Source organism: Thiocapsa marina 5811, from assembly GCF_000223985.1.
Lineage (GTDB): Bacteria > Pseudomonadota > Gammaproteobacteria > Chromatiales > Chromatiaceae > Thiocapsa > Thiocapsa marina.
In genome coordinates this window covers 56468-112381 of the sequence record NZ_AFWV01000015.1, presented here as the reverse complement: position 1 = coordinate 112381, position 55914 = coordinate 56468, and the positions used below count along the sequence as shown (strand labels likewise).

General features: G+C 64.4%; 52 protein-coding genes and 1 pseudogene (2 of these 53 only partly in view). 22 read left to right on the top strand and 31 right to left on the bottom strand.

All coding sequences use genetic code 11. From position 1 onward, the window contains the following. Both THIMADRAFT_RS20205 and THIMADRAFT_RS20200 read right to left on the bottom strand, forming a co-directional pair. Positions 1 to 196, bottom strand: partial view of a metallophosphoesterase family protein gene (locus THIMADRAFT_RS20205; RefSeq protein ID WP_007194961.1) — the beginning only. The gene continues 428 nt to the left of window position 1, outside the view; 196 of the gene's 624 nt are visible here — the first part of the coding sequence; it begins with the start codon at positions 194 to 196; its stop codon lies beyond the left edge, outside the window. Between the two features lie 4 nt (positions 197 to 200). Next, entirely contained in the window at positions 201 to 1199 is a 999-nt protein-coding gene (locus THIMADRAFT_RS20200) for a zinc-dependent alcohol dehydrogenase family protein (RefSeq protein WP_007194960.1), read from the bottom strand. 365 nt (positions 1200 to 1564) lie between these two features. Here THIMADRAFT_RS20200 and THIMADRAFT_RS20195 point away from each other — a divergent pair, with 365 nt between their 5' ends. From THIMADRAFT_RS20195 to THIMADRAFT_RS20185, 3 genes are all read left to right on the top strand, one after another. Then, the gene (locus tag THIMADRAFT_RS20195) at positions 1565 to 3139 is read left to right on the top strand and encodes a bifunctional GNAT family N-acetyltransferase/carbon-nitrogen hydrolase family protein (protein WP_007194959.1); all 1575 of its coding nucleotides are present in this window, start codon (positions 1565 to 1567) and stop codon (positions 3137 to 3139) included. A gap of 1109 nt (positions 3140 to 4248) precedes the next feature. After that, on the top strand, positions 4249 to 4842 hold the full coding sequence (locus THIMADRAFT_RS20190) for a hypothetical protein (protein ID WP_139052923.1): 594 nt from the start codon (positions 4249 to 4251) through the stop codon (positions 4840 to 4842). A gap of 67 nt (positions 4843 to 4909) precedes the next feature. Next, entirely contained in the window at positions 4910 to 5353 is a 444-nt protein-coding gene (locus tag THIMADRAFT_RS20185) for a hypothetical protein (protein WP_139052922.1), read from the top strand. A 109-nt stretch (positions 5354 to 5462) separates the two neighbouring features. On the opposite strand, the gene pabB is transcribed toward THIMADRAFT_RS20185, so the two are convergent. Continuing rightward, entirely contained in the window at positions 5463 to 6842 is a 1380-nt protein-coding gene (gene pabB / locus THIMADRAFT_RS20180) for an aminodeoxychorismate synthase component I (protein ID WP_007194956.1), read from the bottom strand. Between the two features lie 299 nt (positions 6843 to 7141). Between pabB and THIMADRAFT_RS20175 the strand changes: the two genes are divergently transcribed. After that, positions 7142 to 8425 carry a DNA cytosine methyltransferase gene (locus tag THIMADRAFT_RS20175; protein ID WP_007194955.1) on the top strand — a complete coding sequence of 428 codons (1284 nt, stop codon included), beginning with the start codon at positions 7142 to 7144 and terminating at the stop codon, positions 8423 to 8425. 44 nt (positions 8426 to 8469) lie between these two features. On the opposite strand, the gene folK is transcribed toward THIMADRAFT_RS20175, so the two are convergent. The 6 genes from folK to THIMADRAFT_RS20145 form a co-directional block, all read right to left on the bottom strand. After that, positions 8470 to 9087, bottom strand: coding sequence for a 2-amino-4-hydroxy-6-hydroxymethyldihydropteridine diphosphokinase (gene folK, locus THIMADRAFT_RS20170; RefSeq protein WP_007194954.1), 618 nt, complete (start codon positions 9085 to 9087; stop codon positions 8470 to 8472). A 122-nt stretch (positions 9088 to 9209) separates the two neighbouring features. After that, positions 9210 to 9716 carry an Hsp20/alpha crystallin family protein gene (locus THIMADRAFT_RS20165; RefSeq protein ID WP_007194953.1) on the bottom strand — a complete coding sequence of 169 codons (507 nt, stop codon included), beginning with the start codon at positions 9714 to 9716 and terminating at the stop codon, positions 9210 to 9212. A gap of 181 nt (positions 9717 to 9897) precedes the next feature. Beyond that, complete coding sequence (locus THIMADRAFT_RS20160) at positions 9898 to 13344, bottom strand: acyl-[ACP]--phospholipid O-acyltransferase (protein ID WP_007194952.1); 3447 nt, start codon at positions 13342 to 13344, stop codon at positions 9898 to 9900. Between the two features lie 295 nt (positions 13345 to 13639). Then, positions 13640 to 14356, bottom strand: a complete 717-nt coding sequence (locus THIMADRAFT_RS20155) for a c-type cytochrome (RefSeq protein WP_199484273.1) — start codon at positions 14354 to 14356, stop codon at positions 13640 to 13642. Beyond that, positions 14353 to 14997 carry a c-type cytochrome gene (locus tag THIMADRAFT_RS20150; RefSeq protein ID WP_007194950.1) on the bottom strand — a complete coding sequence of 215 codons (645 nt, stop codon included), beginning with the start codon at positions 14995 to 14997 and terminating at the stop codon, positions 14353 to 14355. Before THIMADRAFT_RS20150 ends, THIMADRAFT_RS20155 begins: the two co-directional genes overlap by 4 nt. Positions 14998 to 15228: 231 nt before the next feature. After that, positions 15229 to 16830 carry a serine hydrolase gene (locus THIMADRAFT_RS20145; RefSeq protein ID WP_007194949.1) on the bottom strand — a complete coding sequence of 534 codons (1602 nt, stop codon included), beginning with the start codon at positions 16828 to 16830 and terminating at the stop codon, positions 15229 to 15231. A 24-nt stretch (positions 16831 to 16854) separates the two neighbouring features. Here THIMADRAFT_RS20145 and THIMADRAFT_RS20140 point away from each other — a divergent pair, with 24 nt between their 5' ends. Next, entirely contained in the window at positions 16855 to 17286 is a 432-nt protein-coding gene (locus THIMADRAFT_RS20140) for an acyl-CoA thioesterase (RefSeq protein WP_007194948.1), read from the top strand. A 24-nt stretch (positions 17287 to 17310) separates the two neighbouring features. On the opposite strand, the gene THIMADRAFT_RS20135 is transcribed toward THIMADRAFT_RS20140, so the two are convergent. Beyond that, complete coding sequence (locus tag THIMADRAFT_RS20135) at positions 17311 to 17676, bottom strand: acyl-CoA thioesterase (RefSeq protein WP_007194947.1); 366 nt, start codon at positions 17674 to 17676, stop codon at positions 17311 to 17313. 168 nt (positions 17677 to 17844) lie between these two features. On the opposite strand from THIMADRAFT_RS20135, the gene THIMADRAFT_RS20130 reads away from it, so the two are divergent. The 3 genes from THIMADRAFT_RS20130 to THIMADRAFT_RS20125 all read left to right on the top strand — a co-directional run bounded on the left by THIMADRAFT_RS20130 (position 17845) and on the right by THIMADRAFT_RS20125 (position 21445). Next, on the top strand, positions 17845 to 19674 hold the full coding sequence (locus tag THIMADRAFT_RS20130; RefSeq protein ID WP_007194946.1) for a sodium:solute symporter family protein: 1830 nt from the start codon (positions 17845 to 17847) through the stop codon (positions 19672 to 19674). Between the two features lie 219 nt (positions 19675 to 19893). After that, positions 19894 to 20064 (top strand): symporter small accessory protein, encoded by a 171-nt coding sequence (locus THIMADRAFT_RS27540; protein WP_007194945.1) that lies wholly within the window; start codon positions 19894 to 19896, stop codon positions 20062 to 20064. Next, positions 20054 to 21445 carry an alginate export family protein gene (locus THIMADRAFT_RS20125; RefSeq protein WP_007194944.1) on the top strand — a complete coding sequence of 464 codons (1392 nt, stop codon included), beginning with the start codon at positions 20054 to 20056 and terminating at the stop codon, positions 21443 to 21445. The genes THIMADRAFT_RS27540 and THIMADRAFT_RS20125 overlap by 11 nt, the downstream gene beginning before the upstream one ends. A gap of 506 nt (positions 21446 to 21951) precedes the next feature. Here THIMADRAFT_RS20125 and THIMADRAFT_RS20120 read toward each other — a convergent pair. From THIMADRAFT_RS20120 to ppsR, 4 genes are all read right to left on the bottom strand, one after another. Continuing rightward, positions 21952 to 23352: an NAD(P)(+) transhydrogenase (Re/Si-specific) subunit beta gene (locus THIMADRAFT_RS20120; protein WP_007194943.1), complete on the bottom strand. Its 1401-nt coding sequence runs from the start codon at positions 23350 to 23352 to the stop codon at positions 21952 to 21954. Positions 23353 to 23364: 12 nt separating this feature from the next. Then, on the bottom strand, positions 23365 to 23661 hold the full coding sequence (locus THIMADRAFT_RS20115; RefSeq protein WP_007194942.1) for a proton-translocating transhydrogenase family protein: 297 nt from the start codon (positions 23659 to 23661) through the stop codon (positions 23365 to 23367). A gap of 120 nt (positions 23662 to 23781) precedes the next feature. Further along, on the bottom strand, positions 23782 to 24879 hold the full coding sequence (locus THIMADRAFT_RS20110) for a Re/Si-specific NAD(P)(+) transhydrogenase subunit alpha (protein ID WP_007194941.1): 1098 nt from the start codon (positions 24877 to 24879) through the stop codon (positions 23782 to 23784). Positions 24880 to 25017: 138 nt separating this feature from the next. Next, complete coding sequence (gene ppsR / locus THIMADRAFT_RS20105) at positions 25018 to 25833, bottom strand: posphoenolpyruvate synthetase regulatory kinase/phosphorylase PpsR (protein WP_007194940.1); 816 nt, start codon at positions 25831 to 25833, stop codon at positions 25018 to 25020. A gap of 204 nt (positions 25834 to 26037) precedes the next feature. On the opposite strand from ppsR, the gene THIMADRAFT_RS20100 reads away from it, so the two are divergent. Next, the gene (locus THIMADRAFT_RS20100; protein ID WP_007194939.1) at positions 26038 to 26493 is read left to right on the top strand and encodes a hypothetical protein; all 456 of its coding nucleotides are present in this window, start codon (positions 26038 to 26040) and stop codon (positions 26491 to 26493) included. Between the two features lie 49 nt (positions 26494 to 26542). On the opposite strand, the gene THIMADRAFT_RS20095 is transcribed toward THIMADRAFT_RS20100, so the two are convergent. Continuing rightward, entirely contained in the window at positions 26543 to 26788 is a 246-nt protein-coding gene (locus tag THIMADRAFT_RS20095) for a HypC/HybG/HupF family hydrogenase formation chaperone (protein WP_007194938.1), read from the bottom strand. Between the two features lie 120 nt (positions 26789 to 26908). On the opposite strand from THIMADRAFT_RS20095, the gene THIMADRAFT_RS20090 reads away from it, so the two are divergent. Then, a complete protein-coding gene (locus THIMADRAFT_RS20090) occupies positions 26909 to 27379 on the top strand; it encodes a HyaD/HybD family hydrogenase maturation endopeptidase (RefSeq protein WP_007194937.1) in 471 nt (156 codons plus the stop codon). 823 nt (positions 27380 to 28202) lie between these two features. On the opposite strand, the gene THIMADRAFT_RS24985 is transcribed toward THIMADRAFT_RS20090, so the two are convergent. The 5 genes from THIMADRAFT_RS24985 to THIMADRAFT_RS20060 form a co-directional block, all read right to left on the bottom strand. Next, positions 28203 to 28658 (bottom strand): bacteriohemerythrin, encoded by a 456-nt coding sequence (locus tag THIMADRAFT_RS24985; RefSeq protein WP_007194935.1) that lies wholly within the window; start codon positions 28656 to 28658, stop codon positions 28203 to 28205. Positions 28659 to 28937: 279 nt separating this feature from the next. Beyond that, the gene (locus tag THIMADRAFT_RS20075; protein WP_007194934.1) at positions 28938 to 29621 is read right to left on the bottom strand and encodes a TIGR04211 family SH3 domain-containing protein; all 684 of its coding nucleotides are present in this window, start codon (positions 29619 to 29621) and stop codon (positions 28938 to 28940) included. A 107-nt stretch (positions 29622 to 29728) separates the two neighbouring features. Then, complete coding sequence (gene argF, locus THIMADRAFT_RS20070) at positions 29729 to 30655, bottom strand: ornithine carbamoyltransferase (protein ID WP_007194933.1); 927 nt, start codon at positions 30653 to 30655, stop codon at positions 29729 to 29731. A 28-nt stretch (positions 30656 to 30683) separates the two neighbouring features. Continuing rightward, positions 30684 to 31862 carry an aspartate aminotransferase family protein gene (locus THIMADRAFT_RS20065; protein ID WP_007194932.1) on the bottom strand — a complete coding sequence of 393 codons (1179 nt, stop codon included), beginning with the start codon at positions 31860 to 31862 and terminating at the stop codon, positions 30684 to 30686. Between the two features lie 239 nt (positions 31863 to 32101). Further along, positions 32102 to 32653: a cytochrome b gene (locus THIMADRAFT_RS20060; protein ID WP_007194931.1), complete on the bottom strand. Its 552-nt coding sequence runs from the start codon at positions 32651 to 32653 to the stop codon at positions 32102 to 32104. A 1478-nt stretch (positions 32654 to 34131) separates the two neighbouring features. Between THIMADRAFT_RS20060 and THIMADRAFT_RS27180 the strand changes: the two genes are divergently transcribed. The 4 genes from THIMADRAFT_RS27180 to THIMADRAFT_RS27530 are packed head-to-tail and all read left to right on the top strand — an operon-like array spanning position 34132 to position 36238. Then, positions 34132 to 34362, top strand: a complete 231-nt coding sequence (locus tag THIMADRAFT_RS27180) for a hypothetical protein (RefSeq protein ID WP_007194929.1) — start codon at positions 34132 to 34134, stop codon at positions 34360 to 34362. After that, complete coding sequence (locus THIMADRAFT_RS20050; RefSeq protein WP_083829338.1) at positions 34254 to 34856, top strand: type II toxin-antitoxin system VapC family toxin; 603 nt, start codon at positions 34254 to 34256, stop codon at positions 34854 to 34856. Before THIMADRAFT_RS27180 ends, THIMADRAFT_RS20050 begins: the two co-directional genes overlap by 109 nt. Before the next feature lie 33 nt (positions 34857 to 34889). Next, entirely contained in the window at positions 34890 to 35321 is a 432-nt protein-coding gene (locus tag THIMADRAFT_RS27535; RefSeq protein ID WP_007194927.1) for a phospholipase D-like domain-containing protein, read from the top strand. Beyond that, complete coding sequence (locus tag THIMADRAFT_RS27530; RefSeq protein ID WP_007194926.1) at positions 35318 to 36238, top strand: helicase-related protein; 921 nt, start codon at positions 35318 to 35320, stop codon at positions 36236 to 36238. Before THIMADRAFT_RS27535 ends, THIMADRAFT_RS27530 begins: the two co-directional genes overlap by 4 nt. Before the next feature lie 323 nt (positions 36239 to 36561). On the opposite strand, the gene THIMADRAFT_RS20035 is transcribed toward THIMADRAFT_RS27530, so the two are convergent. Then, the gene (locus tag THIMADRAFT_RS20035; RefSeq protein ID WP_007194925.1) at positions 36562 to 37143 is read right to left on the bottom strand and encodes a superoxide dismutase; all 582 of its coding nucleotides are present in this window, start codon (positions 37141 to 37143) and stop codon (positions 36562 to 36564) included. A 177-nt stretch (positions 37144 to 37320) separates the two neighbouring features. Here THIMADRAFT_RS20035 and THIMADRAFT_RS20030 point away from each other — a divergent pair, with 177 nt between their 5' ends. From THIMADRAFT_RS20030 to grxD, 3 genes are all read left to right on the top strand, one after another. Further along, positions 37321 to 38871, top strand: a complete 1551-nt coding sequence (locus THIMADRAFT_RS20030) for a hydantoinase B/oxoprolinase family protein (protein ID WP_007194924.1) — start codon at positions 37321 to 37323, stop codon at positions 38869 to 38871. 97 nt (positions 38872 to 38968) lie between these two features. After that, complete coding sequence (locus tag THIMADRAFT_RS20025) at positions 38969 to 40753, top strand: N-acetylglutaminylglutamine amidotransferase (RefSeq protein ID WP_007194923.1); 1785 nt, start codon at positions 38969 to 38971, stop codon at positions 40751 to 40753. Between the two features lie 327 nt (positions 40754 to 41080). After that, complete coding sequence (gene grxD / locus THIMADRAFT_RS20020; protein WP_007194922.1) at positions 41081 to 41404, top strand: Grx4 family monothiol glutaredoxin; 324 nt, start codon at positions 41081 to 41083, stop codon at positions 41402 to 41404. A gap of 55 nt (positions 41405 to 41459) precedes the next feature. Here grxD and rnt read toward each other — a convergent pair whose 3' ends face one another. Continuing rightward, positions 41460 to 42095, bottom strand: coding sequence for a ribonuclease T (gene rnt / locus THIMADRAFT_RS20015; protein WP_233490306.1), 636 nt, complete (start codon positions 42093 to 42095; stop codon positions 41460 to 41462). Positions 42096 to 42268: 173 nt separating this feature from the next. Here rnt and THIMADRAFT_RS20010 point away from each other — a divergent pair, with 173 nt between their 5' ends. Together THIMADRAFT_RS20010 and THIMADRAFT_RS20005 are read left to right on the top strand one after the other, a co-directional pair. Next, positions 42269 to 43174 (top strand): TraB/GumN family protein, encoded by a 906-nt coding sequence (locus THIMADRAFT_RS20010; RefSeq protein ID WP_007194920.1) that lies wholly within the window; start codon positions 42269 to 42271, stop codon positions 43172 to 43174. A gap of 149 nt (positions 43175 to 43323) precedes the next feature. After that, entirely contained in the window at positions 43324 to 44103 is a 780-nt protein-coding gene (locus THIMADRAFT_RS20005) for an MlaA family lipoprotein (protein ID WP_007194919.1), read from the top strand. A gap of 207 nt (positions 44104 to 44310) precedes the next feature. Here the strand turns inward: THIMADRAFT_RS20005 and pyrC are convergent, their stop codons facing one another. From pyrC to THIMADRAFT_RS19980, 5 genes are all read right to left on the bottom strand, one after another. Continuing rightward, complete coding sequence (gene pyrC, locus THIMADRAFT_RS20000) at positions 44311 to 45342, bottom strand: dihydroorotase (RefSeq protein ID WP_040733022.1); 1032 nt, start codon at positions 45340 to 45342, stop codon at positions 44311 to 44313. Between the two features lie 13 nt (positions 45343 to 45355). Next, a complete protein-coding gene (locus tag THIMADRAFT_RS19995; protein WP_007194917.1) occupies positions 45356 to 45550 on the bottom strand; it encodes a zinc-finger domain-containing protein in 195 nt (64 codons plus the stop codon). Positions 45551 to 45833: 283 nt separating this feature from the next. After that, complete coding sequence (locus tag THIMADRAFT_RS19990) at positions 45834 to 46757, bottom strand: branched-chain amino acid transaminase (RefSeq protein WP_007194916.1); 924 nt, start codon at positions 46755 to 46757, stop codon at positions 45834 to 45836. Positions 46758 to 46816: 59 nt separating this feature from the next. Further along, complete coding sequence (gene glnE / locus THIMADRAFT_RS19985; protein WP_007194915.1) at positions 46817 to 49681, bottom strand: bifunctional [glutamate--ammonia ligase]-adenylyl-L-tyrosine phosphorylase/[glutamate--ammonia-ligase] adenylyltransferase; 2865 nt, start codon at positions 49679 to 49681, stop codon at positions 46817 to 46819. 10 nt (positions 49682 to 49691) lie between these two features. Next, a complete protein-coding gene (locus tag THIMADRAFT_RS19980) occupies positions 49692 to 50603 on the bottom strand; it encodes a D-hexose-6-phosphate mutarotase (RefSeq protein WP_007194914.1) in 912 nt (303 codons plus the stop codon). Positions 50604 to 50859: 256 nt separating this feature from the next. On the opposite strand from THIMADRAFT_RS19980, the gene THIMADRAFT_RS19975 reads away from it, so the two are divergent. Continuing rightward, on the top strand, positions 50860 to 52236 hold the full coding sequence (locus THIMADRAFT_RS19975; protein ID WP_007194913.1) for an MFS transporter: 1377 nt from the start codon (positions 50860 to 50862) through the stop codon (positions 52234 to 52236). Beyond that, positions 52236 to 52889, top strand: a complete 654-nt coding sequence (locus tag THIMADRAFT_RS28640) for an HMA2 domain-containing protein (protein WP_407635156.1) — start codon at positions 52236 to 52238, stop codon at positions 52887 to 52889. Before THIMADRAFT_RS19975 ends, THIMADRAFT_RS28640 begins: the two co-directional genes overlap by 1 nt. Before the next feature lie 145 nt (positions 52890 to 53034). On the opposite strand, the pseudogene THIMADRAFT_RS28635 reads toward THIMADRAFT_RS28640, so the two are convergent. The 4 genes and pseudogenes from THIMADRAFT_RS28635 to THIMADRAFT_RS28630 form a co-directional block, all read right to left on the bottom strand. Continuing rightward, positions 53035 to 53958, bottom strand: a pseudogene (locus tag THIMADRAFT_RS28635) (FAD-dependent oxidoreductase); the annotation flags it as partial. Positions 53959 to 54251: 293 nt separating this feature from the next. Then, positions 54252 to 55292 (bottom strand): peptidylprolyl isomerase, encoded by a 1041-nt coding sequence (locus THIMADRAFT_RS19955; RefSeq protein ID WP_007194911.1) that lies wholly within the window; start codon positions 55290 to 55292, stop codon positions 54252 to 54254. 152 nt (positions 55293 to 55444) lie between these two features. Next, the gene (locus tag THIMADRAFT_RS19950; protein WP_007194910.1) at positions 55445 to 55651 is read right to left on the bottom strand and encodes a DUF2256 domain-containing protein; all 207 of its coding nucleotides are present in this window, start codon (positions 55649 to 55651) and stop codon (positions 55445 to 55447) included. Between the two features lie 33 nt (positions 55652 to 55684). Further along, positions 55685 to 55855 (bottom strand): FAD-binding domain-containing protein, encoded by a 171-nt coding sequence (locus THIMADRAFT_RS28630; RefSeq protein WP_199484271.1) that lies wholly within the window; start codon positions 55853 to 55855, stop codon positions 55685 to 55687. On the opposite strand from THIMADRAFT_RS28630, the gene THIMADRAFT_RS24980 reads away from it, so the two are divergent. Next, positions 55839 to 55914, top strand: the start of a protein-coding gene (locus tag THIMADRAFT_RS24980) for a transposase (protein ID WP_007194909.1). 1403 nt of this gene lie beyond the right edge of the window; 76 of the gene's 1479 nt are visible here — the first part of the coding sequence; its start codon is at positions 55839 to 55841; its stop codon lies beyond the right edge, outside the window. The genes THIMADRAFT_RS28630 and THIMADRAFT_RS24980 overlap by 17 nt on opposite strands.

Here is a 55914-nt window from a genome sequence, read left to right as displayed (position 1 = left end):
AGACGCGTCCGAGGCCGGGCTGCATCCGGGCGAGGATATCGGCATTGCCGATGTCCCCGCCGTGGATCGCCAGATCGCAGGTCGTGACCAGGTGCTCGATGCGCGCATCGAGATCGCCGTGCGTGTCGGAGAGGATCGCAAGTCTCAGGCTGCGGCCGGGAACCCGAGCAACTAACCCCGCAGCACCGGAACCCATCGCCCTAATCCATCGTCAGCGCAAGCTTGCCGGTCACATGCCCTGTCTCGAGACGCTTGTGCGCCTCCTGAACCTGCGCGAGCGGGAAGGTTTCGGAAACATGGATGCGCAGGTCACCTCGGTCGATCAGCTTGGCGCAGCGACGCAGGATCTCGCCCTGATGGGTGCGTGCCCGCGGCAGATCCCGAAGCATCGGGGTCAGCATCAGCTCGAGGCTGATCCGCAAATTGCGTACCCGTGCTTCCTTCAGATCCAGATCCGGCCCCGGATCCAGGATGGTCACCAGGTCACCGTAGTGGGCCATCGCCGGGACGGTCTTGCGGAAGACCTCGGGGCCGACGGTATCCAGCGCGATATCCACGCCCTGCCCTTCGCTCCACGCCATCACGGATTCGACAAGGTCCTCTTCCTTGTAGTTGATGCAGTACTCGGCGCCGAGGGCATGGGCGAAGTCGGCCTTCTCCGGGCTGCTCACGGTCGTGCAGACACGCGCGCCCGCGGCCTTTGCGAGCTGAATGGCGACATGCCCGACCCCGCCTGCACCGGCGTGGATCAAAACGCGCTGTCCCTCGACGAGACGCGCCCGATCGTGCAGTGCCTCCCAGGCGGTCAGCAGCACCAAGGGCGCCGCGGCGGCCTCGACGAAGCCGATCTCGCGCGGCTTGGCCTGCGCCAGATGATTGTCGAGCAGGATATACTCGGCATAGTTCCCGACCGGACCGCCGATCCCGCCCCAGCAGAACCAGACCTCGTCGCCCGGCTTGAAGCGCGTGACCGCTTCGCCCGCGGCCTCGACCACGCCGGCCCCGTCGCAGCCCAAGACCGCCGGCAACCCGTTCGGCACCAACGTGCCGTTGCTGCGGATCTTGGTATCCACCGGATTCACACCGGCGGCCTTGAGCCTGACCAGGATGTCGTCCGGCCCGCCGATCTCGGGACGAGGCCGATCGACCAGTTGCAGGACGGCGGGCCCGCCGGTCTCGCGCATCTCGATTGCCTTCATGGACGTTTCACCTCGTGTCTTAAACCGCGCCCAGCGCGGTATGCGATGTTTTTGGATGGGATCGGCTCCGCCAGACTTGACGACCGTTAGACCCGGCGCGGTTTAAGATTTTAAAAAATATAGACTTTTAAACCGCATCCTCCGCCAAGGGCCGTGGATGCACCAAACGACGCGCTCACTCGGAAGTCAGCATCGCGCTCCGGACGCGGCTTAAGTCTTCCGAATCCACTACCGACGGGAACGCTCGGGGGGCATGCTAGCCCCATCGACTGGTTCGACACAATCCGAGAACCCTGCCGAGAACCCGACCCGGAGCCGAGCAGAACCCTGCCTCGATCCCCAGCAACCACATCGGAGTATCCCGCATGTCCAGCACGGCCAAGACCAAGCACCCGAAACCGCCTTTGATCGTGCGCAACGCCCGCGTCAAAGACATCCCGCACATCCGCAGCCTGGTATCGCGTGTCTATCGGGCCAGCGGAATGGGGACCTATTCGCGAGCCATGCTTCTGGGTCAGATCCACAACTTCCCCGAGGGACAGTTCGTCGCCGAATACGAACGCACCATCGTCGGCTACTGCGCCACCTTCCTCATCAACGGCGATGTCGCGCTCAAGCCGCACACCTGGAACGAGATCACCGGGGGCGGATACGCCTCGCGTCACGATCCGAACGGGGACTATCTCTACGGTATGGAGGTCTGCGTGGACCCGGACTATCGCGGTTTGCGGCTTGGCCAGCGCCTCTACGACGAGCGCAAGAAGCTGGCTCGCTCATGGGACGTCAAGGGCATCGTGTTCGGCGGTCGCATCCCCTCGCTCGCCAAGCGCCTGCGTCGATACGGGACTCCCGATGCCTATCTCGAAGAGGTCAAAGCGAACCGACTGCGCGACCCGGTCTTGACCTTCCAGATGCGCAACGGCTTCGAGGTCTTGGGACTGCTGCCGCGCTACCTGCCGGAGGATAAAGAGTCAGAGGGATACGCGGTTCATCTGGTCTGGCGCAATCCCAACGCACCGGACGAGAAGGAAGAGCAGCGCGCCAAGAGCTACGGCGGCCGGTTGCCCGACACCGTGCGGGTCGCGACCGTGCAATATATGCAGCGACGGGTCGGCTCGTTCGAGGAGTTCACCGATCTGGTGCGCTACTTCGTCGACGTCACCGCCGACTATCGGGCGGACTTCGTCGTCTTCCCCGAGCTCTTTACCCTGCAGCTGCTCTCGATGGAGGATCAGGAACTCTCGCCCGCCGAGTCGATCGAGGCCCTGACCAAGTACACCGACCCGCTCAAAGAGGCGTTGCGCGACATGGCGGTGCGCTACAACATCAACATCATCGGCGGCTCGCACCCCACGCGGATGCCCAACGGTCGGGTCGAGAACGTCTGCTACGTCTGTCTGCGCAGCGGCGAGGTGCACGAGCAGCCCAAGGTCCACCCGACCCCGAACGAGGTCTATTGGTGGAACATCGAGGGTGGCCACTCCCTGAACGCGATCGACACCGACTGCGGCCCCATCGGTGTCCTGATCTGCTACGACGCCGAGTTCCCGGAGCTCGGCCGTCATCTGGTGGATCAGGGCGCCAACATCGTCTTTGTACCCTTCTGCACCGACGAGCGTCAGTCGTATCTGCGGGTGCGCTACTGCGCCCAGGCCCGCGCGATCGAGAACCAGTGCTATGTCGTCATGTCCGGCAACGTCGGCAACCTGCCGAAGGTCCACAACATGGACATCCAGTATGCCCAAAGCTGCATCCTCACTCCCTGTGACTTCCCCTTCGCACGCGACGGTGTCGCAGCCGATACCACGCCGAACGTCGAGACCGTCGCCTTCGCGGATCTGCGTCTCGAGGCACTGCGGGCCGCGCGCAACTCGGGGACGGTCCAGAACCTGAAGGACCGCCGGCACGATCTCTATACGACCGTTTGGCGGGAGCGTTGAGAGGCCGATGGCATGCATGGTGACCGGCACTCGATAGGGACCGCTCGATTGGTCTGTCCCTGCGCGCGCCGGGGCTCACAATAGATACGGACATTATCCTGGCAGGCGACGCGTATCTCGCCATCGCCACCGAGGCGATCGCGGTGCGGGTTGCTCGCGCCGAAAGGGCGTGCCTGTCCGGCGGCTGGACGACGTTCCTATCGCGCGGGCGGGCGCCGACTCAGCTCGATAGCGGCATCCTGGCCGTGCCGCAACAGCAGCGAGGGAATCGCCGCCTGTCGGTTACACAGCCGATCCGATGGATCCCACAGCGCCAGAGACTTGAAATGCTGGCCCGACTGCTGCACATTTCACAGCTGTAAGGGTCAGGCACCGAAATGTGCTCGCGTGCCTAATCGGCCTCTTTTAACGCTGCAAGACCCTAAAAACCTTCCGTCTTCAAGAAGACGACGACACAACCGGTCAGTTTTGCAGCCGAGTCATCCATCGCGCAGCCGACCGGAATCGAGACAATGCTCGAGCGTGCCACAACCCCGGAACCGCGATTGATCACGCCAGCCTTTGGACCCCGCCTCGAGTCTCCGTGCGCGGATCGAGAAAATACCGATTTATTCGGTGGAGAGCGCTGCTTCACATCGCGGAAGCTCGGGTGGTTTGCAACGGCGGTTTTTGGCTTTGCGTTTGCCGGAGACTGCTCCAGCGCGGATGTGCGAATCACATGGAACCCCGTAGAGGACCCTAGAGCGTCGAGATACCAGGTCCATTTCGGGCAAACGAGCCGGGTATACGTAGGCTCGGTGGATACAATCCATACGACCGCCGTCATCAGTGGACTCACACCCGGACAGCTGCACTATCTCGCTGTTCGCGCATGCACGCGAGACGGCCTTGTATGCAGTGAATTCTCGAATGAAGTGATTGCCGCCATCGGGCTAGACGGGGAGGTGACGCCGGTAGAGCCCTGTTGGGCGTGCTTGCCGAGCCACGGGGGCTGGCGTGCGATTTTGAAATGAGAGCGGTGTGCGTCGGCACTGTTTTGCTTCCCGCTCATCGAACCACACTCACGAACGCGAACAGCATTCACCGGATACCACCTCGATACCCGAAACGTGACTCGACGAAATCTTGCCCTCTTTCTTGTTGCCGCAGCGACTGCTGTTCTCGTAATGACGCCGGACGAGCAGGTGCGACCGACCTCGCCGGGGATCGACCGTCAGCCGATGGCGTCGGCTGGCGACGCCGCTGCGCACGCCGAGGCGACGACGCCGGATCGCGCTGCCGCGGTCATACCCGCCCCACTGGCGGCAGAAGCGGCATTCCGCGCGGGTGCACAGGGCGTAGAGACTTTTCGAATCGAAGTGCTAGCACAACCGCAGCGCAGTCACGACATCAGTGATCCGATCCCGGCCGAAGAGACAGGCCGAGCCACCGGGCCCGACGTTGTGCAGATCGGGGATCCCCTCGACGCCGATGCGCCCGTCGCCGAGTATTACTATGCTTCGGAACCAGTGCCGATCCAGATCGGCTGGACCCTAGACGCGAACGAAACGGATGTTTGGTATCTTCCCCGGACATCCGCCGAGGTCATCGAGATCGGCGCCCAGCTCGACGCCGATTCTCCATGTCCGAACCGAAACCAGGAACGGGAGCCCGTGGACGTCGGGCCACAAATCGAGACCGAAGGACTCGGAACCTTGCATTGAGGAGTTGGACATGCGGGTTTCAGCGCGAACCCCGATTGCTATCGTCACCCTATAGTTTTATCTGGGTATGCGGCCAGACGCTCAGCATCATCAGCTCTTCAATGACGTAAAACGCGGAAAAATGCCGGGGGCACCGATGAATTTTGTTTCGATCACCAAGAAAGCGGTCGTCGCTGCGTTCCTGCTTTCCATTTTAACCACCAATGTGGTTATCGCGGCGGAGGCCATGATTTCGGCCCAGGTCAATCGGGTTTTGACCACGGCCGACAACACTTACGGCGGCTGCATGGCCGCCCTCAGTGCCGATCCCCAGGACGTCTTGCCGGCATGCCTCGCCGACTGGGTGAGCTTCAGCTGCAGCGGTCACTTCACGGATGCGGTCAGAGGGTTTCGGATGTTGGACCAGGCACAGCTCGCCCTCGCCACGAACAAGAGCGTCTTGGTCATCATTGACGACAGTCGCCGCCACAATGGCTATTGCTTCGCCTCCCGTATCGATGTCGTCCGATGAAATGTGTCGGATGGGTTTCGACTTCGTCGAATGCCCCGGCGCCGTAGTTGGAGACTGACCGCGTTCGACAACCCTCGCGTGGATTCATCGAGATGCCTCGTCCCGGCACTCAAACCTCTATCTCCCGGCGACGTAGCCTTTCCAGAAGTTCAAGCAAAGGGGCCGCCTTGTCGTAGGTTTCGCGATACTCGGCCTCGGGGTCCGAGTCGGCTACGATGCCACCGCCGGCCCAGAGTCGGATGACACCGGCCGAATGGACCAGGGTGCGGATGGCGATGTTGGTGTCCATCGCACCGTCGTAGCCGAGATAGCCGATGGCGCCGCAATAAACCCCGCGACGGTGCGGCTCCAACTCCTCGATGATCTCCATGGCGCGGAGCTTGGGGGCACCGGTGACGGATCCGCCCGGAAAACAGGCACGCAGAAGATCCACGGCGTTTCGCCCCTCGGCGAGACGCCCGCGGACCGTGCTGACCAGATGATGAACCCGCGTATAGCTCTCCACCTCGAAGAGCGCCGGGACATGCACGCTGCCGATGGCGCAGACCTTGCCGAGATCGTTGCGCAGCAGGTCGACGATCATGAGGTTCTCGGCTCGATCCTTGGGGCTTCGGTGCAGTGACTCCGCGAGCCCTCGGTCCTCGGCGGGGTGGACCCCGCGCGGCCGTGTCCCTTTGATCGGCTTGGTCTCGACCCGGTCGCCGCGTACCCGCAGGAAACGCTCGGGCGAGGAGCAGAGGATTCGGCAGTCGGGTGTCGCAAGATAGGCCCCGAACGGCGCGGGATTCAGCCGCCGAAGACCCTTGTATGCCTGCCAGGCGTCGCCTTGCGCAGGGGCAGCGAAGCGTTGGGCGAAATTGACCTGGTAGCAGTCACCCTCGTACAAATAGCTCCGGATGCGGTCGAATGCGCTCAGATAAGCCCCGCGGCTGAGGTTGGACCGAACGGGCGCCAAGACACGGAAAACACCGGCAGCCGGGGCCGGGGCAGACAGGCCGCGGATCAGCCGCTCGAAGAGCTCGTCGAGGCAAGCCGGATCCTGCGCGACGAGCCGTGAACGGCAGCGCGCGTGATCCACCACAAGCGCCCAGTCATAGATCCCGACTGCCATGTCCGGGATGCCCTCCGCGTCTTCGGCCAAGCTCGGGAGGCGCTCCAGTCGCCGGGCGAGATCATAGGCGAAGTAGCCGATCGCGCCCCCCCGGAAGGGCAGACCCGGAACGCGGGGCCGCTGCGGTCCAAGCGCCGCATCCAGCAACGCGAAGGGATCCGCGGAGGAGGTGCGCACGCCGTGCGCGTCTCGAATCTCGGTCCAATGCCCGCGCGTGACCAAGGTGACGCGTGGGTCCGCGCACAGGATATCGTGACGCCCCAGCATGCTCGCGGGCCGGCCACTATCGAGAAAGACGGGCCAAGCGCGGCCGAGCAGGGTTTCGAAGAATGGACTGCTGTCGGGCCGATAGGGAAACTCGCGTATGCTGGGGGGCATCGATCGGAATCCGGCGATTGGAGATTTTTAGGACAACTTCCGGGAACCAAGACACCCGGCCGTGCATGGTTGTAAGCCGTGTCGGGACGCACTAAGGGATGCCCGGGAAAGCGGGCATCTCGCTCTGGACGCGGTTGAGTGGCACCTACATCCCCTGCAGATCGTCCGGGCACGCGTGGTCGGGAGGCTTGCAACAGCGATCGTCGGTGACATCCTGATCGCTCGTCTCATCCGCCGCCACCCCAAGGCCCTGCGGCCCTGACTCGGGCTCTTTCGTTCGCCACCAGGAAGTCTTGTCGATGCCCCTTCTCCGCCCGAGCAAAAATCGCCGCCGCACATTGATCGATCTCTTCTCGGGCGCAGGCGGCATGAGCTACGGCTTCCACGCGCACCCGTCGTTTCGGGTCGTCGCCGCATTCGACGGCGAACGAGGCAAGCCAAGCAGCGGGAATGGTCGCTCGGGCTGCAACGAGACGTTTCGGCTCAATCTCGATCTTGCGCCGGTCTCGATCGATCTCGGCCGGGTCGACGATACCCTGATCGAGGCGGCGAGGCGCGACTTCATCGGCGGGCAGGATCTGGACGTCTTGTCTGCGTGCCCACCCTGCACCGGATTCTCTCGGGCAAATCCAAACAATCACCTGGATGACGACGACCGCAACAGCTTGGTGCTGCGCACGGCGCACTGGGTGCGCACACTCAGGCCGCGAGTTCTCGTCATGGAGAACGCCCGAGAGATCCTGAAGGGCAACTTCGCGCATCACTTCCGCGAGCTTCGTCGCCAGCTCGAGCGGATGGGCTACGATGTGCGCGCGACGATCCATATGCTGGACAGATTCGGCCTCCCCCAGCGACGGGAGCGCGCCTTGGTGATCGCAACACGCCTCCCGATCGGCGCGAAGGGCCTCGAAGACCTCTGGCACGGCTACGAGGTCGAGCGCACGGCCACCCACGTGCGCCGAGGCATCGGTCACCTGCCGCCGGTGACCGCGGGAGCGCGCCACCCGGAGGATCCCTTCCACGTCTCGCCCGGGATGAACGACGCAACGCTCGCTCGCCTGCATGCGATCCCTGTCGACGGAGGCTCGTGGATCGATCTTCGGGACCATCGAGACGCTGACCGCCTCATGACGCCCGCGATGAAACGCTGCGTCGCAGCCCGAGACTTCGGATCCCACCCGGATGTCTACGGACGCATGGCATGGAACCGACCGGCGGTCACGATCAAGCGCGAATGCGCACACGTCGGCAACGGACGCTACAGCCATCCGGAGCAGCATCGACTCTGCACCCTCCGGGAGCTCGCACTCCTTCAAGGGTTTCCTGAGCAATTCCGGTTCGGCGGCGTGTCGTTGTCCAATCAGTACCGCCACATCGGGGATGCGGTCCCGCCGCTGATCTCTTACCAGCTCGCTCATGTCGTCGAGTGGATGTTCACGGGCGAGAAGCCCGAGGTCGCGGACTGCGTGCTGCCCGGCACAAGCCTCCGGGCCGAGGACATCAAACCGGTGCCGAGCCTCCCCCGGCCCGACCGCCGAGAAACCGAATGCGCAGCAGAGGGCCCGTTCGTCGCGCAAGGGTAGCGCAGACCGGACAAGACCAGTGCGGTGAGCGTGAGAGCCCCGCCCTACTTGCCCCAGTTGGTCTTACTGCGTTCCTCGAGGCGCCCGGTGGCGCCCGACCCGATCGGGGACAGGTCCACGCTTGCCGCCTGGTCAACCAAAGGCTCCACCCCGTCGCGCCCGCAGCGCCCGAGCAGCTCGGCCAAGATCCCGACACCCGGAATCGCAAGATCGGGCGACGCCACATCGGCCAGCGGGACGAGCACGAAGGCGCGTCGGGCAATCTCCGGATGCGGGATCGTCAGGCCGGGGACGTCGAGGCGTGCGTCGCCGTAGACGAGGATGTCGAGATCCAGGATACGCGGCCCCCAGCGGGTGCCGTCGCGCAGACGGCCGTGAGCCAGCTCGATCCGATGGAGCTCCGCCAGGAGTGCCTGCGGTGCCAGCCGGGTCTTGAGACGGGCCGCCGCGTTGATGTAGTCGGGTTGTCCGGGCGGGCCGACGGGCGCGGTTCGATACAGGCGCGAGGCGGCTCGCAGACAAGTTTCGGGCAGCGCGGCCAGCTCGCCGAGGGCCGCCCTCACCTGTCGCTCCGGCTCCTGAAGATTGCTTCCGAGGCCGATCCAGACGGTCGCCGGTACACCGAGTGTCAACCGGCCGGAGGAGAGGTCAGTGGGGATCATGAAGGGCGCCTCGAACGCATCCGCAAAAAGACCGCCCCCGACATCCGTTCTCGCGGATGACCGGGGGCGGTCGGCGCACACGCGATGGTGTGCGATGGGCGCTCCAGGCGCCTTGTCTATGACTACGCAACCTCGATCCGCCGACGCTCCGTCTTTTCGGTCTTCGGCAGATGGACCTCGAGCACGCCGTCCTTGAACTCGGCCTTGGCGTTCTCCAGGTCCACGTTCTCCGGCAGTCGCAGCGACCGCACGAAACTGCCGCGCGCGATCTCGGACCGGTAGTAGGTGCCCTTCTCTTCGGTCTCCTCATGCTTGCGCTCGCCTTTGAGCGTCAACACCTGGCCGACCAGCTCGATTTCGAGGTCCTTTTTCTCGACGCCAGGCACCTCGGCGCGCACCAAGACCTCATCTTCGCGATCGATCAAGTCGACCCGCGGGGTCATCTCCACCGTCTGCTCGAGGCGCGCCCACTCCGGCCACATCTCCCGGAACGGGTGCATCCACCCATGGCGCCAGCCGCGCGGCGTGCCGCCCAACATCAGATCATCGAAGGCGCGATCCATCTCGTCGAAGAGTGTCGTCTCCCGACGCGGGACCGCTTCGCCAATCGCTTTGCTCTTGGTTTTCATGGCAGTCCTCCTGTCCTCTATTCCCACTTAAAGTATAGCTCAGAGGCCCGAACCTGCTCATCGGACCGGCCCCTGGACAATCGCAGCGCAGTCGACCAGTGCCGGCGTCGGGCTTGGGCCGCTGGCCTTCAAATCGGCGGAAGAGGTCGACTGCAAGTCGACGATCCCGGGGGCTGCCGCCTCAAGCGGCCAGCGCCAGCCGCTTGGCCGCGCCGAAGTCGGTCTTTCCGCTGCCGAGCTTGGGGATCCCCTCGACCTGCAGCACCTCGGCGGGGATGCTCAGCGGATTCATCCCGGCCTCGAGCAGCTGCTTGCGCAGGCCATCGGCATCGATCTCGCCGGCCACCAAAAGCAGAATGCGCTCGCCCTTGCGCTCGTCGGGGAGGTTGACGGCGGCCAGCTCCAGCTCGGGTTGGGCGAGGATGCGGCGGATCTGATCCTCGACCGCGCCCAGGCTGATCATCTCCCCGCCCAGCTTGGCGAAGCGCGAATAGCGATCGACGATGGTGAGGAAGCCGTCCGGGTCCAGATGGCCCTTGTCTCCGGTCTTGTACCAGCGCTGGCCGTCCAGCTCGACCACCGCGTCCGCGGTCCTCTCCGGGTCGTTGAGATAGCCCTTCATCACCTGAACACCGCCGATGAGGATCAGCCCATCCTCGCCGGGCGGCAGGGTCGCCAGGGTCTCGGGGTCGACGATGCGGAAGCTGGTGCCGGGCAGCGGCAGACCCACGGTGCCGGGACGCGAGCCGGATTGGATCTTCCAGGTCTCGGTCTCGAGTGCGTCCGGGACGTTGACGCTGGCGACCGGCGTGGTCTCGGTCGCACCATAGCCCTCGTAGATCGGCTTGTTGAACTTGAGCGCGAAGGCGTCGCGCACCTCCGGGGCGAGCCGTTCCGCGCCGGCGACCACGACACGCACGGACTGGAGCATCAGGGGATGAACACGCTGATTGCGGATATAGAGTCGCAGGAAGGTCGAGGTGCTGCACAACACGGTCGCGCGATAACGGGCAATCGCCTTGGCGGTGCCGACCGCGTCCGTGGGATCGGGATGGCAGACCATCGGGATACCTTCGAGCAGCGGCAAGAAGGTGGTGACCGTCAGCCCGAACGCATGGAAGGGCGGCAGGTTGGCGAGGATGAGATCGCCCGGCTCGGTGTTGAGCACATCCGCGATCTGGCGCACGTTGGCCATGATGTTGCGATGGCTGAGCTCGATCCCCTTGGGCGTGCCCTCGCTGCCGCTGGAGAAGAGGATGGCCGCGGTGTCGTCTGGGCGACCGGGCCGTCCGAAGAGCCGGAGCAAGAGCCCTGCGGGCAGTAGGATGCCTATACCCAGGAAGGCCAGCGCCTCCGCCTTGCCGATCTCGGCGCGCAGCCCTTCCATCGGATGCAGCGTCGCCTCCGCGAAAACCGTGTCCAGGTCGATCCCGCGCTGTTGCAGCTTGGCCAGGAAGCGATCCGAGGTGATCACATGGCGCACGCCGGCGTTGCGCATCCCGGCCAGGAGCGCCTCGCTGCTCGCGGTGTAGTTCAGATTGACTACCTGCTTGCCGACGAGCAGTGCGGCCAGATTGGCGATGGCCGCGGCACTGCTCGCGGGCAACAGGATGCCGACGGCCGGCTCCGGGGCGAGACGCTTGATCCGGCGTGCGAACAAGAGGACCGCCGCGATCAGGCGCCGATTGGTCAGGCGCGTCCCGATCGAGTCGATCACGGCCACTTCTCCGAGACGCCGTTTCGCGGCCGCGAGCCAGGCCGCGGGGAGCGTCGGCAGGGTCGCGATATGGGTTTGCCAGGAGGTCACCGAGAGCTCGAAGACCGCCTGCTTGACCTGCTCCGCGCTCGCCTCGCGTGACAGCGGCCGGCCGAAGGCGACCAGCACGTCGCGGGTTCGGCCCTCGCTGCGACTGGCCTTGAGCTTCTCCTTGGCATAGGAGAAGCGGCTCCCCCACAGACCACGCAGGTAGAAGGGCAGGATGATGCCGGACGTGGCCGCGCGGGCGGATTTCTCGAAGCCACGCTTGAACTCGGAGAGCTGCCCGTTCTTGCTGATCGTGCCTTCCGGGAAGATGCAGACCACCTCGCCGGCGTCGAGCAACCGAGAGACGGTCTCGATCGCCTCGCGGCTGCGCCCGCCCGAGATCGGCACCACACCGAAGAAATCCAGAAACCAGCGCAGATACCAGCGCTCGTAGATCACCCGCTCCATCACGAAGCGCACCGGCCGCGGGCTGGCCATCTGCACCATCGCCCAGTCGACCCAACTGATGTGGTTGCCGAGCATCAAGACGCCGCCCTGGGCGGGCATGTTCTTCAAGCCGATCACGTCGAGGCGATAATGGGTCGACATGGCGCGCATCATCAGGAAGCGCACCATCGACTGCGGCAGCTGATAGAGGGTGTAGATGGCCCCGCAGAGCGCGACGACGGCGAGCGCGAGCATCACCGTCAAACCGCCGATCTGCAGATAGGCCGCCAGTACCGTGAGTCCGAGGAAGCTCAGCATCACGATGTTCTGGATGAAGTTGTTGGCCGCGAGCACGCGCCCGAGCCCTGTCTCGCCGGCATTGAACTGGATCAGGGCGTTGAGCGGCACCAGAAAGACACCGCCGAGGAAACCGAGCAGCAGAAAGTTCAGCCCGTGCGCCCAAGCCGATCCCAGTCCCGGCAGGACAAAGAGCGCCGCCGCCACGCCGAGCGCACCGACCGGGATCAGACCGGTCTCGATGTGATTGCGCGAGACCCGCCCGGCGACGACCGAGCCCAGGATGATGCCGATCCCTGAGCAGGCGAGAACGCCTTGAATCACTACTGTGTTGGTCTCGCCGAGCGTTTCCTTTGCGAACGCCGGGAAGGCGGCGAGGATCACCTGCGCAATCGACCAGAAGACCGCCAGCCCCACGATGGAGAGCCAGATCACCTGGTTGTCCCAAGCGGCGTGCAGATTGTTTCGCAGATAACGACCGGTGGCGTAATCCGGCCAGACGAATCGCATCTCGCTGCCGGGCGCGCGCACGGGCAGACGGTAGGCCAACACGACCTCGATCAAGGCGCCGGCAACCAGTGCCCAGCCGATCGGCGCCATCATCCCCATCACCTCGTCCGGCGTGGTGTAGCTCGTGCCGGCCAGACGTCCCTCGAAGAGGATCGAGAAGAAGAAGATCCCCGCCAGGATCGCCGTGGTGGTCGTCGCCTGGACCCAGCCGTTGGCCGAGGCGAGCGCCTCCTTGCCGACCAGCTCCTTGATATAGCCGTACTTGGCCGGGGAATAGAAGGCGCTCTGCACCGCCAACAGGAACGTCATGGCGAAGGCCGCCCAGAACCAGCCCAGATAATAGAAGAGCGTAATGGCGAGCGTGACGGCGACCGCCACCCAAGCGCTCGCGCGCATCACCAGATGCTTGGGGAAACGGTCCGCGAGGTAGCCGGACGGCGTGAACAGCAGGACGAAGGGCAGCAGGATCAGGGCATTGACGATCGCCGTCAGCAGGATCTGGGCATCGCCGTCATAGGTCTTGAAGAGCGTATTCTGGATGATGATCTTGTGACCCAAGTCCACGAAGGCATTGAGAAAGATCATGCCGATATAGGCGACGAAACCGGTGATGCGGAAGAGCTGACCCATGCGAATGCGCCCCCTGGCGTCGACCGAGATTGTTGTCGTTCTGACCTGTGGACCGCGTGATTGCCGCGGACGGGCCTCGTGCATCACTCCGGCCGAAGCGGCACCCGGCGCGGAGCGCCAAGAGAGGCGTGACACCGCGTGAGCGGTGTCATGAGCAATCCCGGCGAGCGAGCAATATCACCGGAGAAACGCGCGGCGCGACAGAAAAAAGCAAAGCGGGTTCATTTTCTGAATCGCGTCCAGCGCCGAGCTCTTGGGGTTCAACAATCGACGCTTACCCGCTGTACACAAGCCGTCACTCCGGACGGGATTCAACCGGTAAGCGGGACATATAGTCGCTCACCGCCGCGATATCGGCGTCGCTGTACCCCTTGATCGCCTTCACCATCTCGGGATTCGCATTGCGCCGCCCGCCGTCGCGAATGAGCTTGGACTCACGGTCGAGATAGCTGACGTGCTGATGCGCGACGCGGGGGTAGAACTCCGCGCCATCGCCCTCGCCCTGCGCGCCGTGACAGGCCGCACAATCCTTCTCGTAGAGGGCCTGACCGCGCGCGAGGGCCGTGCCGTCGCCTTTTAGATTGGTCGGCGGGATCGGGAGCTGCGACAGATAGGCGGCGATATCGGCGACCTCCTCGGACGACACGACCCACTCGGCCACAAAGGGGTGCATCTTGGGGTTGTCGCGCCGCCCCGCGCGCACGTCGACCATCTGCTTGATCAAGACACTCGCGTGTTGGCCGGCCAGCTGCGGATAGATGGCGTCGCCGCGACCCGAGCCATCCGCCTGATGGCAACCGCGACAGACGGCATAGGCCTCCTCGCCGTTCGCGGGGTCGGCGCGATGGGCCAGCGCGATCATCTGCTCCTCGTTGGGCGCGTTCCAGACATAGCCGGGCGATTCGATGCCGGGCGCATAGGGTTGCGCGGGCGGAGACGCGGAGGCGATGTCGGCCACGAGCACGAGGGCAAGCGATCCGAGACAGGCGAGACGGGTCATCATGGCGTTCATTCCTCCTCCGCGTCGAGGACCATCAGGCTGGCGATGTATTGGGCCACGGCCAGGGTCTCGGCCTCGCTCATGCGATCGGCCACCGTCTGCATGAGACCTCGATCGTTGGTCCGCTCCCCGGCGGCATAAAGGCGCATCTGCTCGAGTGTGTAGCCGACGTCCTGACCGGCGAGCCGCGGAAACCGACGCGTGCCTTCGCCCTCGTCGCCGTGGCACCCGGAGCAGGCCGGGATGCCGCTGCCGGGATTGCCGTCGACGTAGACCCGTCGGCCGAGCTTGAGCACCGAAGGATCCGTGACCACCCCCGGGATCGCCTCCTGCGCGGCATAGTATGCAGCCACGTGCGGGATCTCCTCCTCGCTCAGTCCGCCGATGTAGTTGCCCATCACCTCGCTGGTACGCCGACCGGCGCGGTAATCCTTCATCTGCTTGACGAGATAGGTCGCGTGTTGGCTGGCCAGCCGAGGCGTGTTGGGCATCGGGCTGGTCCCGTCCTCGGCATGACAGGCCACACAGACCCGCGCGGCGATCCCCGCACCGATCTCCGGATCGCCCTTGGTTTGAGCCCACAGGGCCGGTGCCGAAAGTACCCCGACACAGCCGGCCACCCCGACGAGCGATTGAATTGCGAGCAATCTCACTGCGGTTCCTCGAATTTGATCGTTCCCCAATCATGTCGCAGGCCATTGGCTCCGGGCAAGTCGACCGTCTTGCGCCCGCGCTGAAGTCGCCATCGCTCGAAACCGCTCGTGCTTATGCCGAACCCGCAAGACGACTCTTCACCTAAACCGCGTCTCACAAGGTTCCCGGGTCGAGCCAACACCGAGCCGACACCAAGACATGGCAAATCACTCGGGACGCGGTTTAGCGGTTTAGCGCCTGAACGTCCCGAGCCCCTCCTCGTCCAGATACTCAATTTGCAGGGACGCGGCGCGCTCGTCATCGAACCCAAAGACCGCACCGCTGACCCCGAGCGCGTCCTCGCCGATGGGTCGGAAGGTGAAGGCATCGCCGTCGAAATGACTCATCGGAAGCGCAATCGGACTCGGGCCGAGCCTCAGGACCAATCCGGCATCGGTCGCTTCCACGACAGCCGGTCCATAGAGGTCGTTGGCATATCGACCGACATAGACATCCAACGGCCGTGCCGGGGCGGGTGCGCTCGGGGTCTCTGCGAACGCGGTGGTCTCCGCGTAGAGTCTCGCGATCGCGCCGCCGAAGAGGGCCGGCCAGTCGTGCCGGATCTCGCCGGTCTCCACCAGCTCGAGGAAGCCGGCGGCGACGCCCTCGGGCGCACCGACAGGTTGTCCGTTGGTCAGGATGACGATCCCCAAGGACTCCGAGGGCAGCATGGCAAGCGTCGTCGACGCGCCCAAGAGAAAGGCGCCCGAATGCGACCAGCGGACGCGCCCGGCGCTATCCACACTCACTCCGAGACCCAGCCCGTAGAAGCTCGGACGGCTGCTCGGCCCGTGCAAGGGGGAGCTCATCAGATTCGGCGCGTGGATCCGTGCCAATGCCTGCGCTCCGATGACCGGCTTGCCCTCCAGCATCCCCTCGCCCAGAACCAGCCGTAGCCACTGCGCCATATCGGACGCCGAGCTGCTCACGCCGCCCGCGGGCGACTGTGCATCGGGTTCGCGAACCTCGGGCGTCACCACCCAGACACCGTCTCGGCGGACGTGTCCGATCGCATGATTAGGGGCCGAGATGAAGTCCGCGAAACGCGAGCTGGTGGAGGTCATGCCGAGCGGGCTGTAGAGGAGCTCTTGGCTCAAGCGCTCCCACGAGGTGCCCTCCGCGCGCGCGACAGCCTCCGCCGCGGCGGTCAGGCCGAAGTTGGTGTAGGCGTAGCTGGCCCGGAAGGGTGCCAGGGGGTAAAAGCGCAGGCGCGAGAGGATCTCCGCGCGCCCGTAGCCGATGCTCTCCAAGAGGTCGCCGGCATGGTCGGGCAGTCCGCTGCGATGAGCGAAGAGATCCGCGATCGTGACCCGCGACGTGATCGCCGGATCGTTCAAGGCGAAATCCGGCAGATGGCGAACGATCGGGTCATCCCAGGCGAGACCTGCTCGCTCGCCGTGGGTGCGATCGATCGCGGCCGCGACCACCGTCGCCGCAACCGGCTTCGACAAGGAGGCCAGCTGAAAGACCGTCTCGTCATCGACGCGCGCCTCGCCGTCGAGGCTACGCAGACCAAAGCCCTTCAGATAGACGACGCGATCACGGTGCACGACCGCGATCGCCATGCCCGGGACCCCGGTCGTCTCGAGCGCCGCCTCGGCCATGGCGTCGAGCTGCCCCACGGCGGCCTCGACGCGCCCCTCGGGGATCATGACGTCCGAGAATGCGGAGGGGTCGAGAGGGGCCGACTCCCCCGGGGTCTCGCTCGCCGGCACGCCGAGCGGCACGAGGAGCATCAGCGCCAAAATCACGAACGGACGAGCCTTCACCGGCTTCACGTTAAGATCGATCATCGCCACAAGCCTCCGGAGTCAGACATGGATCCAAACCGTTTCGCCTATGCCTTCAGCGTCCGCCTTCACGACACGGACGCGGCCGGACGGCTGTTTTTCGGCCACCTCTTCCGTCATGCGCACGATGCCTACGAGACCTTCATGACGCAGGTCGGCCTCCCGCTCGAGCGCCTCATCCGCGAGGGCGAGATCCTGCTGCCGCTCGTGCACGCCGAGGCAGACTATCACCGACCGCTCCGCCAGGGTGATCGGGTTGAGGTCGTGCTGGCGATCGAAGAGGTCCGCACCCGCTCCTTCGCCGTCGGCTATCGTTTCGAGACGCAGGACGGGACGCTCGCCGCAACGGCCAAAACCGTCCACCTCCAGATCAATCGAGACGGCTCACCCGCTGCGGGTCTGGACGATGCGATTCGCGGCGCCATCCTGCCGTACCTCCACGAGGACCGCCCGCGGTGACGAAACGACCGCCCGTGCAGACTCTCAGCTGCCGGGCGGCGACAAGGGGATCTTCCGCCCCTCCTCGTCGACCCGCACGAAGGTGATGCAGGTGGTGAAGATCGGCTCCTCGTCCCCGGTCTGCAGATCGTCGGCGAAGACGTGCACCGAGTAGCTGAGCGAGGTGTTGCCGCGGCAGCTCTCGATCGCGTCGAAGCGCAGCACCGCGCCCTGACGCACGCTGCGGTGAAACTCCACGCGATCCATCGCGATGGTGACGAAGCGGCACCCCGGATGGTCGCGACTGGCCGCGATCCAGGCGATCTCGTCGACCCACTTCAACAAAAATCCCCCGAACAGGTAACCGTAGTGGTTCAGGAATTCAGGGCGAACGACTTTGAAACTCTCCACGAACGGGCTCTCCTGGTCATCGAAAGGTCAACAATTGGTCGTTGAGGGGCCAAAACCGTCGTTTAACTGCGCTGGATCTATATAACGACACGAACGTCCAGGTTATTTTTCGCCCCCGCGCGTCCTGACAAGACAACAACGACTATTTCGGGATCCCGAGGGGGACTCATGACGGGACAATCTTCCGTAGGCTGGGTCGACATCGTCGTCATTCTGGCCTACCTCTTCGCCACCGGCTATCTCGGCTGGCTCGGCTATCGCGGCACCCGCTCGGCAGCGGACTTCCTGGTCGGCGGGCGTTCGGCCCATCCGATCATCATGGCGGTCTCCTACGGGGCCACCTTCATCTCGACCGCGGCCATTGTCGGCTTCGGCGGGGTCGCCGGGCTCTTCGGCATGAGTCTGCTGTGGCTCACCGTGCTCAACATCGGGGTCGGGATCCTGATCGCCTTCATCTTCCTGGGCGAGCCCACACGGCGACTCGGTCATCATCTCGGGGCCCACACCTTTCCCGAGCTGCTGGGTCAACGCTACCAGAGTCGCGGCATCCAGATCTTCGCCGGCGCGCTGATCTTTCTCTTCATGCCGCTCTACTCGGCCGCTGTCATGACCGGGGGCAGTATCTTCGCGGCCACCCAGTTCGGGATCGATTTCGAGGTCGCGCTGCTGATCTTCGCGCTCATCACCGCAGCCTATGTCATCCCCGGCGGCATCAAGGCGGTGATGTATACCGATACACTCCAGGGCTTCGTCATGGTCTTCGCCATGATCTTTCTGCTGATCTTTACCTACATGAGCCTCGGCGGCGTCACCGAGGCCCACCGCACCCTGACCGACATGGCGGATATGGTCCCCGCACCGCTCGCGCAGATGGGCCATCAAGGTTGGACCGCAATGCCTGCCTTCGGCTGGGGCGCGACCACCTACGATCTGTGGTGGACCGTGATCACCGCGCTGGTGCTCGGCGTGGGGATCGGCGTGCTCGCCCAACCCCAACTGGTGGTGCGCTTCATGACGGTGCGCAGCCGTCGCGAGCTCGACCGGGCCGTGCCGATCGGCGCCGTCTTCATCCTGCTCATGGTCGGGACGCCCTTCGTGGTGGGCAGCCTCTCGAACGCCTGGTTCGCGCAGAACGGACCGCTCCTGCAAGGCAAGGTCGTCGAGGTCATCGATGCCGAGAAGGATCGCGCCTTGGTCGAGCTGATGCAGAAGGGCGAATCGGGGACCTGGACCCCGATCATCAGCCCCAAGACGCAGGCACCCGCACGCGCGCCCATGATCATCGGCGAGCGTACCTCGGCACAAGACGGCGACGGCGCGACCTTCGAGCTCGTCGCCGGCCGTTCCATCGCCGCGACCTACACCAAGGGCGACGCCGACAAGATCATCCCGGCCTTCATCATGGCCGCAATGCCCCATTGGTTCGGCGTCATCTTCTTCCTCGCACTGCTCGCCGCGGCCATGAGCACCATGTCGAGCCAATTCCACACCATCGGCACGGCGGCGGGACGCGACCTCTACGAGCGCATCGCGGAGAAGGGACATCAACGCGAGCCGAGCATCCTGGTGATGCGCCTCGCCATCATGATCGGATTGCTCATCGCCGTGACCATCAGCTATACGGTTCGTCAGGAGTACGTCATCGCCCGCTTCACGGCGATCTTCTTCGGACTCTGTGCGGCGAGCTTCCTGCCGGCCTACATCGGCGGACTCGTCTCCAAGCGCGTCACCCGCGCGGGCGCGCTCGCCTCCATGACCGTCGGCATGAGCGTCTCGCTCTTCTGGCTGGCCTTCATCAAGGCTCGCGAGGCCAGCGCAATCGGGCTGGTGCAGATGGTCACCGACGGCAAGACCAGCCTGCTTGCGGAGTATCCCAATTGGCCGTCCGTAGACCCGATCATCATCGCGCTTCCGGCATCGCTGCTGACCTTGATCCTTGTCAGTGCGGTGACGCGACCGCCGGATCAGGCGCATTTGCGTCGCTGTTTCCCCGATTAAACCGCGTCTCGGTGGGATATGAGAGATTTCGAAGTGCTGCTGCGTTCTCGCCATCAATGAATCTTGGCGCGGACGCGGTTTAAGTATTTTTAATCTTATTTGAATTGCGTCGACTAGGTTTGCTTTGGTGACTGCGAGGGAGCGGCCTTGCATCTCGGATCAATCGTAGCCTCGGACGCAATTCAATTTCGGACGCAATTCAATTCAGGAGCGAATCGGATGCTGGGTATCGATGATCCGTATGTCCTCATGGCCTATCTCGGTGCCATCTCGATGGCCGTGATCGGCATCATCTACGGGCTGGTCCGCCGCAACGCGGCGCGCGACGAGGTGACCCCGGAGGACCGCCTTTGGGCGCTGGACGAGAAAAAGGTGGACGATGATGTCTAGACACGCATCGACATGGCTGGCGGCACTCGCCGCGGCGCTGGTGTCGACAGGAGCCTCGGCCGGCACGCAGGAGACCGACGCGACCTCGAGCTTCAAACCCGGGGCCGATCTGCGTCTGCGCCAGGTCTTCGTCGGCAATGTGGGCTTGAACGACCAGAGCCCGATCGCCGATCGGACCTTCCAGCGATACCGCGGGCGTCTTTGGGGGATCTACGCACCGACCGACCATATCGTCGGCACGGCACGCCTCATGTGGGAAGGCCGTCACTACAACAAGCCCGAAGAGAATCAATGGCCGGTGCCGGGTTTCGAGACCTGGTACAGCGGCGGACTCTTCTTCGATCTACTCGATGTGACCTTCAACGACATTGCCGGCTCGCCGCTCTCGGTCAAGCTCGGCCGACAGGAGATCATTCTCGGCAACGGCTGGCTGGTACTCGAAGGCACCCCGATCGACGGCTCCCGGACCATCTATTTCGACGCGGCCCGTGCGACCTACAACCTCGAATCCATCGGGACCACGCTCGATTTCATCTATCTGAATCAGGACGCCGATACAGGCCGCTTCCCGAGCCCTCTGAACGGCGTGATCGAGGATCAGATCGAGCAAAACGAGACCGGCGCCATCCTCTACGCCCGCAACAAGAGCCTGGTCCAGGCCACCGACCTCGACGCTTATCTGATCTACAAGAGCAGCACGCCGGAGAACACACCCGGCAATATTCGGGTCAACAACGGCGCGCCCTTTCCGTCCCCGCCCGATTCAGGTGTCGCCTACACGCTCGGCATGCGCGCCGAGGCCAAACCAACCCCGCAATGGGCGTTGCGCGCCGAGGGCGCCTACCAATGGGGCACCCGCAACGATGCCGACCTGGATGCCTTCGGGTTCAACGCACGCGCCACCTACAGCCTGAACGATCCGCTCGCCAACCGGTTTCATCTCGGCTACGAGTTTCTCTCCGGCAACGATCCCGACAGCAACGACACACAAGCCTTCGACCCGCTTTGGGGCCGCTGGCCGCAGTGGAGCGAGCTCATGATCTATCAGTGGCCGCTGGAGAGCCGCGTCGGGGAAGCGACCAACCTCAGTCGCCTGAATCTCGGCTGGGGCATCCAGGCCCATCCGACCACATTGGTCACGGTCGACTATCACGCGCTCTGGGCCGACGAGATGACCACCCGCACCCCGGCGCAGCTGGTCAACCTCAGCGGAGAGAGCCGCTTCCGCGGACATCTCGCCGCCGTCTGGCTCAAGACCAAGCTCAGCAAGCACGTCGCCGGACACCTGGTCGCCGAATACCTCTGGCCCGGTGACTATTACGCCGAGAACCGGCGCGACGAATCCTATTTCGTCCGTGCGGAGTTGAATCTCACCTGGTAAGGGTCGGCGATACCGGAGGTTATCGCCGAGCGGCGAGCCCCCGGAGCCGAAGCGGCGCAGAATCCCTGCAGGTCCGTAGGGTGGACGAGCGAGAGCGAAGTCCACCGAGCTCGGCGCCGGCGCCGGTGGACTGCGCTGCGCTTGTCCACCCTACAGCGCTATCCCGGGGGAATCAGTGCTCGCGTATCGCGAGGACCGAAGCGGCATTGCGTTCGTGCAGGTCGGCTCAGGGCGCGCTGCCGAACACATCACCCAGATCGATCTCGACGGCATCGAACGCCGGCCCCGCGTCCGCTGTGGGGCGTTGCTTAAACCGCGCCCAGCGCGGTATGCACCGTGTGTTGGATTGGCTTGGCCGCGCCGGCTCCGATTATTTTCAGAGGCGGCACGGTTTAAGGCGTTAAGAAATATAAAATTCTAAACCGCGTCCCCCGCTAAGGGCCGAGGATGCACCAAACGTCGAACTCACGCGAAAGTGAGCATCTCGCTCCGGACGCGGTTTAGACTCAGTGCCCGCCGCCCTTCAGCGCGCTGTTCATCCCCTCGATGGTGTCCTTGGCGTCGCCGAAGACCAGCGAGGTGTTCTCCTGGTAGAAGAGCAGATTGTCGACGCCCGAGTACCCCGGACGCATCGAGCGCTTGAGGAAGTAGACCTGACGGGCACGCCCGGCCTCGAGGATGGGCATGCCGTAGATGGGACTGGTCTTGTCGTCCTTGGCCGCGGGATTGACGACGTCGTTCGCGCCGACGACCAGCACCACGTCCGTACTCGGGAAATCGGGGTTGATCTCGTCCATCTCGAGTACGCGGTCGTAGGGGATGTCGGCCTCGGCGAGCAGCACGTTCATGTGTCCGGGCATGCGGCCGGCGACCGGATGAATGCCGAACTTGACCTCGACGCCGCGTGCTTCCAGCAGCTCCATCAGCTCCTTCAGCGCGTGCTGCGCTTGGGCGACGGCCATGCCGTAGCCGGGGATGATGATGACGCGGTTGGCGTCCTCCATCCAATAGACGGCATCCTCGACCGCAGCCGATTTCACGCCCTTCTCGGCGGCGACCGCACCCGCGCTCTCCGCCCCGCCGCTGTCCGAGCCGAAACCGCCGAAGACGACGTTGAGGATCGAGCGGTTCATCGCCTTGCACATGATGTAGGAGAGGATCGCGCCCGAGCAGCCGACCAGTGCGCCGACGATGATGAGCAGGTTGTTGTGCAGCGTGAATCCGGTCGCCGCTGCGGCCCAACCCGAATAGCTGTTCAGCATCGAGATGATGACCGGCATGTCCGCCCCGCCGATCGGGATGATCAGGGTCACGCCGAGGGTGAAGGCAAGCAGGGTCATGAGGGTCAGCGAGATCAAGCTGCCGGTCATGGCGAAGTGCACCGCCAAGGCGAGGGTCGCGATCCCCAGCAGGGCATTGAGCAGATGCTGCCCCTTGAACTTGACCGGGCTGCCGCTGAGTAGACCTTGCAGCTTGCCGAAGGCGATGACCGATCCGGTGAAGGTGATGGCGCCGATGACCACACCCGCGGAGATCTCGCCCATCAAGAGCGCGTTCAACTCGCCTGCACCGCGCTTGGTGAGGAAGGTCCCGATGGCGACCATGACCGCAGCCATACCGACGAAGCTGTGCAGGGCCGCCACCAACTGCGGCATCGCCGTCATCTGGATGCGCAGGGCCACGATGACGCCGATGATGGCGCCCAGCGTCATGCCGACGATGATGAATCCGTAGGATTGGACCTGATCGCCCATCAGGGTCGCGACGACGGCGATCAGCATACCGAGCATGCCGTAAAGGTTGCCGCGTCGGGCCGATGCCGGATGGGTCAGGCCCTTGAGGGCCAGGATGAAGAGCACGGCCGAGACCAGATAGGCCACCGCCTGGAGATTCACTGAAAGCGTCATGACGGCCAATCCTTACTTTTTCTTCTTGAACATCGAGAGCATCCGGTGTGTCACCAGGAAGCCGCCGAAGACATTGATGGACGCCAGGAGCACGGCGATGAAGCCGATGATCTGGGTAAAGAGCCCCGCATCGGGATCGCCGGCGACGAGCAAGGCGCCGACCAGGACGATACCCGAGATGGCGTTGGTGAGCGCCACCAGCGGGGTGTGCAGCGAGGGCGTGACGCCCCAAACCACCCAGTAGCCGATGAAGCAGGCCAGAACAAAGACATAGAGGGCAACGAGCGAGGGATCGAGTGCCTCGGGCATAGGGGTAACTCCGGTTGGACGGTGATCATGGGCGCGTCGCCGATGATCCGTGGTCAGTCATCGCAAAACAGGCGATCGGGCCGCAAAGCCGCCTTTGCGGCTCGCGGTCTCCGACCGCGCTTAGGCCGCGGGCTTCACGAGCATGGCCGCCGTGATGTCGTCCTCGGCAAGGTCCTTGAGAACCGGGCCGGACTCGCTCGGGGAGAACATGATCTCGATCAGATTGGCGAGGTTGCGCGCGTAGAAGGCGCTCGCGTCGGCAGGCACCAAGGCCGGAAAGTTGGTCAGGCCGACGATGGTCACGCCGTGGCGCTCGACGATCTCGCCCGCCACCGTTAAGGGGCAGTTGCCGCCGTTGGCCGCGGCCAGATCGACGATCACGGAGCCCGGACGCATGCGTTTGACGACCTCTTCCGTCACCAGGACCGGGGCCGGACGACAGGGGATCAAGGCGGTGGTGACGATGACGTGGGCCTTGGCAAGCTGGTCGCTCAAAGCGGCTTGTTGCTTGGCCTTGGCCTCCTCGGAGAGCTCTTTGGCGTACCCGCCTTCGCCCGAGCCGCTTTCGCCCAGGTCCAGCTCGATCGGCTTGGCACCCAGGGAGCGGATCTGCTCTTGGGTCTCGGGGCGCACGTCGTAGGCGTAGACATCGGCGCCGAGTCGGCGCGCGGTGGCAATCGCCTGAAGCCCCGCGACGCCGACGCCCAAGACGACCAGGCGCGCCGGCTTCGCTGAACCCGCGGAGGTCATCATCATGGGCAGGAAACGCCCGTAACGGGCCGCCGCCTCGAGGGTCGCACGGTATCCGGCGATGTTGCTCTGGGACGACAGGGCATCCATGGATTGGGCACGCGAGGTGCGCGGCATCCGCTCCATTCCGAGGACACGGACCCCTTTGGCGAGCATGGCGGAGAGGATCGCGTCTTCTCCGCAACTCTCCAACAGACCGATGTAGAGTCCGCCCGGGCGCAACGCCTCGACATCCGCTGCATCGGGTCGCCGGACCTTGAGCAGGAGGTCGACATCGAAGGCACCCGCGCGGTCGGTCAGCTGCGCACCCGCCGCGGCGTACTCCGCGTCGGGATAGCCGGCATGCACGCCGGCGCCCGCCTCCACCATGACCTCGAAACCCTTACCGATCAACTTCTTGACCACTTCAGGGATCGAGGCCACGCGGGTCTCGCCGGGGGCGGTCTCCAAGGGAATTCCGATCTTCATCGCTCTATCGTCCTATCCGCAGGTCGGCCGCCCGCGAGCGGCAAAAACCCCCGCATTATGGGTGGGAGGAACGGTCGCCGCAACCATCCCGCGCACCGCGCCGAGGCACGGTCGGGCCGAGCGACGGACCGCGCAACCTCAGCGCTCCCCGCTACCGCGCAGCGCCTTGATGATGTGCGAGGAGATCTCCTCGATCGACTGACTGGTGGTGTTGAGCACCGGGATCTGGAGTCGCTTGTAGACCTGCGCCGCCATGCGGATATCCTCCTGACAACGCTCCAAAGACGCGTAAGCACTGCCGGGGCGACGCTCTTCGCGGATCAGTTGCAGGCGCTGCGGATCGATGGTGAGCGCGAAGAGCTTGTGGCGACAATCCCAAACCAACTGGGGGACGTCGCCGCGCTCGAAGTCCTCCTCGGTGACCGGATAGTTGGCCGAGCGAAGACCATAGTGCATGGCCAAGTAGAGACAGGTCGGCGTTTTGCCCGAGCGCGAGACACCGATCAGGACGACGTCGGCGCGATGAAAGTTATCCGGCCGGATCCCGTCGTCGTTGGCCATGGCGAAGTTGATCGCCTCGATCCGCTTGGTGTAATAGCTCGGCTTGGTAATGGCGTGGCTTCGCCCGGACTTGCGGCTCGGCGGCACACCGAGCTCTTTGGAGAGCGGCTCGACGAAGCCCTCGAAGAGCTCGACGTAGTAGCAGTTGCCGCTCTCGAGGATCTCGCGGATCTCGTTGTTGAGCATGGTCGCAAACACGATCGGGCGCACCCCGTCGCGATCTGCGGCCTCCTGCATCCGCTGCGTCAGCGCCTTCGCGCGCAGGTCGGTGTTGATGTAAGGCATGTAGACCTGCTCGAAGTCGATGGTATCGAACTGCGACAGCAGGCTGTGACCGAGCGTCTCGGCGGTGATGCCGGTGCTCTCCGAGACAAAGAAGACGGTGCGGTTCATAGGCTCCGAGGGAGTGATGCAAGTCAATGCAGTCTATATTGGAATTTGGTGATATGGATAATCGCTGATCCCGGCAACCCCGGCGCGCCACCCCAGCCGGATGCACCGGACGATCCGAGAACGATTTCGATCGGCAAACCAGCCGATCTTCGCCGCGCCGGCAGGCCACCCGGCCGGCCCATTCACAGGCCGAGGAGCTTCCCGATGCCCAAGATCAACAACGACCGCGCACTGCGTGATGCCCTCAACGGACTCGACCCGCAGCAGCAACGTATTCTAGGCTCCCGCTTCGCTCATCACGTCATTCATCTGAGCAAGGACGAGCGGGTCAACCGCGCCATCGAGGTCGGAATGCGCGAGGACGTCGCCCCCGGCGAGCTGGAGGACGCCTTCAAGGCCGCCAAGGCCTACGCCACCAAGACCTACACCGACTGCGGCAAGGACACCGATTGGCTGGCGCAGGCCGACCATTTCGTCGCGGCCGCCGCCGCGGCAGCCCTGACGCCCGACGCGCTCTTGACCGAGAAGCAAAACCGCGCATGGAAGGCCGCCATGCAGGCCCGAATGGCCGTCAACTGCACCCTGATCGAGGAGGACGACGCACCCGAGACCTCCGAGGTGGAGCATCAGTACGCACTGACCGAGGCATTCCCGGGCTGAACCCGCGCGGCGGACGGGGTTGCCCGCTCGGGCATCTCTGCCCGCCGGATCACACCTCGAGCCGGCCGCCGTCCTGCGCCGCCAACATGGCGTCATAGATCTCCCAGGCGGCGGCCGCCTCCTCCTCGCTCATGCGGCTGATCGCGTTGCCCAGATGGACCACGACATAGTCGCCGACGCCGATGGTCTCGTCCTGGAGCATGAAGAGATTGACCTCGCGCTCCGCCCCCTTCGCCGTACACCGGGCCACGAAGCCGTCGACGGACTGGATCTGCATCGGGATACCGAGACACATGGACAAGCCCCCAAGGGAAGTCGATCATTGCACCGCAGGCTAAGCCGCGCCGCGCACACCTGCAAGGACTCAGATCAAACGATCGTCCAATCACCCACCATAGGCAGAAGGTCCAGCGCCGTGCAACCAACCACCCTCATCCTCGGCCTCGGCAATGTCCTCATGACCGACGAGGCGGTCGGCGCCGAGGTGGTCCGTCGAATGGAACAGGAGATCGGCCCGGACGCATCCATGGTGTTCATCGACGGCGGAACCTTGAGCTTCACGCTCGCCCTGCCCATCGGGGACTGTTCCCGCCTGATCGTCGTCGATGCCGCGACGATGGGCGAACCGCCCGGCAGTGTGCGCGTCTTCGAGGACGCGGCGATGGATCGCCAGCTCAGCGTCAATGCCAAGACCGTCCACGAGGTCAGCCTCTCCGATCTGATGGACATCGCACGTCTCACCGAAACGCTCCCCCGCCAACGCGCCCTCGTCGGCATCGAGCCCGCGTTCGTCGGCTGGGGCGACCGCCTGACGCCCGCGGTCGAGGCGGCGATCCCGGATGCCATCGCGCGGATCCGCTCGCTGCTGGATCGCTGGAACACTTAAACCGCGACCGGTGCGATATCCATCGTTTTCCGGATTGGATCGGACGCGCCATCTCCCACAACCGCCGGAGGTGGCGCGGCTTAAGATATTAAAAAATATAAACTTCTAAACCGCGTCTCCACAAGGGCCTGAAAAACCCTTGAGCCCGACACAAAATGAAGACGACGCATGTCGCTCCGGGCGCGGTTTAGACCAACATCTTCTCCCTCCGAGCCCAGCTTCTTCCGGGCCCGACAGCCATCCGCCCGAGAGGTCCGGCGGGAATGGGCTGGACCTGGAAGCATCTTCGTTTTCGCACAAGCATCCTTGATTTGTGTACGTTTCGGTTCTATTGTTCACGAGCACGCGGCGTTTACGCTCATGGCGTGCCATCACCAAACCGCAAACGAGGATCTGCCCATATGCGACCCACGACGACTCGCTCTCTCTCGGCCTTTGCTCTTTCCGCAGTCACCATGACCTTTGCGTTCAGCGGCTCGGTCTTCGCCGCCTCCGCATGCAAGGGCCTAGAGGAGGCTGCATGCGGGACGACGGAGGCCTGCCGCTGGCAAGCCGGCTATACACGAAAGGATGGGGTCGAGGTCGCGAGCCACTGTCGCAGCACGGGGAAAGCAAAAGCGGCAGCACCCGAGGCGCCGGCCGCGGATGCCGCAGCCTCGGAGGGCACCGATAAGGCATCCTGACCCGTCGCCCGGTCGGCTCCGGAGGCGCACCGCCTTCGGAGCGGGGCCATCGGGGCTCGATCGAAACGGGCCGGCCCAGTAAGACAGGACTCGACAGGCATCGGCGGGTCTGAAACACCCCGTCCCAGCCGGCCCCGAAGCTACCGATCTCCGATCGTCGGTTGTTCCCGATGTCCGGCCGGATGATCGCCGAGCTCGCCCGCCTTCACATGCAAGGCGTAGAGGACATCCTCGTCGGCAATATGATCGATCAACCAATCCTGGGTCATCTCCAACGCCCGATCCGCGAGCTCCTGACCGGGACCGAAGGTCCGAAGGTCGTTTTCCAGCGCATCCAACCGCCGCATGAAGGCGACATGCTGTCTGACGTGGACATCGAGATCCGGATAGTCATGTCTGCGCATGAAATCTTCTTCGGTGGAGAAATGTGTCTCCGCGTAGGCCCGCATGAAGGCGACGGCGTCGATCACGGCGGTCTTCGCCTCGCGATCCAAGATCGCTTCGTAGAGCCGATGCGACGCCGCGAAAAAGCCTTGATGCTGTCGGTCGATCTCCTCGATGCCGATGCTGTAGATATCGGACCACTCTCTTAACATGAAGACCCCTTCGGAGTTGGAAGCGTATCGCAGGGATTGGATCGAGCGACGTCGCCGGCTCGATGTACCCCGGTCGAGCGTGACATTCACCGCCAGGCCGAATCACCGCCCGACTGCCGCTCGGCACACCGGATGCACCGCCACAGGCGGATCAAGGCGACGCGCTCGCCATCGTCGCGAGTCTAGCACAGGCAGGCTTGACCTCTGACCAGACCCGCAACGCGCCGCTGCATGCAACCCTTGCATGAACAACGACGCGATCGACCGCCGGATCGAGGCTCAAAGGGACCCCCAAGACCCGCGCCGCCGACGAAAGCTCAGATGCGGCAGAAAGAGCCCGATCAACACACCCGCGAGGATCACGCCGGCGCCGATCATGAACCAGCGCTGGTTCGTGCGGTTGCCCAGATCGCGGTTGGCTTGCTCGAGATCGGCGCGCTCGCGCGTGAGCTCGCTGACCTGAATGCGCAGACGCTCTCGGTCGCTGGTGATATCGAGGATATTGGTCGAGGCATGGCGAATAGTCGCCAGCTCCTGCTCCAAGCGGACCTTGTCGCGCTGCAGGGCCTGGTAGTCCGTATCGAGGCGGTCATAGGTTGCTTGAAGGGCCGCGAGCCTCGCCGACAAGCTGTCCGGATCGCCTTGAAGCTCGGCAAGGCGTTTCTCGAGCTCGATGACACGCGTGCGCGCCGCCGGCTCGTCCTGAAGCTCACGCTCGAGCACGTAGCCGACAGTGCCATCCTCGGTGCGCACGCGCGCATATTCGGTCGCCTCGTCGACGCTGATGACCTCGAGCGGCGTGCCGCTCGGGAGCATGCGAATGATCCGATAGCGGTTGCTCTCCCCCGTGCGCAGGGTTACCTCGAGCGAATCCGTCACATAGCGGGTCTCGGCGAGCGCCGAAGCAATCGGCACTGCGTAGATGCTCAAGAGACACGCGAAGAGGAGCAGGAATCGTCTCACGGGACATCCTCGGCCAGGCGCAGGGTTGACGCGAGCAGTCGTGACCGAGGCGTCCGATGGCGACGCCGGTCAGGGAATTCGGACGCTACACCAGTGCTGTCGGCCTGTCACGCCTGCCGCAGAAGGAGAAACTCCAGCAGCGCCTTTTGGGCGTGGAGCCGATTCTCGGCCTCGTCCCAGACGACCGAGCGCGGACCGTCGATGACGGAGGCGGAGACCTCCTCGCCCCGATGCGCCGGCAGACAGTGCATGAAGAGTGCGTCGGGTGCAGTCTGCGACATGACGGCATCATCCACCTGGAACGGCGCGAACAGGGCCTCGCGTTTCGCCTGCTCCTCTTCTTGGCCCATGCTGGCCCAGACGTCGGTGACGACGAGATCGGCGCCCTCGGCAGCCTCCTCGGGATCGCGCAGGATGCTGCAACGCCCTTGGACCGCGGCGAGCAGATCCGCATCCGGCTCGAAGCCTTCCGGACAGGCAACCCTGAGCTCGAAATCGAACACCTGCGCAGCCTCCATGAAGGAGTGGCACATGTTGTTGCCGTCGCCGATCCAGGTCACGCGTCGACCGCGGATATCGCCGCGATGCTCGTGATAGGTCTGCATGTCGGCCAGCAACTGGCAGGGATGCAGACGGTCGGTCAGGCCGTTTATCACGGGCACGCGCGAGTTCGCCGCAAAACGCTCGACGATGTCGTGATCGTAGGTCCGGATCATGACGGCATCGACCATGCGTGAGAGCACCCGCGCACTGTCCTCGATCGGCTCGCCGCGTCCGAGCTGGGTGTCGCGCGGGGAGAGGAACAAGGCGTGTCCGCCGAGCTGCACCATACCGACTTCGAAAGAGACTCGAGTGCGGGTCGATGACTTCTCGAAGATCATCGCCAAGGTGCGGTTCGGGAACGGCCGATAGTCCTCGCCGGATTTCAACATCCGCTTGAGCTCGGTCGCCCGCGCGATCAACCTGCGCGCCTCCTCGGCACTCAGATCGAGCAGGGACAGAAAGTGGCGGCAGGGGGTTTGATCGGCATCCATGAACTTCGTCTCTCCCGCGGAGCGTTGCTCAGGCATCGCTCAGCCAGCGCTTGATCAGGGCAGTCAGCCCTTCAAGAAGTCGGTCGGCCTCGGAACGGGCCAGAATCAGAGGCGGCAGGAGCCGGATGACGCGCTCCGCCGTGACGTTGATCAGCAGACCGGCCTCGAGGGCCTGCCCGACCAGGTCGGCACAAGGGCGTTCCAGCTCGATTCCCAGCATCAGACCACGCCCACGCACCTCGACCACGCCCGGTATGTCGCTCAAGGCCGCGCGGAAACCGCCGAGCAAATAGGCCCCTTGATCAGCCGCGTTGGCGATCAGGTCTTCGGCAACCATCGTCTCGAGCACGGCGCGCGCTGCCCTGCAAACCAAGGGATTGCCGCCGAATGTCGAGCCATGCGAACCCGGCCCGAAGACCTCGGCCGCGGCCCCGCGGGCAAGACAAGCACCAATCGGTACGCCGTTGGCAAGCCCTTTGGCCAAAGTGACCACGTCCGGAAGGGTTCCGCCGTGCTCATGCCCGAACCAGCGCCCCGTGCGGCCCATCCCGGTCTGGATCTCGTCGCAGATCAGCAACCAGCCATGTCGATCGCAAAGCGCGCGCAGACGCCGTCCATAATCCGCCGCCGGAATCCGGATCCCGCCCTCGCCCTGGATGGGCTCGACCAGAATGGCCACGATGTTCGGACGATTCGCCGCCGCGGTCTCGATCGCCTCGACGTCGTCGTAAGGAACCCGAACGAATCCCTGCACGAGCGGCTCGAAACCGGCTTGCACCTTGCGGTTGCCGGTTGCCGAAAGGGTCGCGAGCGTGCGACCGTGGAAGCTGTTCTCGGCGACCAGGATCGCAGGATTCTCGACCCCGCGCCGGTGAGCATGCAGGCGCGCGAGCTTGATCGCGGCCTCGTTCGCCTCCGCACCTGAGTTGCCGAAAAAGACCCGATCCATCCCGGACATCTCGGTCAGCATCGCGCCGAGTCGCTCCTGCTCGCTGATCCGGTACAGATTGGACGTGTGCACCAACAGGCCGGCCTGCTCGCAGAGCGCATCGCGAACCGCCGGGTGCGCATGCCCGAGGCCGCACACGGCGATACCCGAGAGCGCGTCGAGGTAGCGTCGGCCTTCCGTATCCCAAAGCCAAACGCCCTCGCCGCGCGCGAAGGCGACGGGCAAACGTTTATAAGTGGCCATCAAGGGTTCGGTCATTGCGGCAGACCCCGATCAGTCTCCAAAAAACAAAAAAGGCGGTTCCTCCACAAGGGAAACCGCCTCTGCTCAAAGGCGAAGCCGGGGAATATAGCGCGAAAAGAACCGCAGCGACAAGAACCCGAGACACCGGATCCTCGGCGGTCCCGAGCAAACACCTGCTCAGCCGCGGGGGAGACGAGCCGGCCCGATCCGCGGCCGATCGACGAATGCACCGACGTCGCCCTCCGAGCGGAGCATCATAATAGACTCATGCGCGTCATCACACCGTCACGTTTGATCCGCCAGTGATAGATCGCAGCGGCGACGTGAATCAGGATCAAGCCCAGAATCACCCACCCGACGATCCCGTGAAGCTGGAAGAACGTCTCGCTCAGCTCCTTATTCTCGGGGATCAGCCCGGGCAAGGTAAAATCGAAGAACTGCACCGGAAAACCGCCGGCCGCCGTGCCCATCCAGCCCAAGACCGGCATCAGGATCAGCGCGACGTAAAAGAGACTATGCACGGTCAGACTGGCTGCGCGCTCGAATCCGCTCAGCGGTGGCTGATAGGCCGGAGACCGGAAAAGACGCTTGAGCACAAGACGCAAAACCATAAGGGCCAGGATAATGATCCCGAACGTCTTATGGTATCCGTAAAGCTGATTGGTCATCTCCAATCCGACCAGATCCTTCAGACCCTCGAAACCGAGGTTACCCAACAAGGCACCGACGGCAAGCAAGCCCAGAACCATCAGCGCAATCAGCCAATGCAGAAGTCGATGAGCATAGTTGTAGCGAAGGGTCTCCATCCAATCCTCCGAAAGACATTGATGTGATAAGTCACGTCGGTGGCGATAGGCTCCGTGCACGCCAATCAACCTCTCCCTGCTCCAGCCATCCAACGCCGTTTCTTCTCGTCTCTGCCCAGCTCTAAGTAGGACTGATGGTCACCGACACAAGCATCCAGTCAGGCTCTCTATCCAACGGCTTGCCCACCGCAGCCAAGAAGAGGCGCCAAAACCGTCCAGCGGCCGTTTCATCATCAATGCCAAGAGGCCGCCGATGCGCCGACGAGCCTCGCTCGTAAGACCGTTGCGCCAGGCAAAGCCTGGAAGGAGGGGAAGATAGCGAACGGATAAGCCAATCGGAAACTCCTTTTTGCGACCCACCGGGTACAAGTCCCGAGCCGGTAAGGATTGGCCATCCACCGGAACCGAGTGTTGCGTGGTGCGGGAGCGATCCCGCCTGCGAAGCGTACACAGGGGGCGTGCAGGCCATGTGATAGAGCCCCGTAACTGAGTTCGGCGGAGCCGACGTATTCGGAAGACCGGAAGGCAACAGTTTCGGCATCGCAACGGCCTGATGTCGAGACTCCGCCGGGGTCTGAGAGCAGGGCATGTACGCACGGGTCGTCCAGGAACCTGGGAGAGCTCAGTCGCTCCTTGTCAGTGACGCGGTGCGGGCGCCGCGGAAGAAGCCGCCCAGGCTCGCGAGCGGTGGTCCGGCTCGCGGGAGCGAACAGGACCGACGGCCAGGTAGCGCCAAGCGAAGGCAACGAAGTACGGCGCGATGGCGACTGAGCAGTCAGAGTCGGCTGATAGTACCGCCGAGCGCGGGGAACGCACCCCAGCGGACCCGCGGGAGGGAAGCAGCCGATCGGTTGAGACATCTTCTGAAGGGACGATGGCGTGAACATCGAGTCACCTGACCATCTGAACAGAACGACAGGAGATCGCGGCATGGGCTGAATGGTCCAACGGGTGTGCGACAGTTGTCGTGTAGCGAGCGCTCAATCGAGGAGCCGGATGCGGTAGTCCCGCACGTCCGGATCTGTGGGAGCCGCGGGTGGGAAACCACCCGCGGCCACCCGGTGCCATCGCGGCACGTGGCGCAGAGCGCCAGGGGCATGCGTGACACCGCAGAGCGGGTGTCACGAGCCAGTGGTGTTCTAGGTGGCCTGTCTTACGAGCGAGGCCCGCGGTTAGACCAAATCCGCAATCGTCTCGGCTCTTGGATCACCGGTACGGGTCCGACCACGCCGTCGGCATCGGTTTGAGCTTTTGAGATCCAACCCAGTCGATGCCGGCGTCGCTCCGGTCTCGTCACCGGCGCTCCCGGCCAACGGGGACGGTGGATGCGCTGCGCTTATCCGACACAAGGGGCGGTGTGGGATTTTGGCTAAGGCGCGCGATCCGGGGTCGGCTTTTTGGGCGATAAGGTTGGCCGCGCCGGATTCACCAGACGCCTATATACTGGCCGTACCGGACAACCATTGAGGAGCCGCTTCATGAATATCGTGGCAGATGTCGAAGAAGACGGTACTGTGACGATTCAGGTCCCGAGGCGATATTGCGGCAAACGCGTCCGCGTCAGCATTCAAGAAGCCGACGAGCAGGGAACCTCTGCGCAATGGAGCAATCTCTCCGAGGTCTTAGATGGGCTCGATCAGCTCGGCACACACCGTCGCAGCCATCTTCAAATCATCCAAGAGCTTCGAAGCTTTCGCGAAGGATCATGAAACTGGCTTACGTCGACGCCTGCGCCTGGATCACGATGGTCGAGGGGCTCGACAGGTATCAGCCCAAGGTCCGTCGTGCATTGAAGGGGTTGGCCTTGAACAACTGGGTGTTCTGCACATCCGACGCGGTGCGATTGGAGGTGTTGATCGGTCCTCTGAGAAGGAAGCAAGCACCATTGGCCACTGCCTACCGCGCCATTCTGGAGACTAATTCTCTCCTGAAAACACCCAAGTCGATTTTCGCGGATGCCCTCTCGATCGCAGAGGCCGAGCGCCTCAAGGCGATGGACGCGGTGCACATCGCGATCGCACACCACTATGGCTGCGGCAGATTCGTCACGACTGATCCGCACTTCAAGTCACTCTCGCTTCTGACGCCGCTCTGGATCGATCTGGCGAACACGAATGTCTCTGAGGGCCCCATTGATGAAGCCGTCGGCGCGGACGATGCTGCGAGCCGATCAGGCAATCCGAATTCATCCGATCCTGGTTGATGGCCGCGACAGCAACGGCGCTAACCCGAGGCCATGATCAACCGCTTCTCGTCTCGCCGCATTCGGCTCGATCACAGCTTTCTTGCAAAGCGTCTGCGCGGCGCGCAGGGCTACGACCGCATCGCCGGCTTTTTTTCGTCATCGATCATGGAGGTTGCGGGCGAGGAGCTGGAGTCCGTCTCCGGCCCGGTCCGCCTGGTCTGCAACTCGATCATCGATCCGAAGGACATCGAGACCGCGAAGAAGGCCGCCCAGGACGCGATGCGCCGCGAGTGGTGCGATGCGCAGCCGGAACGCCTGCCGGACGCGGCGAAACCGCGGTTCCAGCGTCTTTATGACTTCCTCGCCAGCGGTAAGCTGCAGGTCAGGGTGTTGCCCGACGCCATCTTCGGACTGATCCATGGCAAGGCCGGCGTGATCACCTTGACGAGTGGCGTGGTCAGCCCGATCCGGCGGCCGCCGTGATCGAGTCGCCGGTCTATCGCAGGGAGGTCGGGCTTTGGGAGCATCAGAAGCACTTCGTGAAGATCGCCTTCGATATGCATCTGGGACCGCACGGGGCTCGCTTCGTCCTAGCGGACCAGGTGGGCCTGGGCAAGACCATCCAGCTCGCCATGGCCGCACAACTCATGGCCCGTGCCGGCGATAAGCCCGTGCTGATTCTGGCCCTCAAGCCACTCATCTGGCAATGGCAGGGTGAGCTGAACACCCTGCTCGACATGCCCTCGGCGGTCTGGGACGGACGCGGCTGGGTGGACGAGAACGGCATCGAGTATCCGAGCGCCGGCCCGGAGTCCATCCGCAAGTGTCCGCGGCGTGTCGGCAGCACGGAGGAAGGCTGGCGCGAGCTCGGCTGCATCATCTTCAGCCAGTATTTCGATTCTGTCCTCTGGCTCGCGACCCGGCTCACCGCAGAGATCCCCGAGGAAGAGATCGGCATCTATGCGGGCGCCCGGCGCTCGGGGATCATGCACAACGGCGTCTTCACGGGCGCTGCTCGAGAGCTGATCAAGGAGCGCGTGCGCACCGGCAAGATCCGTGTGCTGATCGGCACCGACGTGGCCTCCGAGGGCCTCAATCTGCAGCGACTCGGGACCCTGATCAATCTGGACCTGCCCTGGAATCCGTCGCGACTGGAGCAGCGCAAAGGCCGCTGCTTTCGGAGCGGTTGGAGAACATCGCCAACCTTTTCGGACAGATCCCGGACATCCTGGAGGACGTCTGGATCGACATTGCACTCGGCGAGATCGACCGGGCGAAACGGACGATCGACGCGGTTCCCAAACAGCATCCGTTCGAGCTGCGGTATCACCGGGTCGAGAAGGTGGATTGGTAGAGTTGCTCTCGGGTGCTGGATACGGATGAGCGCAAACGCTTTTTGATGGCGGGGTGGACGAGCTGATCGGATCGCAGGTGCCTGATGGGGCCGGTTCAAACCGGCGAACCCGAAGGCCGTTCAGCCGGCTTCAGGCGTCCCGGTACGCCGACTTGAGTCGGCTCTTTAGATCGCCCGATCCTCGATCCCGGAAACACGCCGCGGTTGGATGGTCGCCGAAGGTCGCTTCCAATCAGGATGTGTGTTCGACATCCCTAACGGCCCGACGGTGCGCCGGGCCATTTCGGGTCTTCATGTCTTCAAGTGGGTCGCTGAAGCTTCGGACGGCATGATGCCGTTCGGGAACTCTTCACGCGGAACCAACCGGCATCACGCGCCGTAGTTCGCCGCGACGAACTCCCAATTGATCTTCTCCCAGATGGATTCCAGGTACTTCGGACGGGCGTTGCGATAGTCGACGTAGTAGGCATGCTCCCAGACGTCGACGGTCATCAGCGCCGTTTTGCCCTCGGTCATGGGGGTGCCTGCGTTGGAGGTGTTGAAGATCTCGATGGAGCCGTCGGCGTTCTTCACCAGCCAGGTCCAGCCGGAGCCGAAGTTGGTGGCGGCGGCTTGAGAGAACTGCTTTTTGAACTCGTCGAACGAGCCGAACTTGGCGTTGATCGCGTCGGCCAAAGCGCCGGTCGGGGCACCGCCGCCGGTCGGGGCGAGACAGTTCCAGTAGAAGGTGTGGTTCCAGACCTGGGCGGCGTTGTTGAACAATCCGCCCGAGGATTTCATGATGATCTCTTCGAGACTCATGGTCTCGAACTCGGTGCCCGGGATCAGGTTATTGAGGTTGTTGACGTAGGTCTGGTGATGCTTGCCGTAGTGATACTCGATGGTTTCAGCGGAGATCACGGGCTCGAGCGCATTTTTTTCGTAGGGTAACGCCGGGAGTTCATGGGCCATGGTTAAGCCTCCTTTAAGGTTGAGATCTGGAGTGGTCGACGGTCACCCGAGATGTTGGCCCGTGTTCGGGTATCTCAACCCGTGGGCGCGGTGCCCGAGCGTGAGATGCGAAACTTTCAGAGAACCCTGCGGTCGCCGCAGTGTTTCGGCGCACCCGAGCCCGGAGGATCCGCGAGCATGAACGCCATCGAGCTCGGGCTTTTCGCCAGCCGACTCGAGTCGGTGTGCGAGGAGATGGGCGCGGTGCTGCGTCAAGCGGCCTTCTCGACGAACATCCGCGATCGGCTCGACTTCTCGTGCGCGGTCTTCGATCGCGACGGAAACCTCAGTGCTCAGGCCGCCCATATTCCGGTCCACCTCGGCAGCATGGCCTACGCGATGGCGAACATCGTCGGTGCGCTCGACTGGTCCGAGGGCGACATGGTGGTGCTCAACGACCCCTTCCTGGGCGGGACCCATCTGCCGGATGTGACACTGGTGGCGCCGCTCTTTGCGGAGGGCCGGCTGGTCGCCTTCGTCGCCAATCGCGCACATCATGCCGACATCGGGGCGAGTGTGCCCGGGTCGATGCCGGTCTCGCGCACGCTCGACGAGGAGGGACTGATCATCCCGCCCTGCCGGTTGGTCGCGCAAGGCGAGATCGACCGGCCGCTGCTGACACGGATCCTCGGTGCGACCCGCAACCCGGACGATGCTCGAGGAGATTTCTTCGCACAGATCGGCGCGAATCGTGCCGGGCTGACTCGGCTGCGGGGGCTGATCGACGGTCTTGGCGTCTCGGCCTACGCGGAGGCGATTCGCGCGCTCGATGACTACGCCGAGCGACTCGCCCGCGCGGCGCTCGGCACGATCCCGTCGGGACGCTACGGCTTCGAAGACGTGATGGACGACGACGGTCAGGGGACCGAGGCGATCCCGATCCGGGTGACCCTCGATGTGACGCCGGCGGGGATTAATGTCGATTTCGCAGGAACCGCCGGGCAAGTCGCCGGCAACATCAACTGTCCGCTTTCGGTTGCCGCGGCTGCCGTCTTCTATGTCTTTCGCTGTCTGATGCCGCCTCAGACGCCCGCATGCGCAGGAACCTTCCGCTCGATCGCGCTCTCCGCACCGCTCGGCTGCCTGCTCAACGCGCAGCGCCCCGCAGCGGTGGCCGCGGGCAACGTCGAGACCAGCAGCCGTGTGGTGGATGTCGTGCTGGGCGCGCTCGCCCGAGCGATCCCGGATCGGATCCCGGCGGCCAGCCAGGGCAGCATGAACAACCTGGCCCTCGGCAGTGCCGAGGCCGGCGCGGCCTGGGATTACTACGAGACCATCGGCGGCGGCATGGGTGCGGGCGCGAACGGCGGTGGGTGGTCGGGGGTCCAGACCCACATGACCAACACGCTCAATACGCCGATCGAGGTCCTGGAGGCTCGCTACCCGTTGCGGGTGTCGCGGTATGCCTTGCGGTCCGAATCGGGCGGGCACGGCGCGCGCCCGGGCGGCGAGGGCCTGATCCGAGAGCTGACCTTTCTCGCACCGGCCGAGGTGACGCTGCTGACCGAGCGACGTCGGGGCGCGCCTTGGGGGATCGCGGGCGGCGGCCCCGCCGGCTCCGGTCGGAATCGGGTGAACGACGAGGAATTGCCGCCTAAGGTCAGCCTTCGTGTCGAGAGCGGAGATCGCCTGATCATCGAGACCCCTGGCGGTGGTGGCTGGGGGGCGGAACCAGCGCGTGAAGCATGAGTAAATTCCTTTGCGTCCTTCGCGTCTTTGCGGTTCAAATCCAGGATCATGAAACGGGATCGCCGAGGAGCGATCCCGACCTCACGGGAGCGGTTCGATGTGCGGTATCTGCGGTGAATTGAGGCTCGACGGCGCGCCGGCCGACCTGGAGACCATCCAGGCGATGATGGGCGAGCTGGTGCGGCGCGGGCCGGATCATGGCGGGAGCTACAGCGACGGTGCGCTCGGGTTCGGGCATCGGCGGCTTTCCATCATCGATCTCTCGGTACGCTCCAACCAGCCGATGGTCGACGCGGAGCTCGGACTCGCGCTGGTCTTCAACGGGACCATCTACAACTATCGGGCGCTGCGTCGCGAGCTGGAAGGGCGCGGCTACCGCTTCTTCTCCGAAGGCGACAGCGAGGTCATCCTCAAGGCCTGGCACGCCTGGGGAACCGACTGCTGCGCGCGCCTGCACGGCATGTTCGCCTTCGCGGTCTGGGATGCCAATCAGAAGGTGCTCTTTCTCGCGCGCGACCGCTTCGGGATCAAGCCGCTGTATTGGTCCGAGCAGGGCGGGACGCTGCGTTTCGCCTCGAGCACGCAGGCGCTCTTGGCGGGCGGCGGGGTGGATACGGCCATCGACCCGGTCGCGCTGCATCATCTCTTCACCCTGCATGCCGTGGTTCCCGCGCCGCGCACCATCCTGCGCGGGGTGCGCAAGCTCACGCCCGGACACTGGCTGCGCTTCGACGCGCGCGGCGGCCGGACCGAAGGCACCTATTGGCGTCTGGACGCCACGCGTCCGGCGGAGCCTCGCAGCGATGCGGACTGGCTGGAGGCGACCCACGTCGCGCTGCGTCAAGCGGTCAAGGTCCGCAGCGAGGTCGCCGATGTGCCGGTCGGCGTCTTGCTTTCGGGCGGGCTGGATTCAAGCCTGCTGGTCGCCCTGCTTGCCGAGGCCGGCGTTTCGGATCTACGCACCTTCTCGGTCGGCTTCGAGGACACGCCCGAAGAGGCCGGGAGCGAGTTCCAATACTCGGATCTGGTCGTCGAGCGTTACGGCACCCGGCATCATCGCTTCCTGGTCCCCAACGCGCAGGTCCTGCAGCGCCTGCCCGAGGCGATCGACGCCATGACCGAGCCCATGTTCGGTCAAGACGCGGTGGCCTTCTATCTCCTGGCCGAGCAGGTCTCGCGCGAGGTCAAGGTGGTGCAGTCGGGTCAGGGCGCGGACGAGGTCTTCGGCGGCTATTTCTGGTATCCGCGCATCGCCGCCGAGCGCGAGGGCGCGCCGGTCGAACGTTTCGCCAAGCACTACTTCGATCGCGATCACGACGAATATCTGCGCATGATCACCGACGCCTATGCGGGCGAGGACCACACCTCGGCGCTGATCGCCGAGCGCCTGGCCGAGCCCGACGCGGACGAGCTGTTGGATGCGGTCCTGCGTCTGGACGCAACAACCCTGATCGTCGACGACCCGGTCAAACGGGTCGACAACATGACGATGGCCTGGGGTCTGGAGGCACGGGTGCCCTTTCTCGATCACCAGCTTGTCGAGCTTGCCGCACGCTGCCCGCCGGAGCTGAAACTGCGCGAGGGCGGAAAATATCCGTTGAAGGCGATGGCGCGCGGCCTCCTCCCGGACGCCGTCATCGACCGCCCCAAGGGGTATTTCCCGATGCCGGCGCTCAAATACGTCCGCGGCCCCTTCCTGGAGCTGATGCGCGATGTTCTCGCCTCACGTGCCGGGCGCGAGCGCGGTCTCTACCGGCAGACCTATCTGGACCAGCTGCTCGCTGCACCGGACATGCACCACACCCGCATCCAGGGCAACAAACTCTGGCACCTCGCCCTGCTGGAGCTTTGGTTGCAGCGCAACGTCGACGCACTCGGCTAAGAAACCGGCCACGCGGCGAATGCAGGCGGCGTTGTCTATTCTCCCGGCCGTAGGGTGGACGAGCGAGAGCGAAGTCCACCTTCTGCGTCGGCGACGGTGGACTGCGCTGCGCTTGTCCATCCTACCCCGCTTGCCCACCCTACCCCGCTTGCGCACCCCGCCCCGCTTGTCCACCCTGCGGCTTCGATCGGCGACGTGGCCGAGTGTATGCGCAAGCCAAGGGCGCCCAAGCGGGATAGATCCCGCTCCCCTTTCGGGGTAGCTTGAAAAGCCCGCTAGCGTCCCGAACCTTGTCGGATCGGTCACAACACGAGACAGAGGTCAATGATGGATGTTCTGGAGCGAATCGGCGAGCAGGTCAAGACGAATCCGGTTGTCATCTACATGAAGGGCACACCTCAATTCCCTCAGTGCGGCTTCTCGATGAGGGCCTCGGCCGCCCTGCAGGAGTGCGGCGTCCCCTTTGCCTACGTGAACGTCCTGCAGGATCCCGAGATCTTCGAGAATCTGCCGCGTTATGCAGATTGGCCCACCTTCCCCCAGATCTACATCGACGGCGAGCTCGTCGGCGGCTGCGACATCACGCTGGAACTTCACGAGAGCGGGCAGCTCAAGAGCATGATGGAAGAGGCGGCATCCAAGTCCGCCTGAGCGATCCAATGCGGGGATCTTGGAAGCCACGCCTCCCGTGTGCCCTCGCCGGGATTCAGACCGGTTCCTTATCTTCCCAAACCCGCACCGGGTCGAGCTCGCGCCAGCGATTCACGACGGTGCAAAAGAGACGCGCGGTCTGCTCGGCGTCGTAGATCGCCGAGTGGGCCTCGCTGCTCTGCCAACCGAGACCCGCCTCCTTTGCCGCACGCGCCAACACCGTCTGACCGAACATTAAGCCCGACAAGGTTACGGTGTCGAAGACACTGAAGGCGTGGAACGGGTTGCGCTTGAATCCGGTCCGCTCGACGGCCGCCTTCACGAATCCGAGATCGAAATGGGCGTTGTGTCCGACCAGAATCGCCCGATTGCATCCGGTCGATTTCACCGCCTTGCGGATCGGCGTGAGGATGCGGGTCAAGGCATCCCATTCCGAAATGGCATCCCGGAAGGGGTGGTCCGGATCGATCCGGTTGAAGGCCAGTGCGCTCGGATCGATCTCCGAGCCGACGAAGGGCAGGACATGACAGGCGATCGGCGCAGCCGGCTCGAGTCGCCCGTCGGGCAGCATTCGGATAATAATAGCGGCGATCTCGAGCAGGGCATGCCGCTGGGCATCGAAACCGGCCGTTTCGACATCGACCACCACCGGCAGGAAACCCCGAAAGCGCGCGGCGATCCCTTCTCTCATTTTGGGTTCTTGATTCATGGCGACAGCATAAGTGGCGCACGGATGAATGCCAAACAAACTGATCGCGGCAGAGCGCCGCCGCGGGCTGTCGTCTCGCCCGATCCTGACCGCACCTGGATTCCCGAGGCTCCCGGCGCCGATCGTCCGGTCGGCCGAAACCGGCGCATCGCACGATGATTGCCCGAATCCTGCACGCCGGATTGCTTGCGGGCGTCACCTGCGCCTGGGTTGCTCCACCCGCCATCGCCGACGCGCCTGCGGGGTCGACCGGGGCCGGCGAGACGCACGGCATCCTCTTCGAAATCCGGCCCCCGACGGGCGCCCCGCCGAGCTTTCTCTTCGGCACGATCCACAGCGAGGATGTTCGGGTCGTGGATCTGCCCGCGCCGGTCCGCGAGGCCTTCGATGCGAGCCCGAACGTCGCCCTCGAGGTGGTCCCGGATGCAGCCGCCATCATCCGGGCGATGATTACCATGGCATTCACCGATGGACGGCTGCTGCGCGACGTCCTCCCCGCGGATCTCTATCTGGAGACCGCCGCCGCGCTGGGCGACATCGGGATGCCGGAGGAGGCGTTCAAGGATCTCAAGCCATGGGCCGTCGTGACCCTGCTGAGCAGCCCGCCCTCGGAAACAGGCGAGTTTCTCGACATGCTGCTCTACCGTCGAGCGATCGCCGACGGCAAACGCGTCGAGGGTCTGGAAACCATGACCGAGCAGCTCGCCGTCTTCGACGCGCTGCCGGAGACCGATCAGATCACGCTGCTGCGCGAGACCCTGGCGTCGCGCGAACATCTGCCGCGCCTGTTCGAGGCACTGATCGCCGCCTACGCGGAGCGCGATGTCGAGGCGCTGCAACAGCTGAGCGAACGCCACCTCGCAGACACCGACCCCCGTCTTGCCGCGCTCTTCCAAACCGTGGTCATCGATTCGCGCAACCATCGAATGGTCGAGCGCATGGCGCCCCTCCTGGCGGAGGGCGGCTGGTTCGTCGCGATCGGCGCATTGCATCTTCCCGGCAAGCAGGGTGTCATCGAGCTGCTGCGAAGGCTCGACTATCAGGTGACGGTCGCGTTCTGAAGCGCGCCTCGTCAGGCGATCAGCGCTCATCGGCGTCCGGGGCAACGAAGCACACCGAACCAACGAACCAACGAACCAACGGTCGTGGCTCGAGCGAGGCACGGGCTGTGATAGCATTTGTCGAACATGTCGCGAGAGATCTGCAACGCATGAAGGACCGGGATTTGAGCGCCTGTCGACGACTGACCGGGCTGGTGGTCTTGGCAATCCTGCTGCTCGGCACGGGTTGCACGTCTTCGCCGAGCCGGATCTCCGAGCCCCGCGATCCGCTCGAGCCCTTCAATCGGGCCGTCTTCCGATTCAACACCGACTTCGACAAGGCGTTTTTCCAGCCGGTGGCGAAAGGGTATCGGGCCATCACGCCGGATCCCGTCGAGCGAGGCGTGACCAATTTCTTCGGCAATCTCTCCGACGTCACCTCATTCGTCAACAACGTGTTGCAGTTCAAGATGTCGCGTGCCGGCAGCGACGTCGGGCGGCTCTTCATCAACTCGACGGTCGGCGTGCTGGGCTTCGTCGATGTGGCCACCAACGTGGGATTACCCAGCTACAAGGAGGATTTCGGTCAGACGCTCGGCTACTGGGGGCTGGATTCCGGCGCCTTCGTCATGGTGCCCTTCCTGGGGCCGAACAGTGTCCGGGATGTCTTCGGCGATGTCGGCGATATCTTCACCGACCCCTTGTTCAACCTCGATCCCCTCTTCAAGGTCGACCGAGACGGGGTCTATTGGGGCTTGGTCGCACTCAGGGCAATCGACCGGCGGGCCAACTATTTGGCGACCAGCCAGATCCTCGAGGACGCGGCGATCGATCCCTACATTCTACTGCGCGACGCCTATCTGCAACGGCGCCACTATCGGGTGCACGACGGAAATCCGCCAGCCATCGAAGGTGAAGAGGACTTCTGGGACGAGGTGGAGTTCGACTAAACCGCGCCCGGCGCTTTATGCGATGTCCTTGGATGGGATCGGCCCTGGGGTGCGGGTTGATGAGCAAGGCAACTGCCGTAGGGTGGACAAGCGCAGCGCAGTCCACCGAGTCTCGCACCGACGCTGGTGGACTGCGCTGCGCTTGTCCACCCTACCTCCCATCAGCGACATAGCCCGGTTGACGGGCAGGGCCGATCGGCGCGGCTCTCAAGCCACGACACGCCAGGCGACGGCTTCACCGGCACGTAAAGGCACCACTCGACTGGCTCCGAAGGAATAGGATGCCGGAACGGTCCAAGGCTCGCGGCTCAGACGAATGGTCTCGGCGTTGCGGGGCAGGCCGTAGAAATCCGCGCCATGGTGACTCGCGAATCCCTCCAGCCGCGCCAAGGCGCCGGCCTGCTCGAACACCTCGGCATAAAGCTCGATGGCGGCGTGTGCGCTGAAGGCCCCGGCACAACCACAAGCGCTCTCCTTGCCCTCGATCGCATGCGGCGCGCTGTCGGTACCGAGGAAGAACCTCGGATGACCGCCCGTCGCGGCGGAGACCAGCGCGAGCCGATGGCGCTCGCGCTTGAGGATCGGCAGGCAATACAGGTGCGGACGAATCCCGCCGGCCAACATGGCGTTGCGATTGTAGAGCAGGTGATGCGGCGTGATGGTCGCAGCCAGCGTCGGCGGTCCGTCGCGCACGAAATCGACTGCCTCGGCGGTCGTCACATGCTCGAAGACAACCTTGAGCCCGGGAAACGCACGGACGATCGGCTCCAAGCGCTCCTCGATGAAGCGCTGCTCGCGGTCGAAGATGTCGACCTGATCGTCCGTCACCTCGCCATGCACCAAGAGCGGCAAAGCGGCGCGCTGCATCGCCTCGAAGACCGGATAGCGTCCGAGCAGATCCGTGACCCCGTTCTCCGAGTTGGTGGTCGCACCGGCAGGATAGAGCTTGCAGGCGAAGACCTGACCGCTCGCCTTGGCCGTGCCGATCTCGGCCGGGCTCGTCTCGTCCGTGAGATAGAGCGTCATCAAGGGCTGAAAATCGCTGCCGGGCGGCAGTGCGTCCAGGATGCGCGTTCGGTAAGCAAGCGCCCCGGCGGTATCCACGACCGGCGGTTTGAGATTGGGCATCACGATCGCGCGCCCGAAACAACGCGCGGTGTGGGCGAGCACATCCGCCAGGACATCCCCGTCGCGCAGATGCAGATGCCAGTCGTCCGGCCGGTTAATGCGAAGCTCCATGACCTCGGCCATCTTAGACAAGCCGATAGCGCGCACCGCAATAGGGACAGGTCGCCTCGTGGTTCGGCTCGTCTTCGATCGGCAGATAGACCCGCGGATGCATGTTCCACACAGGTGCACCGGGCAAGGGACAGGACAGCGGCAGATCCTTGCGGCTGACCTCGATCAGCTCATGCTCGGTCCGCGTCTCGACGGCTGCGTTGGACATCGGCAAAGTCTCCATCGGATAAATCGATTGCCGGGAATGAAGCATCCCGAATGCGGATGGCTGCAAATGTTGTAGAGGGCGACTGAAGTCGCCCCTACAGCCGCCCCTCCGGCGTGGTCGTTCTTTTCGGGACATCACCGAACGTGTGCGGGTCCGTGCCGCAAAGACCGGATGAGGTCCCCTCTTGTCGTTCTTTCACTTTAAATCGCGTCAGCTCCGACGGTGACGAAAGACTCCGGCATCAACCCAACCGATAACGGGCCAAACCATCACCGCACGCGATTTAAACCGGCGTGAGCCATTCCGGATAGGCCGGCAGACGCCCGTGCACCAGATCGAAGTAGAGGCTCTGGAGTCGCTCGGTAATCGGACCGCGCCCGCCGTTGCCGATCACGCGACCGTCCACCTCCCGAATCGGCGTCACCTCGGCGGCGGTGCCGGTGAAGAAGGCCTCGTCCGCGATATAGACCTCGTCGCGCGTGATCCGCTTCTCCACCACCTCGATTCCCAGGTCGCGCGCCAGCGTCATGACGGTACGCCGGGTGATGCCGTCGAGGGCGGAGGTCAGATCCGGCGTATAGAGCACGCCCTTGCGCACGATGAAGACGTTCTCGCCGCTGCCTTCCATCACGTAGCCGGAGGCATCCAGCAGGAGGGCCTCGTCGTAACCGTCGCGCAGGGCCTCCTGCAAGGCCATCATGGAGTTCATGTAATTGCCGTTGGCCTTGGCGCGACACATGGTGATGTTCACGTGATGGCGCGTATAGGAGGACACCCGAATCCGAATGCCTTTGGTCATGTTCTCTTCGCCGAGATAGGAGCCCCACTCCCAAGCGGCGACGATGCAGTGCACCTTGAGGTTGTCGGCACGCAGACCCATGCCTTCCGGGCCGTAGAAGAACATCGGACGGATGTAGGCCGAGTCGAGATTGTTCTCGCGCACGGCGATCCGCTGGGCCTCGTCGATGGTCTCGCGGTCGAACGGCGCCTTCATGCCGAGGATGTGCGCCGAATCGAAGAGGCGATCGGTGTGATCGCGCAGACGAAAGATCGCCGGGCCCTGCTCGGTGCGGTAGGCGCGCACGCCTTCAAAGACACCCATGCCGTAATGGAAGGTGTGAGTCAGGACATGCGTCTTGGCCTCCCGCCAGGGCACCATCTCGCCGTTGTGCCAGATCAGGCCATCACGGTCTTCCATCGTTGCCATCGTCGACTCACTCCGGTTGCATCGGGATCAGCATCCCGTTTCGATTCGAGAGACCGCCCTCAGGACGCAGGCTCGTCCATCAAGGCGTGCCACAAGGATTGGACGCGCTCGCGCTCGGGCAGCAGATCCGCGTCCGCGACCGTCTTGGGCTGCTCCTGCAGGGCGCTGCGGTGATAGGCCGCACGTAGCGCTTTGTAAGTGGCAGTCAGGTCTTCGGCCGCTCGCCCGGGCAGCAGATCGAGCCGTCCGAGTGTTTCGAGCAGGCGGATGTTGTCCGTCCAGTCGGCCAGCGCCGGATGCTCCGACGCCCAGCGTAAGACCGCGTATTGAACCATAAACTCGATATCCGCAATACCGCCCGCGCCTTGCTTGAGATCGAACCGACCGCCGCCGCTCTTGTCGAGATTCGCGCGCATCTTCGCGCGCATCTCTCGCACGTCCTTGCGCAGCTGCTCGGGCTCGCGCTCGCGGCAGATGATCGCGCGCCGCAGCGTGCCGAAACGGGCGGCCAACTGCGGATCGCCGGCGACCGGGCGGGCGCGGATCAGGGCCTGATGCTCCCAGGTCCAGGCATCGTTCGCCTGATAGGCGTCGAAGGCCGCAAACGAGCGCACCAGCAACCCGCGATTCCCGTCCGGGCGCAGACGCATGTCGATCTCGTAGAGGACGCCCGAGGGGGTTTGGGTGGTCATCAAATGGATGATGCGTTGGCCGAGACGTGCGAAGAACTGCTCGTTGCTGATCTCCTTCGGCCCGTCGGTCATGGCGGTCTGTGACTCGGTGCCGTGGATGAAGACGAGATCCAGATCCGACCCGTAGCCGAGCTCTATCCCGCCGAGCTTGCCGTAGCCCAGCACGAGAAAACCGCTCTCCTCCCCGATGATCTCGGTCGGGCGGCCGTGCCGCTGCGCGAGATGATCGAACGCCAAGCGCAGGACACGACGGATCGACACCTCGGCGATCTCGGTGAGATAGTCGCTCACCACCATGAGCGGGATGACCTCGGTCAGATCGGCCGCCGCGACACGCAGCATGTTGCCCTGCGCGAACTGGCGCAGACGCTCCATCTGCTGCTCCAAGTCATCCGCGTCGACATGCAGCAGGAGCGCGTCGAGCTCGGCCTCCAGATCCGCTCGGCGCAAGGGTGCGTAGAGTCGACGCGTGTCGATCATCTCGTCCAGGAGCAGCGGATGACGCGCGATCCGATCGGTGAACCAGGGGCTCATGCTCGCCAGACGCGCGAGCTGCGCGAGGATCACCGGGTGCTCGCTGAGCATCGCCAGATACGACGTCCTGCGTGCGACGGCCTCGAGCACCTTGAGCACGCGCCCGAGTGCAATGTCGGGCTGCTCGCTCGAGGCCGTCTCGCGCAGCACCATCGGCACCAGCCGCTCCAAGCGCTCGTGCCCACGCCGACTCAAGCCCTTGCGCGCGATCGAATCGCGAAACTGAACCAGCCGCGCCTGGATCGCCTCGGGCTCGGCGAACCCCGCCTCCGCGAGCGCCGACACCTCGTCGGCCGCATCGCCCTCGCCATGCCAGAGGGCGATCAGACCCGGGTCGTGCAGCACCTCCTCGGTCTCGGGCGCGGCGAACACCTCGTCGAACTGGCCCTGAACGTGACGGCGATGCGCCTCCAGGACCGCTTCGAAGGCCGGCCAATCCGCAAACCCCATCGAACGCGCCAGACGCGCCCGACCCGGCGCGTCGGCGGGCAGCAGATGGGTCTGCTTGTCGCGATACGCCTGGATGCGGTTCTCGACCAGGCGAAGGAAACAGTAGGCGTCGTCGAGCCCCCGCACGGCGGGTTCGGGCATCAATTGCTTGTGCGCCAGCAGTGCGAGGACCTCGCGGATGGGGCGGATCTGCAGGTCCGCGTCGTGACCGCCGCGGATGAGCTGGAACGCCTGCCCGATGAACTCGATCTCGCGGATACCGCCCGGACCGAGCTTGATGTTGGCATCCATGCCGCGGCGATAGAGCTCTTTGGCGATCATCCGCTTGAGGTCGCGCAGGGACTCGATCGCGCCGAAATCCAGATAACGCCGATAGACGAAGGGACGCAGCATCGCCATCAGCTCGCGTGCGTCGTCCGGGTCTCCGACCACGACGCGCGCCTTGATCATGGCGTAGCGCTCCCACTCGCGCGCCTGGGTTTGGTAATAGTCCTCCAGCGCGTTGAAGCTCATGGCGAGCGGGCCGGACTCTCCGAAGGGACGCAAACGCGTATCGACGCGGAAGACGAATCCGTCGACCGTTTGGCTGCCCAGCGCCTGCGCCAAGCGCTGGCCGAGCTTGGTGAAGAACTGCGCGTTGTCGAGCGTCCGGGGGCCACCCTCGGTCTCGCCGTTGGCGGCGAAGGCGAAAATGAGGTCGATGTCGGAGCTCAGGTTGAGCTCGCGCGCGCCGAGCTTGCCCATGCCGAGCACGGCCATCCGCAGCGCGCGACCCGACGCGTCGCGCGGCGTGCCGAGCTCCGCACAGGTCCAGGCGTGGAGGCGATCCAGGGCGCCCTGGATGCAGAGGTCGGCCAGAGCGGTGAGATGCTCCAGGGTCTCCGCCAGCTCGGCCCAACCGGCGATGTCGCGCCAGATGATGCGGATCATCTCGCGTCGGCGAAAAAGACGCAGGGCTCGGTGCAGACCGGGCTCGTCCGTGACCGGCGCCAGCGCGGCCTCGAAACCACGTGCCAGTGAAGCGGCATCGTGGGCCTGCTCGAGCTCGCCGCGTGCGATCAGGTCGGCCAAGACCTCCGGATGACGGGCGAGCGAGACGGCGACATAATCGCTGGCCTCCCAGACCCGCGCCCGCGCATCGGCGAAGGCCGGGGCGTCCGGCACCTCCACGCCCTGCGCTGCGGCCCAGTCGAGCCAGGTCTGCCAGTGTGCCTCGGTCGCCGGGTCGAGATTGCGAAAGCGATCCATGAGGGCTCGATCAGAGCGGCTCGATGGAATAACGCGCCGCGAGACGATAGGTCTCCCCGGGCGGGATCTCGATCACCTCGGAGGCGGTGTTGACCGTCTCGACGCAGACGAAGCGCCGGTAATCCTGATCGTCGAGATCGTCCATCGCCTTCGCGGTCTCGACCCAGGGGTTCCAGACCACGGCGGTGCGGCTGTACTCGGATTCGATGCGGATGCGCCGATCCAGGGTCGGGTCGACGATGGTCAGCACCGGGGGCACATCCTCGTAAATGCGATTGACCTCGTGTTCGAACGCAACCTGTCCCTCTTGGCGGATCACGGCATCCCCGCCGTCGGCGGCCTTGTCGATGTAGCGGCACCCGTCGAGGCCGTCGACCCGAATCCGGCTCGCATCGCCGACCTTGAAATAGGCATGCAGACCTTGGGTGATATTGAAGGGCCGATCGCCCGCATTCAGGGTGCTCAAGTCGACCGAGAGGGTTGTGCCCACATGGATGTCGACCAGGAGATTGAAATACTGTGTCCAGACGGCGCGCGTCTCGGCGTCGTCGGCGATCCCGAGCTGCACCCGTGTGGCGCCGTCCGCAAGCGATTCGGTCGCGAGCACCTGCCAGGGCCAGGCCCGCACGAACCCGTGGGCGGATCGGCCCTTCGCCTCGGGATCCGCGCCGAACCAGGGCCAGCAGATCGGGATACCGCCTTTGATTGCCTTGCCCTCGGCGAAATAGGCCCGTTCGCCGACGAAGAGCAGATCATCCGCCGCATCGGTCGGCCGATAGGCCAAGACCTGTCCGGCGTAGGGCGAGATCAGGGCCGTCGCCTGCGCGTTGGCGATCTCGATCATGGTCAGGCCGCCGCGGCCTTCGGTGAAACGCAGGATGCCGTCGATGCCGTGCTCGGCGTTCAGTGCCTCGATGTCCATGGATGATTCTCCGGGTCGGTGGGGCGCTTCGTCTGGAAAGGCCCGTGTGGCAAGGAATCAGGGGACTGCCGGGGCTTGCGCACTCGGCATCCCGCGTTCTCGGCGGACGGCCGAGCCCGATCTCGACGGGTGGCCGGGAGCGTAGCTCCCAAGGCCCTGCTCCGCAAGGCGCCGACGGTCGCGCCTTGCAACCGATCGATTTGCGGAAACCCTCGCGCAGACACGGAGCTTGCCGCTCCCGAGACACCGAGTGAAGATGAGGCACAACGCGATCCCGACCGAGCCCATGGACCCGATATCAGTGAACCGGACGACACCGACCCGTCACCCCGAATGGCTGGAAAGCCTCTACGAGCGCCTCGCCGAGGACGACGAGGGACGCACCTGCAAAGAGATCAGCGCCGATGCCTGTCACGAGACACCGGGCAACTTCCTCTCCACCCTGATCGCCAACACGCTCAGCAACATCGCCGACCGTCTGGCCAGCGCCAAGACCACCCTGCCCTGGCTGCTCCTGCAGCTCGGTGCCCCGGCCTGGATGCTCAGCCTGCTGGTGCCGATCCGCGAATCCGGCTCCATGCTGCCGCAGATCCTGATCGGCGAGATCGTCCGACGACAGGCCATCCGCAAATGGGTCTGGGTCTGGGGCGGCGTGATCCAAGGGCTCTGTCTGGCCGCGATCGGCTGGGTCGCCTTCGCGCTCGAAGGAGCAGCGGCGGGCGCTGCGGTCATCGCACTGCTGATCCTCTTCAGCCTGGCGCGCGGGGCCTGCTCGGTCGCCTACAAGGACGTGCAGGGCAAGACCATCCCCAAGACCCGCCGCGGCCGCCTGTCCGGCTGGATCAGCGCCATCGCCGGACTCGGCGCCATGGGTGTCGGCCTGGGTCTCGGCGCCGTGCAGGACGGAAGCGAGTCGACCGGCCTCTATGTCGCTCTCCTGGCGGGTGCGGCACTCCTGTGGTTCCTGGCCGCCTGGTCATTCAGCCGCATCGTCGAGTTCCCCGGCGCCACCGAGGGCGGCTCCAACGCGCTGGCCGAGGCCTTCGCCCGGCTCGCGATCCTGCGCGACGACCGGCCCTTCCGGAGATTCGTGATCGCCCGAGCGCTGGCCATGGGCTCCGGGCTCGCGGCACCCTTCTACGTGGCGTTGGCCCGTGATGACCTCGGGGGTGCCATCTCGCTGCTCGGCATTTTCATCGCCGTGGAAGGCCTCGCCGGCCTGGTGAGCTCCCCGGTCTGGGGACGCTGGTCGGATCACTCCAGCCGACAGGTCTTCGCCGCCGCCTGCGGGTTGGCCGCAGCCCTCTCGATCGCGGTCGCCCTCTGGTCCTGGCTCGGAATGCCGAGCGCGGCGGCGATCTGGTTCTACCCGATCGCCTTCTTCGGACTCGGCATCGCGCACGCCGGCGTGCGGCTCGGGCGCAAGACCTATCTGGTCGACATGGCCGACGGCAACAAACGCACCGACTATGTCGCGGTCAGCAACAGCGTCATCGGCGCACTGCTGCTGGTGTCCGGCCTGCTCGGGGCACTGGCGGCGACCGTCTCCGTGGAAGGGACCATTCTTCTGCTTGGTCTCGCCGGGCTCGTCGGATCGGCACTCAGCTTACGTTGGAAGGAGGTTTCCGGGTGATGCGAAGAGGTCCGCAACCCACCGGCGTCGCTGACGGCCCGATCACCGGGAATCTTATTATTACAAATCATTCTTATTACTATCCCGCCTGTATTTTTCAGAGTCGAGTCGATCGGGACGGAACCGAGATGAAGGTGTGTCATCAGACGAGCGGACGCTTGCGGTTGCGCATTTCGGCACTGCACCAGGATCGAGGTGTCGCGGACCGCCTCGAATCGGCGCTCCGTGGACAAGTCGGTGTCTTGACGGTCCGGGCGAATCCGGCCTGCGCAAGCCTGTTGGTCCGTTACGAGGTCGGGACGTTGGATGCACCGGCAATCCAAGAGCGTGTCCATGCCCTCTTGAACCCGGCGGTGGCGCCGTCCCCCACGCCTCCGGTCGAGCATGCGTTCCAGCGCAGATCGTCTCGCGTGCGACGCCGTCTGGCAGATTGGACGACGACGGTCGTAAAGCTGGTACGTGCGCTCGACCGCCTGGCGCCGCGGCGGCGAACGTCCGCACGCGTACCACTCCGCAAGACCGAAGCTCCCATTCTCCTGTGTCGGTTGAATCTGCACCTGACCCGCTGGATGCTGCGCACCTCCGCGCGCGGATGGCGGGAGGAATTGTTTCCCGAGCGACGCTCGATCGTGAGAGCACGACCTTCACGATGAGGCCGACACCGAAATTCCACGAAGCGCCGACCGGCCCGCCAGCCGACCGGATCGCGCTCAGGCACTGGCCTCGGCGCCGGCGGGACCGCGTCCGCGATGAAGATGGGAGTCGTCCGATCTGCAACGTCCCGGGGTCGTAGAGCGGCACGCCGCGCTCGTCGACCTGACAGCCGATGCCCTCCAGTCCCGGGCGTGCCAGGTTCGGTCGACGCCCGATCGCGACCAGCACCTTCTCCACCAGCTGCTCTCGATCGGCGGCGCGCACCAACACCCCGCCGTCCGCGCGCTCGATCTGCGCGGGCGCGCCGAGCCAGATCGGAAACTCGCGCCGCACAATCTCGACGGCGGCTTGATTGATGTTCGGGTCGTCCAGCCGTGCCAGGGTGGTGCCCGACCCGAATCCGACCACATCGACCGCGAGCCGCCGCAGGGCCTGCCCAAACCCCAAGCCGATCGGCCCCAGACCGATGACTGCGAGCGACTTGGGCAAGCGCTCCAGCTCGAAGCGATCCTCGACCGTCAGGATGGCATCGCCGAACGACTCCCGCCAACCCGCCGGCACAATGCTCGATGCCCCGGCCGCAATGACGAACGCGCGCACACGGATGGTTCTGTCACCGACTTCAATGCAGTGCGGATCGATGAAGCGCGCATGGCCATCGACTAATTCGTGCTCCATCTCGTCCGTGGTATTGGCGAGCACCAGATCCACGAAGGTGTCACGCAGGTCGCGGATATGCCCCAGCACGCTCGACCCGTCGATGCTCGGGGATTCGGCGCCATCGATGCCGTAACGCTGAAAGTGCTTGCACATTGCGTAGATGTCGCCCCGGTGAATAGCGACCCTCGACGGCATGCAGCCGACCCATGCGCAGGTCGTCCCCAGGCTGCCGCCATTGACCAAGAAATAGCCGTCCGTGACACGGCGGATCTCCTTTACGGCATTCAAACCGGCATGACCCGCCCCAGTGACGACGACATCAACCGAGACTCGATCGGACACGGCATGCTCCTTCTTATAAAAACCCGAGTGATCGTCAGTCAATTGCGGTTCAGTCACCCTTGACATCCCGAGCGCCTGCCATTCCGTGACGTCGGACGTATTGGGAACCTGCTTCACCAGCATCGAATATCCCTATCACGTATCGGAATTCATATCGGTCTTCTTACAAGAGGGAGTTGAATGAAATCACGGCAGTTGATGCGATTGCAAGGCGAGTGCCCGCATCGCGAAGCGATGCCGGAAGCATGATCCGGAGGGTCGAGGGGTTGCACCGGGGGACGGACACCGTCTCGCCCCCGGCACAGCCGGGAGCATTCCGAGATCGGTGGCGGACGAGAAGCGCTTTTTTCGAGAAGGAATTACGGGTTCTGCGCGGGAGACTCGATCACGGACGTCGCCCTGAGCGCCTCGATCTTGGCCATGAGATCTCGTTGCACCTGCTGCGTCTTCAACTGTTTCTCGATGCGTACCTTCACCTCTTCGAAAGGCACGACTGCGGCCGGTTTCTTATCCGTTGCCTTGATGATGTGGTATCCGAATTGGGTCTCCACCACTTCGCTCAGGTCGCCTGATTTCAGAGCAAACGCGGCATTCTCAAAGGGTGCAACCATCTGCCCCCGCCCGAACTCGCCGAGGTCACCCCCTTGCGCGGCGCTGGGGCAGGTCGATTCGCTCTTGGCCAACTCGGCGAAATCGGCACCGGATTTCACCTTTTCGAGGATCTCGTCGGCCTTCCGCTTGGCGTTTTCCTTCTCCTCGGCGCCGGCGTCCGCGTCGACTCCGATCAAGACGTGGCTCGCACGCATCGATTCCGGCTGACTGAACGACTCGGGATGCTCGTCGTAGACGGCTTTGAGTTGTGCGTCGGTAATCTCGATTTTAGACACCACCTCGTTCTGGACGAATGCGTTGATCATGAGCCCGCGTTTGAGCTGCTCATGCAGTCCATCCGGGGTGATGCCCTTTTTGGCGAGCGCGTCGTTCCATTCCTCTTCGCTCGGCGAACGGGACTTGATGAGGGCGAACTGTTCCTCGACCTGCCGGTCGAGATCGGGGATGTTCTGATCCTTCGCGAGCTGAAAGAGGAGCTCGGAGCGGATCAAGTTCTCTTTCGCGGTCTCTTCGACGAGCTTGCGTTGATCGGGAGTGATGGAGTCCGCGGGGCCCATCCTGGCCAACAATGGGCGAGCATTGCGTTCCAGCTCGGCACGAGGGATCGCAACGCCGTTGATCGTGAGAACGACATCCGCGGGATCGCCGGAGGAGGCCAAGGTTTCGCCCGCCGGAACCACCGTCGGAGCCGCCCCCTGCGCATCGGGTTCGGAAGCAATGACGATGTGCGTGCCGCCGAGTGCCAGAGCGATGGCGGTAGCGGTGGCCAGTGCGTAGAACAGGTGCATGTTTGGTCTCTCTGTGGTGAGGATCGAAGATAACGGAACAGGGAGCCGGTTATAAGAACAGCCGCGTCCCTGCACAATGACAAAACCCGTTCGGGTCTCGATCGGAATCCGGCCTCGGCGCACGCGGTCCGATGCGGGAGTTTAGACCGAACCTAGCCCGTACGTCGGACGTTGCTCCGCTCCGAGGGGCGTTCTTCGATCCCCGTTGCCTCGGCGTTGGACTCGCGACGGCGACTGCGACAAGCATCGGAGCAATAGCGGACCGACTCCCAACAGGCCGCCCAGCGTTTGCGCCAGGTGAAGGGGCGCGCGCAGGTCGCGCAGATCTTGGTCGGGAGATTCGGCTTCTTATGGCTCATGAGGTCGACTCGGGGCTCGGGGGCCGTTTTCGTCTACCGCCTGTCTCGGCGGTGCTCATGCTCGTGCGCGCCCGGCTCGCGCCACCACTGCGACGACATCTGCCATGGCGTATGGATCCGGGCGTCCGGGACATCGGTAAGCTCGGGCACCCAGCGACGGATGAGGAGACCATCCGGATCCTGAGTCTTGCTGCCGTTCTTCACCGAGTTTCTGCGCCTGGGCGGGCGTTTCAATGCCTGGGTGGAGAGCTGCCCGCTGAAGC

Excerpts from the sequence above, each read along its gene's own strand:
- THIMADRAFT_RS20025 (WP_007194923.1), top strand. The coding sequence starts at position 38,969 with ATGTGCGGTATCTGCGGTGAATTGAGGCTCGACGGCGCGCCGGCCGAC.
- THIMADRAFT_RS20010 (WP_007194920.1), top strand. The coding sequence starts at position 42,269 with ATGATTGCCCGAATCCTGCACGCCGGATTGCTTGCGGGCGTCACCTGC.
- THIMADRAFT_RS20125 (WP_007194944.1), top strand. The coding sequence starts at position 20,054 with ATGATGTCTAGACACGCATCGACATGGCTGGCGGCACTCGCCGCGGCG.
- THIMADRAFT_RS20115 (WP_007194942.1), bottom strand. The coding sequence starts at position 23,661 with ATGCCCGAGGCACTCGATCCCTCGCTCGTTGCCCTCTATGTCTTTGTT.
- THIMADRAFT_RS20095 (WP_007194938.1), bottom strand. The coding sequence starts at position 26,788 with ATGTGTCTCGGTATCCCGATGCAGATCCAGTCCGTCGACGGCTTCGTG.
- THIMADRAFT_RS20195 (WP_007194959.1), top strand. The coding sequence starts at position 1,565 with ATGTCCAGCACGGCCAAGACCAAGCACCCGAAACCGCCTTTGATCGTG.
- THIMADRAFT_RS20200 (WP_007194960.1), bottom strand. The coding sequence starts at position 1,199 with ATGAAGGCAATCGAGATGCGCGAGACCGGCGGGCCCGCCGTCCTGCAA.
- THIMADRAFT_RS19980 (WP_007194914.1), bottom strand. The coding sequence starts at position 50,603 with ATGGACATCGAGGCACTGAACGCCGAGCACGGCATCGACGGCATCCTG.
- folK (WP_007194954.1), bottom strand. The coding sequence starts at position 9,087 with ATGATCCCCACTGACCTCTCCTCCGGCCGGTTGACACTCGGTGTACCG.
- THIMADRAFT_RS20175 (WP_007194955.1), top strand. The coding sequence starts at position 7,142 with ATGCCCCTTCTCCGCCCGAGCAAAAATCGCCGCCGCACATTGATCGAT.
- THIMADRAFT_RS20065 (WP_007194932.1), bottom strand. The coding sequence starts at position 31,862 with ATGACCGAACCCTTGATGGCCACTTATAAACGTTTGCCCGTCGCCTTC.
- THIMADRAFT_RS20035 (WP_007194925.1), bottom strand. The coding sequence starts at position 37,143 with ATGGCCCATGAACTCCCGGCGTTACCCTACGAAAAAAATGCGCTCGAG.
- pyrC (WP_040733022.1), bottom strand. The coding sequence starts at position 45,342 with ATGGAGCTTCGCATTAACCGGCCGGACGACTGGCATCTGCATCTGCGC.
- rnt (WP_233490306.1), bottom strand. The coding sequence starts at position 42,095 with ATGAGAGAAGGGATCGCCGCGCGCTTTCGGGGTTTCCTGCCGGTGGTG.
- THIMADRAFT_RS24985 (WP_007194935.1), bottom strand. The coding sequence starts at position 28,658 with ATGTTAAGAGAGTGGTCCGATATCTACAGCATCGGCATCGAGGAGATC.
- THIMADRAFT_RS20120 (WP_007194943.1), bottom strand. The coding sequence starts at position 23,352 with ATGACGCTTTCAGTGAATCTCCAGGCGGTGGCCTATCTGGTCTCGGCC.
- THIMADRAFT_RS19955 (WP_007194911.1), bottom strand. The coding sequence starts at position 55,292 with ATGCACCTGTTCTACGCACTGGCCACCGCTACCGCCATCGCTCTGGCA.
- THIMADRAFT_RS20140 (WP_007194948.1), top strand. The coding sequence starts at position 16,855 with ATGGATCCAAACCGTTTCGCCTATGCCTTCAGCGTCCGCCTTCACGAC.
- THIMADRAFT_RS20185 (WP_139052922.1), top strand. The coding sequence starts at position 4,910 with ATGCGGCCAGACGCTCAGCATCATCAGCTCTTCAATGACGTAAAACGC.
- THIMADRAFT_RS20100 (WP_007194939.1), top strand. The coding sequence starts at position 26,038 with ATGCCCAAGATCAACAACGACCGCGCACTGCGTGATGCCCTCAACGGA.
- THIMADRAFT_RS20165 (WP_007194953.1), bottom strand. The coding sequence starts at position 9,716 with ATGAAAACCAAGAGCAAAGCGATTGGCGAAGCGGTCCCGCGTCGGGAG.
- THIMADRAFT_RS20155 (WP_199484273.1), bottom strand. The coding sequence starts at position 14,356 with ATGAACGCCATGATGACCCGTCTCGCCTGTCTCGGATCGCTTGCCCTC.
- THIMADRAFT_RS28640 (WP_407635156.1), top strand. The coding sequence starts at position 52,236 with ATGCGAAGAGGTCCGCAACCCACCGGCGTCGCTGACGGCCCGATCACC.
- THIMADRAFT_RS20130 (WP_007194946.1), top strand. The coding sequence starts at position 17,845 with ATGACGGGACAATCTTCCGTAGGCTGGGTCGACATCGTCGTCATTCTG.
- THIMADRAFT_RS19950 (WP_007194910.1), bottom strand. The coding sequence starts at position 55,651 with ATGAGCCATAAGAAGCCGAATCTCCCGACCAAGATCTGCGCGACCTGC.
- THIMADRAFT_RS19975 (WP_007194913.1), top strand. The coding sequence starts at position 50,860 with ATGAGGCACAACGCGATCCCGACCGAGCCCATGGACCCGATATCAGTG.
- pabB (WP_007194956.1), bottom strand. The coding sequence starts at position 6,842 with ATGCCCCCCAGCATACGCGAGTTTCCCTATCGGCCCGACAGCAGTCCA.
- grxD (WP_007194922.1), top strand. The coding sequence starts at position 41,081 with ATGGATGTTCTGGAGCGAATCGGCGAGCAGGTCAAGACGAATCCGGTT.
- argF (WP_007194933.1), bottom strand. The coding sequence starts at position 30,655 with ATGGATGCCGATCAAACCCCCTGCCGCCACTTTCTGTCCCTGCTCGAT.
- ppsR (WP_007194940.1), bottom strand. The coding sequence starts at position 25,833 with ATGAACCGCACCGTCTTCTTTGTCTCGGAGAGCACCGGCATCACCGCC.
- THIMADRAFT_RS20050 (WP_083829338.1), top strand. The coding sequence starts at position 34,254 with ATGGAGCAATCTCTCCGAGGTCTTAGATGGGCTCGATCAGCTCGGCAC.
- THIMADRAFT_RS20030 (WP_007194924.1), top strand. The coding sequence starts at position 37,321 with ATGAACGCCATCGAGCTCGGGCTTTTCGCCAGCCGACTCGAGTCGGTG.
- THIMADRAFT_RS19990 (WP_007194916.1), bottom strand. The coding sequence starts at position 46,757 with ATGGCAACGATGGAAGACCGTGATGGCCTGATCTGGCACAACGGCGAG.
- glnE (WP_007194915.1), bottom strand. The coding sequence starts at position 49,681 with ATGGATCGCTTTCGCAATCTCGACCCGGCGACCGAGGCACACTGGCAG.
- THIMADRAFT_RS20145 (WP_007194949.1), bottom strand. The coding sequence starts at position 16,830 with ATGATCGATCTTAACGTGAAGCCGGTGAAGGCTCGTCCGTTCGTGATT.
- THIMADRAFT_RS20110 (WP_007194941.1), bottom strand. The coding sequence starts at position 24,879 with ATGAAGATCGGAATTCCCTTGGAGACCGCCCCCGGCGAGACCCGCGTG.
- THIMADRAFT_RS19995 (WP_007194917.1), bottom strand. The coding sequence starts at position 45,550 with ATGTCCAACGCAGCCGTCGAGACGCGGACCGAGCATGAGCTGATCGAG.
- THIMADRAFT_RS27180 (WP_007194929.1), top strand. The coding sequence starts at position 34,132 with ATGAATATCGTGGCAGATGTCGAAGAAGACGGTACTGTGACGATTCAG.
- THIMADRAFT_RS20005 (WP_007194919.1), top strand. The coding sequence starts at position 43,324 with ATGAAGGACCGGGATTTGAGCGCCTGTCGACGACTGACCGGGCTGGTG.
- THIMADRAFT_RS20060 (WP_007194931.1), bottom strand. The coding sequence starts at position 32,653 with ATGGAGACCCTTCGCTACAACTATGCTCATCGACTTCTGCATTGGCTG.
- THIMADRAFT_RS20160 (WP_007194952.1), bottom strand. The coding sequence starts at position 13,344 with ATGGGTCAGCTCTTCCGCATCACCGGTTTCGTCGCCTATATCGGCATG.
- THIMADRAFT_RS27540 (WP_007194945.1), top strand. The coding sequence starts at position 19,894 with ATGCTGGGTATCGATGATCCGTATGTCCTCATGGCCTATCTCGGTGCC.
- THIMADRAFT_RS27535 (WP_007194927.1), top strand. The coding sequence starts at position 34,890 with ATGATCAACCGCTTCTCGTCTCGCCGCATTCGGCTCGATCACAGCTTT.